This is a genomic window from Mesorhizobium sp. B2-4-12, from assembly GCF_006441575.1.
Lineage (GTDB): Bacteria > Pseudomonadota > Alphaproteobacteria > Rhizobiales > Rhizobiaceae > Mesorhizobium.
On sequence record NZ_VFVC01000047.1, the window covers coordinates 1 to 46,352 of the forward strand.

The 46,352-nt window shown below is 63.6% G+C and carries 41 protein-coding genes; 17 read left to right on the forward strand and 24 right to left on the reverse strand.

Translation table 11 applies throughout. The features are described 5' to 3' along the window. Positions 1 to 149: 149 nt before the first annotated feature. The 4 genes from FJ934_RS22935 to FJ934_RS22950 are packed head-to-tail and all read left to right on the forward strand — an operon-like array spanning position 150 to position 3,843. Positions 150 to 1,055 carry an ABC transporter permease gene (locus tag FJ934_RS22935; RefSeq protein ID WP_210241974.1) on the forward strand — a complete coding sequence of 302 codons (906 nt, stop codon included), beginning with the start codon at positions 150 to 152 and terminating at the stop codon, positions 1,053 to 1,055. After that, the gene (locus FJ934_RS22940; RefSeq protein ID WP_140612721.1) at positions 1,045 to 1,860 is read left to right on the forward strand and encodes an ABC transporter permease; all 816 of its coding nucleotides are present in this window, start codon (positions 1,045 to 1,047) and stop codon (positions 1,858 to 1,860) included. Before FJ934_RS22935 ends, FJ934_RS22940 begins: the two co-directional genes overlap by 11 nt. A gap of 25 nt (positions 1,861 to 1,885) precedes the next feature. Next, the gene (locus tag FJ934_RS22945; protein ID WP_140612722.1) at positions 1,886 to 3,313 is read left to right on the forward strand and encodes a gamma-aminobutyraldehyde dehydrogenase; all 1,428 of its coding nucleotides are present in this window, start codon (positions 1,886 to 1,888) and stop codon (positions 3,311 to 3,313) included. A 44-nt stretch (positions 3,314 to 3,357) separates the two neighbouring features. Further along, entirely contained in the window at positions 3,358 to 3,843 is a 486-nt protein-coding gene (locus FJ934_RS22950) for an ester cyclase (protein WP_140612723.1), read from the forward strand. A gap of 82 nt (positions 3,844 to 3,925) precedes the next feature. Here FJ934_RS22950 and FJ934_RS22955 read toward each other — a convergent pair whose 3' ends face one another. The 12 genes from FJ934_RS22955 to FJ934_RS23010 form a co-directional block, all read right to left on the reverse strand. Next, on the reverse strand, positions 3,926 to 5,335 hold the full coding sequence (locus FJ934_RS22955; protein ID WP_140612724.1) for an FAD-binding oxidoreductase: 1,410 nt from the start codon (positions 5,333 to 5,335) through the stop codon (positions 3,926 to 3,928). A 307-nt stretch (positions 5,336 to 5,642) separates the two neighbouring features. Further along, a complete protein-coding gene (locus FJ934_RS22960) occupies positions 5,643 to 5,957 on the reverse strand; it encodes a hypothetical protein (RefSeq protein WP_140612725.1) in 315 nt (104 codons plus the stop codon). Positions 5,958 to 6,081: 124 nt separating this feature from the next. Continuing rightward, on the reverse strand, positions 6,082 to 6,444 hold the full coding sequence (locus FJ934_RS22965; RefSeq protein ID WP_140612726.1) for a nuclear transport factor 2 family protein: 363 nt from the start codon (positions 6,442 to 6,444) through the stop codon (positions 6,082 to 6,084). 79 nt (positions 6,445 to 6,523) lie between these two features. After that, positions 6,524 to 7,003 carry a carboxymuconolactone decarboxylase family protein gene (locus tag FJ934_RS22970; RefSeq protein ID WP_140612727.1) on the reverse strand — a complete coding sequence of 160 codons (480 nt, stop codon included), beginning with the start codon at positions 7,001 to 7,003 and terminating at the stop codon, positions 6,524 to 6,526. Between the two features lie 108 nt (positions 7,004 to 7,111). Continuing rightward, positions 7,112 to 8,665: an alpha/beta fold hydrolase gene (locus tag FJ934_RS22975; protein ID WP_140612728.1), complete on the reverse strand. Its 1,554-nt coding sequence runs from the start codon at positions 8,663 to 8,665 to the stop codon at positions 7,112 to 7,114. Between the two features lie 110 nt (positions 8,666 to 8,775). Then, positions 8,776 to 9,087: a formate dehydrogenase subunit delta gene (locus tag FJ934_RS22980; RefSeq protein ID WP_140612729.1), complete on the reverse strand. Its 312-nt coding sequence runs from the start codon at positions 9,085 to 9,087 to the stop codon at positions 8,776 to 8,778. After that, complete coding sequence (gene fdhD, locus FJ934_RS22985; protein ID WP_140612730.1) at positions 9,077 to 9,907, reverse strand: formate dehydrogenase accessory sulfurtransferase FdhD; 831 nt, start codon at positions 9,905 to 9,907, stop codon at positions 9,077 to 9,079. The genes FJ934_RS22980 and fdhD overlap by 11 nt, the downstream gene beginning before the upstream one ends. Positions 9,908 to 9,909: 2 nt before the next feature. Then, positions 9,910 to 12,822: a formate dehydrogenase subunit alpha gene (gene fdhF / locus FJ934_RS22990; RefSeq protein WP_140612731.1), complete on the reverse strand. Its 2,913-nt coding sequence runs from the start codon at positions 12,820 to 12,822 to the stop codon at positions 9,910 to 9,912. Positions 12,823 to 12,832: 10 nt separating this feature from the next. After that, positions 12,833 to 14,389: an NADH-quinone oxidoreductase subunit NuoF gene (locus FJ934_RS22995; protein ID WP_140612732.1), complete on the reverse strand. Its 1,557-nt coding sequence runs from the start codon at positions 14,387 to 14,389 to the stop codon at positions 12,833 to 12,835. After that, positions 14,386 to 14,865: a formate dehydrogenase subunit gamma gene (locus tag FJ934_RS23000; protein WP_140612733.1), complete on the reverse strand. Its 480-nt coding sequence runs from the start codon at positions 14,863 to 14,865 to the stop codon at positions 14,386 to 14,388. Before FJ934_RS23000 ends, FJ934_RS22995 begins: the two co-directional genes overlap by 4 nt. A 135-nt stretch (positions 14,866 to 15,000) precedes the next feature. After that, complete coding sequence (locus FJ934_RS23005; RefSeq protein WP_140612734.1) at positions 15,001 to 15,900, reverse strand: LysR family transcriptional regulator; 900 nt, start codon at positions 15,898 to 15,900, stop codon at positions 15,001 to 15,003. A gap of 105 nt (positions 15,901 to 16,005) precedes the next feature. Further along, complete coding sequence (locus FJ934_RS23010; RefSeq protein WP_140612735.1) at positions 16,006 to 16,383, reverse strand: VOC family protein; 378 nt, start codon at positions 16,381 to 16,383, stop codon at positions 16,006 to 16,008. 216 nt (positions 16,384 to 16,599) lie between these two features. Between FJ934_RS23010 and FJ934_RS23015 the strand changes: the two genes are divergently transcribed. After that, the gene (locus tag FJ934_RS23015) at positions 16,600 to 17,772 is read left to right on the forward strand and encodes an Mrp/NBP35 family ATP-binding protein (protein WP_246671602.1); all 1,173 of its coding nucleotides are present in this window, start codon (positions 16,600 to 16,602) and stop codon (positions 17,770 to 17,772) included. Positions 17,773 to 18,004: 232 nt separating this feature from the next. Here the strand turns inward: FJ934_RS23015 and FJ934_RS23020 are convergent, their stop codons facing one another. After that, a complete protein-coding gene (locus FJ934_RS23020) occupies positions 18,005 to 18,457 on the reverse strand; it encodes a carbon monoxide dehydrogenase subunit G (RefSeq protein ID WP_140612737.1) in 453 nt (150 codons plus the stop codon). 150 nt (positions 18,458 to 18,607) lie between these two features. Between FJ934_RS23020 and FJ934_RS23025 the strand changes: the two genes are divergently transcribed. The 4 genes from FJ934_RS23025 (at position 18,608) to FJ934_RS23040 (ending at position 23,329) form a co-directional block, all read left to right on the forward strand. Next, positions 18,608 to 20,413, forward strand: coding sequence for an IlvD/Edd family dehydratase (locus FJ934_RS23025; protein ID WP_140612738.1), 1,806 nt, complete (start codon positions 18,608 to 18,610; stop codon positions 20,411 to 20,413). Between the two features lie 166 nt (positions 20,414 to 20,579). Next, positions 20,580 to 21,416: a chromate resistance protein ChrB domain-containing protein gene (locus FJ934_RS23030; protein WP_140612739.1), complete on the forward strand. Its 837-nt coding sequence runs from the start codon at positions 20,580 to 20,582 to the stop codon at positions 21,414 to 21,416. After that, entirely contained in the window at positions 21,413 to 22,828 is a 1,416-nt protein-coding gene (gene chrA / locus FJ934_RS23035) for a chromate efflux transporter (RefSeq protein WP_140612740.1), read from the forward strand. Before FJ934_RS23030 ends, chrA begins: the two co-directional genes overlap by 4 nt. Positions 22,829 to 22,930: 102 nt before the next feature. Further along, a complete protein-coding gene (locus FJ934_RS23040) occupies positions 22,931 to 23,329 on the forward strand; it encodes a hypothetical protein (protein WP_140612741.1) in 399 nt (132 codons plus the stop codon). 26 nt (positions 23,330 to 23,355) lie between these two features. On the opposite strand, the gene FJ934_RS23045 is transcribed toward FJ934_RS23040, so the two are convergent. Both FJ934_RS23045 and FJ934_RS23050 read right to left on the reverse strand, forming a co-directional pair. Further along, positions 23,356 to 24,942, reverse strand: coding sequence for a trimethylamine methyltransferase family protein (locus FJ934_RS23045; RefSeq protein ID WP_140612742.1), 1,587 nt, complete (start codon positions 24,940 to 24,942; stop codon positions 23,356 to 23,358). 179 nt (positions 24,943 to 25,121) lie between these two features. Continuing rightward, on the reverse strand, positions 25,122 to 26,615 hold the full coding sequence (locus tag FJ934_RS23050) for a PLP-dependent aminotransferase family protein (protein ID WP_140612743.1): 1,494 nt from the start codon (positions 26,613 to 26,615) through the stop codon (positions 25,122 to 25,124). Positions 26,616 to 26,914: 299 nt separating this feature from the next. Between FJ934_RS23050 and pgi the strand changes: the two genes are divergently transcribed. After that, positions 26,915 to 28,558 carry a glucose-6-phosphate isomerase gene (gene pgi / locus FJ934_RS23055; RefSeq protein ID WP_140612744.1) on the forward strand — a complete coding sequence of 548 codons (1,644 nt, stop codon included), beginning with the start codon at positions 26,915 to 26,917 and terminating at the stop codon, positions 28,556 to 28,558. Between the two features lie 5 nt (positions 28,559 to 28,563). Next, entirely contained in the window at positions 28,564 to 29,286 is a 723-nt protein-coding gene (locus FJ934_RS23060) for an HAD family hydrolase (RefSeq protein ID WP_140612745.1), read from the forward strand. On the opposite strand, the gene FJ934_RS23065 is transcribed toward FJ934_RS23060, so the two are convergent. Both FJ934_RS23065 and FJ934_RS23070 read right to left on the reverse strand, forming a co-directional pair. Continuing rightward, positions 29,270 to 29,938 carry a 50S ribosomal protein L11 methyltransferase gene (locus FJ934_RS23065; RefSeq protein ID WP_140612759.1) on the reverse strand — a complete coding sequence of 223 codons (669 nt, stop codon included), beginning with the start codon at positions 29,936 to 29,938 and terminating at the stop codon, positions 29,270 to 29,272. The two genes, FJ934_RS23060 and FJ934_RS23065, sit on opposite strands and share 17 nt — an antisense overlap. 98 nt (positions 29,939 to 30,036) lie before the next feature. Then, complete coding sequence (locus FJ934_RS23070) at positions 30,037 to 32,055, reverse strand: long-chain fatty acid--CoA ligase (protein ID WP_140612746.1); 2,019 nt, start codon at positions 32,053 to 32,055, stop codon at positions 30,037 to 30,039. Positions 32,056 to 32,527: 472 nt separating this feature from the next. Here FJ934_RS23070 and FJ934_RS23075 point away from each other — a divergent pair, with 472 nt between their 5' ends. The 5 genes from FJ934_RS23075 to FJ934_RS23095 all read left to right on the forward strand — a co-directional run bounded on the left by FJ934_RS23075 (position 32,528) and on the right by FJ934_RS23095 (position 37,781). After that, entirely contained in the window at positions 32,528 to 34,120 is a 1,593-nt protein-coding gene (locus FJ934_RS23075) for an ABC transporter substrate-binding protein (RefSeq protein WP_140612747.1), read from the forward strand. A 50-nt stretch (positions 34,121 to 34,170) separates the two neighbouring features. After that, the gene (locus tag FJ934_RS23080) at positions 34,171 to 35,178 is read left to right on the forward strand and encodes an ABC transporter permease subunit (protein WP_140612748.1); all 1,008 of its coding nucleotides are present in this window, start codon (positions 34,171 to 34,173) and stop codon (positions 35,176 to 35,178) included. A gap of 70 nt (positions 35,179 to 35,248) precedes the next feature. After that, the gene (locus tag FJ934_RS23085) at positions 35,249 to 36,103 is read left to right on the forward strand and encodes an ABC transporter permease subunit (RefSeq protein ID WP_210240615.1); all 855 of its coding nucleotides are present in this window, start codon (positions 35,249 to 35,251) and stop codon (positions 36,101 to 36,103) included. A 2-nt stretch (positions 36,104 to 36,105) separates the two neighbouring features. Continuing rightward, the gene (locus tag FJ934_RS23090) at positions 36,106 to 36,957 is read left to right on the forward strand and encodes an ABC transporter ATP-binding protein (RefSeq protein WP_140612760.1); all 852 of its coding nucleotides are present in this window, start codon (positions 36,106 to 36,108) and stop codon (positions 36,955 to 36,957) included. After that, complete coding sequence (locus FJ934_RS23095; RefSeq protein ID WP_140612750.1) at positions 36,954 to 37,781, forward strand: dipeptide ABC transporter ATP-binding protein; 828 nt, start codon at positions 36,954 to 36,956, stop codon at positions 37,779 to 37,781. The genes FJ934_RS23090 and FJ934_RS23095 overlap by 4 nt, the downstream gene beginning before the upstream one ends. 215 nt (positions 37,782 to 37,996) lie before the next feature. Here FJ934_RS23095 and FJ934_RS23100 read toward each other — a convergent pair whose 3' ends face one another. From FJ934_RS23100 to FJ934_RS23120, 5 genes are all read right to left on the reverse strand, one after another. Continuing rightward, on the reverse strand, positions 37,997 to 39,262 hold the full coding sequence (locus tag FJ934_RS23100) for a cysteine desulfurase-like protein (protein WP_140612751.1): 1,266 nt from the start codon (positions 39,260 to 39,262) through the stop codon (positions 37,997 to 37,999). A gap of 44 nt (positions 39,263 to 39,306) precedes the next feature. After that, positions 39,307 to 39,981 (reverse strand): amino acid ABC transporter permease, encoded by a 675-nt coding sequence (locus tag FJ934_RS23105; RefSeq protein ID WP_140612752.1) that lies wholly within the window; start codon positions 39,979 to 39,981, stop codon positions 39,307 to 39,309. 207 nt (positions 39,982 to 40,188) lie between these two features. After that, positions 40,189 to 40,986, reverse strand: coding sequence for an ABC transporter substrate-binding protein (locus FJ934_RS23110; RefSeq protein ID WP_140612753.1), 798 nt, complete (start codon positions 40,984 to 40,986; stop codon positions 40,189 to 40,191). A 90-nt stretch (positions 40,987 to 41,076) separates the two neighbouring features. Then, the gene (locus FJ934_RS23115) at positions 41,077 to 42,267 is read right to left on the reverse strand and encodes a pyridoxal phosphate-dependent aminotransferase (RefSeq protein ID WP_246671605.1); all 1,191 of its coding nucleotides are present in this window, start codon (positions 42,265 to 42,267) and stop codon (positions 41,077 to 41,079) included. Between the two features lie 179 nt (positions 42,268 to 42,446). After that, on the reverse strand, positions 42,447 to 43,223 hold the full coding sequence (locus tag FJ934_RS23120) for an HpcH/HpaI aldolase/citrate lyase family protein (protein WP_140612755.1): 777 nt from the start codon (positions 43,221 to 43,223) through the stop codon (positions 42,447 to 42,449). Positions 43,224 to 43,345: 122 nt separating this feature from the next. Here FJ934_RS23120 and FJ934_RS23125 point away from each other — a divergent pair, with 122 nt between their 5' ends. Further along, on the forward strand, positions 43,346 to 44,437 hold the full coding sequence (locus tag FJ934_RS23125) for an LLM class flavin-dependent oxidoreductase (RefSeq protein ID WP_140612756.1): 1,092 nt from the start codon (positions 43,346 to 43,348) through the stop codon (positions 44,435 to 44,437). Between the two features lie 214 nt (positions 44,438 to 44,651). On the opposite strand, the gene FJ934_RS23130 is transcribed toward FJ934_RS23125, so the two are convergent. Next, positions 44,652 to 45,047, reverse strand: coding sequence for a RidA family protein (locus FJ934_RS23130; protein ID WP_140612757.1), 396 nt, complete (start codon positions 45,045 to 45,047; stop codon positions 44,652 to 44,654). Positions 45,048 to 45,125: 78 nt separating this feature from the next. Next, positions 45,126 to 46,274, reverse strand: a complete 1,149-nt coding sequence (locus FJ934_RS23135) for an acyl-CoA dehydrogenase family protein (RefSeq protein ID WP_140612758.1) — start codon at positions 46,272 to 46,274, stop codon at positions 45,126 to 45,128. Between the last annotated feature and the right edge of the window lie 78 nt (positions 46,275 to 46,352).

Here is a 46,352-nt window from a genome sequence, read left to right on the forward strand (position 1 = left end):
CCCCTAGAGGGGGAGATGTCCGGCAGGACAGAGGGGGGCGCGAAGGATCGCGGCTTCTCCCATTCCTCCGCCCGAGGCGGTGTGTCGTCATGACAGTCGCGGCGCTCAACTCCAATCCCGCCCCCGCCATCCTGCCCGGCAGCGGCGGCATGCGCGGCGCGCTCTCCGATCTGTTCTGGCGCAGGCCCCAACTGCTTTTGCTTTTGATGCTCCTGCCGCCGGTGCTGTGGCTCGGCATCGTCTATATCGGCTCGCTGTTCGCTCTGCTGGCACAGAGCTTCTTTTCCATCGACGAGTACTCCGGCCTCATCAACCGCCAGTTCACGCTGAAGACCTATGGCGACCTGTTCCAGGCCGCCAATCTCGACATCATCCTGCGCACGGTGACGATGGCGGCGCTGGTCACGCTGGCCTCGGCCGTCGTCGCCTTCCCGATTGCCTACTATGCCGCGCGTTATGCGCGCGGCCGCTGGAAGGCGCTGTTCTATCTCGGCGTCATGCTGCCGCTGTGGTCGAGCTACCTGGTCAAGATCTATGCCTGGAAGCTGATCCTCGCCAAGGAAGGCATCCTGACCTGGCTGCTCGCCAAGCTCAATCTGTTGTGGCTGCTCGATGCATGGCTGTCGTTGCCGGTCGTCGGCGGCAACTCGCTGTCGGTGTCGTTCACCGGCACCTTCATCGTCTTCGTCTATGTCTGGCTGCCGTTCATGATCCTGCCGGTGCAGGCGGCACTCGAACGCGTGCCCGGCAACCTGGTGGAAGCCTCGTCCGATCTCGGCGCTTCGCCCGGCCAGACCTTTCGCAACGTGCTGTTCCCGCTGGCGCTGCCTGGCATCGTCGCCGGCTCGATCTTCACCTTCTCGCTGACATTGGGCGACTACATCATACCCCAGATCATCGGTACCTCGCGCCTGTTCATCGGCCAGGCGGTCTATTCCCAGCAGGGCACGGCCGGCAACATTCCGCTCGCCGCCGCCTTCACCGTGGTGCCCATCGTCATCATGGGGTTCTACCTCTGGGGCGCCAAACGCATGGGGGCCTTCGATGCGCTCTGACCGTGGCCAATCCGCCCCCCTCGGCCTGAAGATATCAGCCGCCTGCGGCCTGCTCTTCCTGCACCTGCCGATCCTGCTGATCTTCGTCTATGCCTTCACCACGGAGGAGAAGAGTTTCGTCTGGCCGCCGCCGGGGCTCACCACCCAATGGTTCGCCGTCACCTGGAACCGGCCCGACGTCTGGCAGGCGCTGTCGCTGTCGGTGCGCGTCGCCGCCATCTCGACCACGATTGCGCTGGTGCTGGGCACGCTTTGCGCCGCCGCGGTCTCGCGGACGAAATTCTTCGGCCGCGAGACGATCTCGCTGCTGGTCATCCTGCCGATCGCTCTGCCCGGCATCATCACCGGCATCGCGCTGCGCTCGGCCTTTGCGCTGGCCGACATCCCCTTCTCGTTCTGGACGATCGTGCTCGGCCACGCCACTTTCTGCGTGGTCGTCGTCTACAACAACGCGGTCGCCCGCTTCCGCCGCACCTCGGGCTCGATGATCGAGGCCTCGATGGATCTCGGCGCCGACGGCTTCCAGACCTTCCGGCACGTCGTACTGCCCAACATCGCAACTGCGCTTCTTGCCGGCGGCATGCTGGCCTTCGCTTTGTCGTTCGATGAGGTCATCGTCACCACCTTCACCGCCGGCCAGCAGCAGACCGTGCCGATCTGGATGCTTGAGGAACTGATCCGCCCGCGCCAGCGCCCGGTCACCAACGTCGTGGCCATGGTCGTCGTGCTGGTGACGCTGCTTCCGATCCTGTTCGCCTATTACCTGACCCGCGACGGCGACCAGATCGCCGGTTCGGGCAAATAACGCCAGTTCATAGGGAGAAACGTCCATGGACACCCAGATGCTGATCGGCTCGAAATTCGAGAAGGGCACCGAAACCGAGGAGCCGATCCTCAATCCGAAGACCGGGGCCAACATTCTCAACCTGCCCGAAGCCAACCCAGCGCAGATCGAGGCGGCCGTCAGTGCCGCCGAACAAGCGTTCGTCAGTTGGTCGCGCACCACGCCGGCGCAGCGCTCCGGCTATCTGCTGAAGATCGCCGACCGTATCGAGGCCGCCGCGCAGGAGTTCGCGACGCTCGAGGCGCTGAATTGCGGCAAGCCGATCAATGCCGTGCTCAATGACGAGATCCCGGCGATCGTCGACTGCTATCGCTTTTTTGCCGGCGCGGTCCGCTCGATGCCGGGGGTCGTCGCCGGCGAATATCTGCCGGGCCACACCTCGATGGTGCGGCGCGATCCGATCGGCATCGTCGCCTCGATAGCGCCGTGGAACTATCCGCTGATGATGATGGCCTGGAAGCTGGCGCCAGCCATCGCCGGCGGCAACACCGTGGTCTTCAAGCCGTCGGAGCAGACCCCGCTGACGGCGCTGAAGCTGGCGAGGATTCTGGCCGAGGTGCTGCCGGAAGGCGTCGTCAATGTCGTGCTCGGCCGTGGCGACAGCGTCGGCAACACACTGATCAACCATCCCAAAATCAACATGATCTCGATCACCGGTGACGTCGCCACCGGCAAGAAGGTGCTGCAGGCCGCCGCCAAGTCGGTCAAGCGCACGCATCTGGAACTTGGCGGTAAGGCGCCGGTCATCGTCTTCGACGACGCCGATCTCGGTGCGGTGGTCAACGGCCTGCGCGCCTTCGGCTACTACAATGCCGGCCAGGACTGCACCGCCGCCTGCCGCATCTATGCCGGCAAGAAGATCTACGACAAGCTCGTCGCCGATCTCTCCTCCGCCGTCTCGACCATAAAGTATGATCGCGCTGACGATACCGAGAACGAGATCGGCCCGCTGATCTCGCGTCGCCAGCGCGACCGCGTGTCGAGCTTCGTCGAGCGCGCGTCCGAATTGAAGCACATCGAGATCACCACCGGCGGCAAGCCGGGCGAGGGCACCGGCTTCTACTACCAGCCGACCGTCGTTGCCGGCGCGCTGCAGGAGGACGAGATCGTGCGCCGTGAAGTGTTCGGCCCGGTCGTCTCGGTCACCCGCTTCTCGGAAGTCGACGAGGCGGTGAAATGGGCCAATGACAGCGACTATGGCCTGGCGTCATCGGTGTGGACCAAGGACGTCTCGCGCGCCATGGCGACGGCCGCCCGCCTGCAATATGGCTGCACCTGGATCAATACCCATTTCATGCTGACCAACGAGATGCCGCATGGCGGACTGAAGCAGTCCGGCTACGGCAAGGACATGTCGCTCTACGCGCTCGAGGACTATACCGCCGTGCGCCATGTCATGGTGGCGCACACGTAACATTTTCGAGAAAACGCAAGCATTCAACCAGGGAGGAACGAACCATGCATCGCCGCCAGTTTCTGACATCCGCGGCCGTAGCCGCCACACTATTGGCCGTAACGCCAGCCCTTGCTGCCGATACCGCGCAAGCGGTGGTCGAAGCCTATGTCGCCGCCTGGAATGCACATGACTCGGCCAAGGCTGCCGGATATTTCGCCGACGAGGTCACCTATTACGACGCTTCTGTAGGCAAGCCGGTCACGGGCAAGGAAGCCGCCAAGACCGGCGTCATCGACAATTTCCTCAAAGCCGTCCCAGACGCGGTGTGGACGATGAAGGGCAAGCCCGTCATCGACGGTGATCGCGTTGCGTTCGAATGGGAATTTTCCGGCACCAACACCGGGGCCTGGGGCGATGGCACGGCCGCGACCGGCAAGAAGTTCTCCTTCACCGGCGCCTCGATGTTTTCCATCAAGGACGGCAAGATCGCGACCCAGAGCGACTACTACGACGCGCTCGGCTTCTACAAGCAGCTTGGCCTGATGTAGTCGCGGCTTCCATTCTCCCCGTAAACGCCGTTCACGGGGAGAATGTGAACCAAAGGACCGACAAGCACCAGCGGCCCGGCAGCTATGCGGCCGTCCTACCCTGCTCGGCCGATGTCGCGGGTTTGATGTTCTGGTTGACCCGGAAGACGTTGGATGGGTCATAGGTCCGCTTCACCTGGCTCAGCCGCTCGTAATTCGCGCCATAGCTCGCCCGCAGGCGCTGTTCCCCTTCGTCATCCATCATGAAATTCACGTAGCCGCCTTCGCCGTTATGGGGATGGATGCTCGCCCAGTAGTTTCGGGCCCATTCGATCAGTTCGGCGGCCTTACCCGGATCGGGATCGATCGCCGCTATGACCATCGACCAGTTTGCATCGCGCGCGTTCCAGGCGGTCTCGTCCTTGCCGACGCGGCGGACCGCGCCGTCGATCGGGTAAAGATGCATGAGCGACAATTCGCTGGGCGCCTGGGCGGCCTGTGCGATATGGGTCGCGATGGCTTCGTCCGGAAGCGATTTGACGAAATCGCCCTTCCAGTACCATTGCAGACCTTTCGGAAGGAGCGGGTCGAACAGCGACTGCAGCGCCGGGAACGGCATTACGCCCATCCAGTTGAAGATCGGCGGCGGCAAGGTATCCAGCAGCGGCGCCATGGCCTTGCGGCCCTCCTCCTCCGTACCGTCGTAGCACGAGATAATGGCGCAAACGCGCTTGCCCCAATACTCGCGCGGGAAGGGGTCGGTCGAGGGGACCGACTTCAACCCGACAAAGGCGCCGAGCTCTTCTGGTGCCTCCGGCAGATAATCGCGATAGGTACGCATGACCGCTGGCGCGTCCTTGGCCTCCCAGAATACCGGGCCGCCGAAGATCATGTCCACAGGATGTGCCTGGAACAGGAAGCTGGTCACCACGCCGAAATTGCCGCCGCCGCCCCGCAGCGCCCAGAACAGGTCGGGATTGTCGCTTTTGCTGGCCGTCACCAGGCTGCCATCGGCGAGCACCAGATCCGCCTCGATCAGATTGTCGATCGTGAGGCCGTATTTGCGCGTGAGATAGCCCGTTCCACCGCCGAGCGTAAGGCCGGCGACGCCCGTGGTCGAGACGATGCCGAACGGAACGGCGAGCCCGAATGGATGGGTGGCGTGGTCCACGTCACCCGAGGTGCAACCGGGCGCGACCCTCACAGTCCGGGTTTTCGGATCGACATGGACCCCCTTCATCATCGACAGGTCGATGACAAGGCCATTGTCGCAAATTCCCAATCCGGCACCGTTATGTCCTCCGCTGCGCACGGCGACCAGCAGGTCGTTGTCGCGCGCATACGCCACGGCGGTGATCACGTCGGCGACATCGGCACAGCGCGCAATCAGCAGCGGGCGCTTGTCGATCATGCCGTTATAGACCCTGCGCGCTTCGTCATATCCACCATCCTCGCGCAGGATCAGCTCCCCGCGCAGGCCTTCACGCAGTTTTGCATGGGTTCCGTCGGTCATCGGTTTTCTCCCTGGTTGCGCCCGCGCCATGCGGCTTCGCCGCGAGGACTGATCTTGTTACTTGTTTGTGCCGCCATCCGGCGGGTGCATAGGGATAGCGCAGGAGCGGCACATTGCACCGATCTGGTTCTCCGCTGCTTCGCCCGAAAGGGCCAATGGTATGATGGCCCATGAGAGCCATAGGCTGGCTTCCGCAAGCTGCGGGATGCCGAGCCTCGTCCTTGGGTTGCTTGCACCACGAACGCGGCAGCTCGTCGGCCGCTCTTGTCCATCGTGCCAGTCGGCCTCTTCCGGCGCTCGACCGCTTCTACTCGACGATGCGGAAAATCTGCCATAGGCTGGTGCCCGACACGACATAGGGCTCCATCTCCTTGCCCCATTTGGCGTGCGCGTCGATCTTGCCGATCTTGGCGAAGAACGCCTCCAACTGGGCCAGGCTCTCGACCTGGTGGTGGGATTCGACCGTCGCCTCCCGGGCGCCGATCGAGCCGGTCATGATCCGAAACTCGAGGTCGGCGAGACCGACTTGTGAGCCGATTTCGCGCTCCCATTTCTTCATCAATTCGAGCACGGTCTGCTTGTGTCCGAACTTGGCATCGATCTGCCATCTGGCGCTGAACATTTTTCTTCTCCTCCGGTTACGGCCCGAGCATGATCCCCAAAAGTGGCATCCGATTTTGAGGGCGTGCTCCGGCACTGAGACAGCTCCATCCCATTCGATCGGGGTGGACAGGCTCCGCGGTTGACTACTCGTCCCAGGCTTGCACGACAGTCTGCCGGGCGATGCGCCCGTCCTTCAGCTCGAGCATCGACGCGCAGAACACTTTCGTGCCGTCAGGATAGGCACAGGCCTGGGTGAAGGCGAGACTGTCGCCCTGCGCGACGGTGGCATCGACCTTGTGGGTCATGGCCCGGCTGCAGATGTCGTCCCAGAAGATGCTGATCGCCGCGCGGCCGCGGATCTCGCGCGGCTTGCTCGGCGGATTGTTGCGGTCGATCACCCGCACCGTCGCATCGTCGGCATAGAAGCCCGACAGCATCTTGCCGTCACGGCCTTCGATCGCCTTCTTGATCGCTGTGCCGTCCACTGCGGAAGTCTTGGTCAACATTTTATCCTCCATGGCCCATCTTCGCGGTCGGGCGGTTGATGTCGGGAAGTGCCCGACGTTCATCGACGGGCAGTGTCGTTCATTGCGACTTTGCCTTGACCGCCGCGAACACGTCGTCGGTCTGCTTCTTGAAGGTCGCCAGATCGACCTGGCTGCCGTTGAGTATCGTCGACCAATGGCGCACGATTGCCGCCATCGCGATCGTCTCCTTGATCTCCTCGTCGCTGGCGCCGTTGAGCTTGGCCGCCTCGGTGTGGAAATAGATGCAATACTGGCATGGGATCTGCGAGGCGACCGCGAGGCCCATCAACTCCTTGGTCTTGGCGTCAAGTGCGGTTTTGGGATTGAGCTGCACGCCCTTGATCTCGGCCCAGGCACCGGCGATGGCGACGTCAGGCAGTGTCTTGAACATGTCCGGCACCGAGCCGAGCGTCGCCTGGATGTCCTTGTAGGCGGCTGTCGCCGATGCGTCCTCGGCTTTTGCGGGAGAGATCGCCGACAGTGCGCCAATGCTTGCCGCGATCAAAAGTGATCTGACATTCAGTTTCGACTTGAGCATTTCATCCTCCGTTCGCAGTGCTTTACTGGCTATATCCGCCTGGCCTGCATGGGGGAATTGATAGCGCCTGCATCGGCAGGGCCGCTTCGCCCGAAAGCGCCATGGCTCTCATGGCCCATCCAGGCCAGTGTGCCTGACGGAAAATGCCGCCGCGGCCGCCCGCGATGGCAGGTCGAGCTTGAGCAGTATGTTGGCGACATGGCGCTTGACTGTATGTTCGCTCAGCCTGAGTTCGGCGGCGATCGCTGCATTGCTCTTGCCGTCGGCGATCAGATTCACGACCTCGCTCTCGCGCGCCGTCAGGCAAGCCGGCTCGGTCGCCTTGGCCTTGGGGCGGCAGGCCGGTTCCAGATGCTGTTCGGACATCGCCCGGACAAGTGCCATGGGCTCGTCCAACTCGTCGATGCTGATGCGGCCGGCGTCGGCGAAATGAAGCCCGGAGCCGGCCGCCAGATCCGCGACCAGCCGCGACGCCAGTATGTCGCCGCGCCCGGCATGGGTGGCGAGGTGCATTGTAACGCGGCCTGTCAATCCGGCCGGTGGCCCGCGCGCCTCGATCTCGCCGACATGCGCGCCCTGGGCACTCGCCACGCCGATTTGCTGCGCCGCCTCGCGCAACGCCGCCGCGCAACGCAAGGCACGCCCTGGCCCGTCGAAACGAGAAATCATCATTTCGCCATGCATATCCACGCAGCGCCCGCCATGGCGCCCGACAAGCGTTCGCCATGTTTCCTGGAAGCGCTGGCTGCGTTCGCTCCACATCCGGTCGCCAAGCCTTGCCGTGTCGTAGATGCGTGTCACCAGGAGCGCCGCCAGGACGCGTTCGGCTTCTGTCACGGCGCATTCGCCGGTGAGGAATTCCTCGATCAGGTCGGCCACCCGGTCAACATCGCCAGTCCAGATTGGATGGTCGCGTCCGGGGATCTCGGCCAGCCGCGCATTCGGGATATTCCTGGCCAGGAATCGGCTGGCGTCGGGATCGACCCGGGCATCGTTGCGGCGGTGGATCAGCAGCGTTGGCGCGCTGATCGCCGCCAGCACGCCGCGCACATCGATTTCCGCGTTCATCCGTGCCAGTGCCGCTGCCGCCGTCGGGCTCGCCGACTGCCGCTCGAAGCGCGCCCACCAGGTCGAGAAATGCGGGTCATCCACCCGGCCGGGTGCGAAATTGGGCAAGGTGGCGCCGGTGCCCCAGCCCGTTTCGGCCGTTTCGATGAAGGCATCGAGCCGTTCGGGCGGCATCACCCATTTGTGGAAATGTGCATAGCCGCCATAGAGCGCCAGTGCTCGCGTCCGCTCCGGATATGTGGCGGCAAACAGCATTGCCATCGGCGCGCCCTCGGAGGCCCCGAGCAATGCGGCCCGACCGCTGCCGGTCGCGTCCATCACCGCGCGCACATCGTCCATGCGGGTTTCGAGGCTGGGCAGGTGATGGACATCGACACGGTCGGAAAGACCCGTGCCGCGCTTGTCGAACAGGATCAGCCGCGAGAATGCCGAAAGCCGTTTCAGGAGCCTGGTATAGCCCTCGTCTTCCCAATGCAGGTCGAGATTGGAAATGAAACCAGGGATGAAGACGAGATCAAGCGACCCCTGGCCGACCACCTGATAGGCGATCCGCACCTCGCCGCTTAGGGCATATCGAGTCTCGATCGGCCTCACGAGTTTTTCCGCCTGGCCTGACGATTTCTGATCGCCGACCATAGCAGAGCCGCGTCGATTGCGGCAGCTTAAACTTTAGCGGAAAGGAATATAAGCTGCCGGGCCCCCGGCTATTTCTGCGACGCGACAGCGTCGCCCGGAGGAACCTTGAGCCCGAGTTTCAAATCCGCCTCGGGCGGCGTGATTGGGCGCTTGATCCTGGCGGCGGCTACCACGACGAGTTCGTCGAAGCCTGCGGCGCCGCTGTCCAGCATCTCGAAGAACTGCCGCCGCATCCTCGGCTCCCAGAACTTGTTGATGTGCTCGGCAACGCCGGTAATGCCTTCCTCGCGCGGCCTGGAATGGAAAAAGGCAGCGATCTGGTTGGCCATGCGTATCAGTTTTTCGCTGGTGCTCATGATGTGATCTTCGTCATGCGACATGCTGGGTAACTCCGAAAACCACGCGGTCGGGCTGGGTGAAAACATCGAAATCGTCGCCGCGCACCAACGCCACCAACGTCATGCCGGCCTCTTGCGCGGTGCGGATGGCCAGCGCGGTCGGGGCCGAGACGGCGATGATGAAGGCAGAGCCGATCGCTGCCGTCTTCTGCACCATCTCTACCGAGACGCGTGACGTGACGATCACGGCACCCGAAGCGCCATCGATGCCGGCTTTCGCCAATGCGCCGGCCAGCTTGTCCAGCGCATTGTGGCGGCCGACATCCTCGCGCGCCATGACGACGCCCTTGCCCGGTATGTAGAAGCCGGCGGCATGTACCGCACCGGTCTCGCTGTGCAGCGGCTGCATCTTGGACAAGAGCCTGACCGAGCGGGTAATATCATTCGCCTCAAGCGTAAGCCTCGACGCACCGACGGCGTCGACCGAACGCATCGCTTCCTCGATGGACTCGATGCCGCAGAGCCCGCAGCCGACCGGCCCGGCAAGCCGCCGCCGCCGCGCTTCGAAGCGCGTGTTGGCCTGGTCCTTCAGCCGGATCTGGATGTCGATGCCAGCGCCGAGATCCTCGACCTCGATCGCCTCGATCTCGTCCGGAGCGGCGATGATGCCTTCAGTGAGCGAGAAGCCGAGCGCGAAATCCTCGAAGTCGGCCGGGCTTGCCATCATCACCGCGTGCGTGGTGCCGGCAAAGGAGAATGCCACCGGCGTCTCCTCCGGCACCATGCGGTTGGCGGCAGCGGTGCCGCTGGCGCGGTGCGCCAGCCGCGAGATCTGTGTCGTGGCTTTGCGGCGCGCGCTCAAGACTACTCCGCCGCCTGCAGCGGAGCGATGCGCCGGCTGTTGCGCGCCTGCTCCTCATAGTCACGCTGCCAGTCCGACGGCCCGTTGGAGGCACCGACCTGGACCGCCGTCACCTTGTACTCCGGACAGTTGGTCGCCCAGTCGGAGAAGTCGGTGGTGATGACGTTGGCCTGCGTGTCGGGATGGTGGAAGGTCGTATAGACCACGCCGGGCGACACCCGGTCGGTGATCAGCGCCCGCAGCGTCGTCTCGCCCGAACGGCTGGTCAGCCGCACCCAGTCACCATCGCGCAGGCCGCGGTTTTCGGCATCGTGGGGATGGATCTCCAGCCGGTCCTCCGAATGCCACAGGACATTGTCGGTACGCCGCGTCTGTGCGCCGACATTGTATTGGCTCAGGATGCGGCCTGTGGTGAGCAGCAGCGGGAACCGCGGCCCGGTCCTCTCGTCGGTCGCGACATATTCGGTGCGGATGAACTTGCCCTTGCCGCGCACGAACCCGTCGACATGCATGATCGGGGTGCCGAGCGGCGCCTTGTCATTGCAGGGCCATTGCACGGATCCGACACGGTCGAGCAGTTCGAAGGAGACGTTGGCGAAGCTCGGTGTCGTCTTGGCGATCTCGTCCATGATCTCGGAGGGATGCTGATAGTTCCAGTCCAGCCCCATGGCGCGGGCAAGCACCTGCGTCGCCTCCCAGTCGGCGTAGCGCGCCTTGGGCTCCAGAACCTTTCGCACCATGTTGATGCGGCGCTCGGCGTTGGTGAAGGTGCCGTCCTTTTCGAGGAAGGTCGAGCCCGGCAGGAAGACATGCGCGTAGTTCGCCGTCTCGTTGAGGAAGAGATCGTGCACAACCACGCATTCCATCGCGGCGAGGCCGGCGGCGACATGCTTGGTGTCGGGGTCGGACTGCAGGATGTCCTCGCCCTGAATGTAGATGCCCTTGAAGCTGCCGTCGACGGCGGCATCCAGCATGTTGGGGATGCGCAGGCCCGGCTCGTCGTCGAGCTTCACGCCCCATAGGCTCTCATAGATGTCGCGCACGGCTTCACCGGAGATATGGCGATAGCCGGGCAATTCGTGCGGGAAGGAGCCCATGTCGCAGGAACCCTGCACATTGTTCTGGCCGCGCAGCGGGTTCACGCCGACGCCCGGCCGGCCGATATTGCCGGTGGCCATGGCAAGGTTGGCGATCGCCATCACGGTGGTCGAGCCTTGGCTGTGTTCCGTCACGCCCAGGCCGTAGTAGATCGCGCCGTTGCCGCCGGTGGCGTAGAGACGCGCTGCACCGCGGATCAACTCGGGATCGACGCCCGACAGCTTGCCGACGGTTTCGGGGCTGTTTTCCGGCAGTGCCACGAACGATGCCCAGTCCTGGAACTCCGCCCAGTCGCAGCGCTCGCGGATGAAGGCTTCGTCGAACAGGCCCTCGGTGACGATGACATGCGCCAGCGCCGTCAGCACGGCCACATTGGTGCCGGGCTTCAATGGCAGGTGGTACTCCGCCTCGATATGCGCCGACTTGACCATCTCGGTGCGCCGCGGATCGAGCACGATCAGCTTGGCGCCCTCGCGCAACCGCTTCTTCAACCGCGAGGCGAACACCGGATGGGCGGTAGCCGGATTGGCGCCGATGACGACGGCGACGTCGGTGAATTCGACGGAATCGAAATCCTGCGTGCCGGCCGAGGTGCCGTAGGTCTGGCCGAGGCCGTAGCCGGTCGGCGAATGGCAGACGCGCGCGCAGGTGTCGACATTGTTGTTGCGGAAGCCCTGCCGAACCAGCTTCTGGACGAGGTAGGTCTCTTCGTTCGTGCAGCGCGAGGAGGTGATGCCGCCGATGGATGCGCGTCCATACTGATACTGGATGCGGCGGAATTCCTTCGCCGTATGGGCGATCGCCTCTTCCCAACTCACTTCACGCCAGGGATCGCTCACCTTCTCGCGGATCATCGGCGACAGGATACGGTCCTTGTGGGTGGCGTAGCCGTATGCGAAACGGCCCTTCACACACGAGTGGCCGTGGTTTGCCTTGCCCTCCTTGTAGGGCATCATGCGGATGACCTCGTCGCCCTTTACCTCGGCCTTGAACGAGCAGCCGACGCCGCAATAGGCGCAGGTGGTGACAGCAGAACGCTCCGGCAGCCCCTTCTCGAGCACGGTCTTCTCGCGCAGAGCATCGGTCGGACAGGCCTGTACGCAGGCGCCGCAGGAGACGCATTCCGAGGCGATGAAATCCTCGTGCATGCCGGCCACCATGCGCGATTCGAAGCCGCGGCCCTCGATGGTCAGCGCGAACGTGCCCTGCACCTCTTCGCAGGCGCGCACGCAGCGCGAGCAGACGATGCATTGGGCCGGATCATAGGTGAAGTAAGGGTTCGATTCATCACGGGCAATGTAGTCCACCGCCAGCGAGCCATGGCCGGGCGCGACGCCGTCTTCCTGCTTGACGTGGTTGCGCCCGTCGATGCCGTAGCGGTTCTCGGTCAGGCCGACCGATTTCGCCACCGTGTCGAACTCGCTGGCGCCGGTGCCGGCCTTTTCGTTCCAGCCGGTCGGATGGTCGGAAACATAGAGCTCCATGACGCCACGGCGGATGGCGTCAAGGCGATCCGACTGCGTGTGTACAATCATACCTTCGCCGACCGGCGTCGTGCAGGAGGCCGGCGTGCCGCCGCGCCCTTCGATCTCAACCAGGCAAACGCGGCAGGAGCCGAAGGAGTCCAGCATGTCGGTGGCGCAGAGTTTCGGGATTTCGACCCCGCCCTCCATCGCCGCGCGCATGATCGAGGTGCCTTCCGGCACGCTGATGCTGCGGCCGTCGACGACCAGTGTGATTTGCTTCGTCGCTTTCGATTCCGGGGTTCCGTAGTCGAGTTCTTCGATGAGCGTCGGGAAGTCGGCCTTGATGTTCATCTGCCAGCTCCTATTCAGCAGCCACGCGCGCCGGCGCGGGCTTGAAATCCTCGGGGAAATGCGTGATCGAGCTCATCACCGGGTAGGGCGTGAAGCCGCCCAGCGCGCACAGCGATCCGAACTTCATCGTGTTGCAGAGGTCGGTGACCAGAGCCAGGTTCTTTTCCGGTTCGATGCCGGCGGCGAGCCTGTCGATGGTCTCCACCCCGCGCGTCGAACCGATGCGGCAGGGCGTGCACTTGCCGCAGCTTTCGATGGCGCAGAACTCCATGGCGAAGCGCGCCTGCTTCAGCATGTCGGCTGTGTCGTCGAAGACGGTGATGCCGGCATGGCCGATCAGACCGTCCTTCGCGGCGAAAGCCTCGTAGTCGAACGGCGTGTCGAACAGCGCGCGCGGGAAATAGGCGCCGAGCGGCCCGCCGACCTGCACCGCCTTGACCGGACGCCCGGTCGCCGTGCCGCCGCCGATATCATCGACGATCTCGCCGAGCGTCAGGCCGAAGGCCGTTTCGAACAGGCCGCCATGTTTGATATTGCCGGCGATCTGGATCGGGATCGTGCCGCGCGAGCGGCCCATGCCGAAATCCTTGTAGAAGGCGGCGCCCCTGTCCATGATGATCGGCACGGAGGCCAGCGAGATGACATTGTTGATCACCGTCGGTTTGCCGAACAAGCCCTGGATCGCCGGCAGCGGCGGCTTGGCGCGCACCACGCCGCGCTTGCCCTCCAGGCTGTTCAAGAGCGAGGTCTCCTCGCCGCAGACATAGGCGCCGGCGCCGGCGCGGATTTCCATGTCGAACGCGTTGGGGGAACCCAGCACGTTGACGCCGAGCACGCCCGCCTCGCGGGCGATTTCGACGGCCTTGTTCATGATGGCCACCGCATGCGGATATTCCGAGCGGATATAGACGAAGCCTTTGGTCGCGCCGGTGGCGATGCCGGCGATCGCCATGCCCTCGATCAGCACGAAGGGATCGCCTTCCATGATCATGCGGTCGGCGAAGGTGGCGCTGTCGCCCTCATCGGCGTTGCAGACGATGTATTTGCGATCGCCCGCCGTATCGAGCACCGTCTTCCATTTGATGCCGGTCGGGAAACCGGCGCCGCCGCGTCCGCGCAGGCCGGACTCCGTGACCTGCTTGACGATATCGGCTGGCGCCATTGCGACCGCGTTCTGCAGGCCTTTCAGCCCGCCGAGCGATTTGTAGGCGTCGAGCGACAGCGGGTCGTTGATGCCGCAGCGGGCAAAGGTCAGGCGCGTCTGCTTGGCCAGGAACGGGATCTTGTCCGGCGCGCCCAGCCAGCGCTTATGGTGGCCGCCGGTGAGGAAGCCGCTGTCGAACAGACTCTTGACCTCGGAGGGTTTCACCGGCCCGTAAGCGACGCGGCCATTGGCGGTCGCCACCTCGACCATCGGTTCGAGGAAATAGGCGCCGCGCGAGCCGTTGCGTACGATCTTGGCCTCGATGCCACGCTCGGCGAGTTCCGCGCGAACAGCCTTGGCGACCTTTTCGGCGCCGAGAGCCAGCGCGCCGGAATCGCCGGGAATGTAGATGCGGGGGATCATGAGCGCACCTCGGCAACGATCTCGTCGATCTTGTCGTCATCGAGCCGCCCGATCACCTCGCCGTCGAGCATCGCCGATGGCGAACAGGCGCAAAGCCCGAGACAATAGACCGGTTCGAGTGTAACCGATCCGTCGCGGGTGGTCTCGTGGAAATCGATGCCGAGCAACTGTTTGACCTTGGCGGCGACCGCATCGGAACCCATCGACTGGCAGGCTTCCGCCTGGCAGAGCTTGAGTACGTGGCGGCCGGCCGGTCGGGCACGGAAATCATGATAGAAGGTCACGACGCCGTGCACCTCCGCCCTGGAGAGGTTCAGCCCGTCGGCAATGACGGGCAGGGCGTCTTGCGGCACATGGCCGAACTCTTCCTGTATCTCATGGAGGATAGGCAGCAGCGGACCTTCGAGGCCCTTCAACTCCTGAATGATCGCCGCCGTGCGCGATGCGATCTCGGTACTTGCAGGCTGCATCGTCATGCAGCGCCCTCCCTGGTCGATAGTGCTCTAACGCTAAGTCTTTTCAAAAACAGGAAAAACCCGCGAAATCAATAAAGCTGATCCGTTGCTCGATAGAAATTTTCTATCAACCACATCCAGCCGCCATTCTCTACCCTAGCGATGTGCGCGGAAATCGTCCGCCAGCGCCATCGCCTCGTCCAGCAGCGCCTGCACCAGCGGCGTGTGCGGCTCACGCGGCGCCGCCACCAGGCCGACCGTGTGGCTGGCATCGGGCTCGACGATCGGAATGGCCCGGATCGGCTCGGAGAAGCCGAATGTTTCCGCCAAGTTGAGCGGCATGATTGACGACCATTTGCCGGTGCGGATATGCGAGAACAGCACGATCATCGAGTTGGATTCGAGCGTCGGCCGCACCTGCACCCCGGCCTCGGCCAGATGCTGGTCGATGATGCGGCGGTTCTGCATATCCGGCGTCAAGAGGCAGAGCGGCAGGCTGCTGAGCTCCGCCCATGTCACTTTGTCGCGGTCGAAATAGGGGTTCCCGACCGCCGTGATCAGCTGATAGCGCTCGTCGTAGAGCGGCACGCTGGTCACCCGCCCAAGCGGCTCGTTGTCGAGATAGGTGATGCCGGCGTCGATGTCGAAATTGCCGAGTAGCGACAGCACCTCGATCGATGTGCGCGACAGCACGGAAAAGGTGACGCCGGGGTGCTTGGCCCGAAACGGTGTCGTCAGCCGTGCCACCATGGCAAGGGCCGTGGGGATGGCGGCGATGCGGATGCGTCCGGAAAGGCCGTAGCGCGCCGCCCGCATCTCTTCGCGCATGGTTCTTGAATCGCCGACGATGCGGCGCGCCCACACCAGCACCTGCTTGCCTTCCGGCGTCAGGCCCTGGAAGCGCGAGCCGCGCAGCACCAGCATTACGCCAAGCTGGCCTTCCAACTGCTTGATGCCGGCCGACAAGGTCGGCTGGGTGACGCCGCACACTTCAGCCGCCCGGCCGAAATGCTCCTCCTTGGCCAGCGCGATGAAGAATTCCAGCTTGTCGATCATCGACGCAAGCTATCGGGCGCAGGACGGCTGCGCCAGATGGTGCCGGCGTCACAACGACACAATCCCGCCGTCAGGCAGGGGATGGCTGTTGCTGCGTGGCCATCGCTATTTGTCCACGAGGTTCAGGATATTGCCGTCAGGATCCTTGAACCAGGCAACCTTCATGCCGTGGCCGACATGGATGTCGCCTTCGAGCGACAGGCCTGGCATCTCGTAGTGTTCGAAGGCGACACCCTTCGACTTCAGCGACTTGACGATCGGCTCGATCTGGTCGCCGACAGTCCAGGTGACCGCCGTCGCCTTGTTGGTGCCGGCGAATTGCGAATGATAGACGTTGATGAGGGTGCCGCCGCTCTTGTACACGACCAGTTCGCCTTCCATGTCGTCGACCTGTTTGAGGCCAAGCGTTCCCTCATAAAAGGCCTTCGCTTTTGCCAAATCCTTCACCGCGAGATTGGCCGTCGCGTTGCTGTTTTCGAGCATGACCGTCTCCTTTCCTGATTGTCGTTCTCATGCCGATCATCGAAATAGCGCTGCATGGCCTGTTGACGACGGTCACATGCCGATTTGTCCGGCCGCCCGGCGGAGAACGCGGTGGATGGATGCGGCGATGTGCCTCTATCTTTTTCAGGGCAGGCCGATGCAGCTTGGTTCTGTCGGGAAACTGCATTATCTGAACCGGCAAACGCCAAGGGAAAGATCATGGCCGTAACCAAGGAAATCGTCGTCGAGCGCCTGAAGACGGTCAACGGGCCGGATTTCACCGGCAACATCGTCGACCTCGGCATGGTGTCCGAGATATTCATCGCCGATTCGAAAGTGTTCTTCTCGATCACGGTTCCGGCCGCCCGTGCGCAGGAAATGGAGCCGTTGCGCGCCGCTGCCGAGCGGGTTGTGAAAGCCATTCCGGGGGTCGCCGGCGCGGTCGTAGCGCTGACCGCCGAGAAGAAGGGCGGCGGCATGGAAGCGCCGGTCCCGCAGCGCCAGGCGCCAAGGCCAACGCCACCGGCAGCGCCTCAACGTCCTGTGCCGCATGCCCCCGCCTCGCACAGCCAGGGCAAGCGCGGCGTGCCCGGCATCGAGGCGATCATCGCGGTTGCCTCGGGCAAGGGCGGCGTCGGCAAGTCGACCACCGCCGTCAACCTGGCGCTTGGCCTCGCCGCCAACGGCCTGCGGGTCGGCGTGCTCGATGCCGACATTTATGGCCCGTCGATGCCGAGGCTCCTCAACATCCACGGCCGGCCGCAGACGATTGACGGCAAGACCCTGAAACCGATGGAGAATTACGGCCTCAAGGTGATGTCGATGGGCTTCCTCGTCGACGAGGAGACGCCGATGATCTGGCGCGGCCCGATGGTGATGTCGGCGCTGACGCAGATGCTGCGCGAGGTCGAATGGGGGCGGCTAGACGTGCTCGTCGTCGATATGCCGCCCGGCACCGGCGACGCCCAATTGACCATGGCGCAGCAGGTGCCGCTGGCCGGCGCCGTCATCGTTTCCACGCCTCAGGACCTGGCGCTGATCGATGCCCGCAAAGGACTGAACATGTTCAGGAAAGTCGACGTGCCGCTGCTCGGCATCGTCGAGAACATGAGCTACTTCATCGCCCCGGATACCGGCAAACGCTACGACATCTTCGGCCATGGCGGCGCGCGCCGCGAGGCCGAGCGGCTCGGCGTCACCTTCCTCGGCGAGGTGCCGCTGGAAATGGGCATCCGCGAAAGCTCGGATGCCGGTGCGCCGGTGGTTGTCTCGAAGGCCGATGGCGCCGAGGCGAAAATCTACCGCGATATCGCCGCCAAGGTCTGGGACCGGGTCAACGAGGAACGGGGTGCTGCGGAAGCGGCGGTGCCAAGCATCGTGTTTGAGTAGTTTTCTGCTTGGTTGGCGCCGCCCCTCATCCGCCTGCCGGCACCTTCTCCCCGTATAGTGACGGGGAGAAGAGACCTGGCCTCAACCTCGGCGCCTAACCTGCCATGCCGGTGATTGGCGGAACCGTCGGCGCGGGCTTCTTCCCCCCGTCACTATACGGGCAGAAATGCCCGGCAGGGCAATGATGGGCGGCGCCGGCCCTAAATAGCTAGGGCCTTCAAGCGAGCCGCAACTAAGGCGCGCCCACTTTCTCCCCAAAGTTGGAAAAGAATTGCCCAGCCAGTTTCTTCGATGTCGACGCGATCAGCCGGCTGCCGAGCTGGGCGATCTTGCCGCCGACATCGGCCTTGGCCGCGTATTTCAGGACGGTGGCGTCCGGCCCATCCTCGGTCAGCGTCACGTCGGCGCCGCCCTTGGCGAAGCCGGCAACGCCGCCCTTGCCTTCGCCCTGAATGGTGTAGGCATGTGGCGGCTTCAGGTTTTTCAGCGTCACTTCGCCGTTGAAGGTCGCCTTGATCGGCCCGATCTTCAACACGACCGTCGCCGTCAACTCGGTGTCCGATTTCTTCTCCAGGCTCTGGCAGCCGGGAATGCTCTCCTTCAGCACCGCCGGATCGTTCAGAGCCTCCCAAACTTTCTGGACGGGTGCGGCAATGCGCTCCTCGCCTTCGATCACCAAAGCCATCAAGACCTCCCGGATTGCTGATGCCAATTGGTCCTATCGCGCGGCCGGATACATGTCTATCGCACCAAAGTCCGGATTCAGATCACGCGTGCCCCTTGCCTGCATCCGCGCGTTGTCATATCGATTTGTCATACAAATACGGAGACCATGATGGCTGGCGCCCCTACACACAAGAAAAAATTTCGCTCGCAGGAGTGGTTCGACAATCCCGATAACCCGGGAATGACGGCGCTCTATCTGGAGCGTTACCTGAATTACGGGCTGACGCGCGCCGAACTAATGTCGGGCAAGCCGCTGATCGGCATCGCCCAGACCGGCTCGGATCTTTCACCTTGCAACCGCCACCATATCGAGCTTGCCAAGCGCGTGCGCGAAGGTATCGTCTCGATGGGCGGCATTCCCTTCGAATTCCCCTGCCATCCGATCCAGGAGACCGGCAAGCGCCCGACCGCGGCGCTTGACCGCAACCTCGCCTATCTCAGCCTCGTCGAGGTGCTCTACGGCTATCCGCTCGACGGCGTCGTGCTGACCATTGGCTGTGACAAGACGACTCCAGCGCTCCTTATGGCGGCGGCCACCGTCAACATCCCGGCCATCGCGCTGTCGGTTGGCCCGATGCTCAATGGCTGGCACAAGGGCAAGCGCACCGGTTCCGGCACCATCGTCTGGGAGTCGCGCCAGCGCCTGTCGGCCGGCGAGATCGATTATGACGAGTTCATGGACATCGTCGCCTCCTCGGCGCCCTCCACCGGCTACTGCAACACCATGGGCACGGCGACCACGATGAACTCGCTGGCCGAGGCGCTCGGCATGCAACTGCCGGGCTCGGCCGCCATCCCCGCGCCCTACCGCGAGCGCGGCCAGATCGCCTACGAAGCGGGCAAGCGCATCGTCGACATGGTGCACGAGGACCTGAAGCCGTCCGACATCATGACGCGCAAGGCCTTCGAGAACGCCATTGTCGTCAATTCGGCGATCGGCGGTTCGACCAACGCGCCGATCCATCTCAATGCGATTGCCCGCCATCTCGGCGTGCCCCTCGACAATGACGATTGGCAGAAAATCGGCCTCAGCGTGCCGCTCATCGTCAACCTGCAACCCTCGGGCGAATATCTCGGCGAGGACTATCATCATGCCGGCGGCGTGCCGGCGGTGGTGGCCGAACTCATGAAGGCCGGGCTTCTGCCGCATCCCGACGCCATGACCGCCAACGGCAAGACCATCGGCGACAATTGCCAGGACGCCGTCAACGAGAATCCCGACGTCATCCGCAGCGTCGACAAGCCGCTCAAGGCCAATGCCGGCTTCATCAACTTCAAGGGCAATCTGTTCGATTCGGCGATCATGAAGATGAGCGGCATCTCGCCGGAATTCCGCGAGCGCTATCTGTCCAACCCTAACGATCCTGACGCCTTCGAAGGCAACGCCATCGTCTTCGACGGGCCGGAGGACTACCACGCCCGCATCGACGATCCAGCGCAAGGCATCGATGAGCACACGATCCTCTTCATGCGTGGCGCCGGGCCGATCGGCTATCCCGGCGGCGCCGAGGTCGTCAACATGCAGCCGCCAGCCTACCTGATCAAGAAGGGCATCCATTCGCTGGCCTGCATCGGCGACGGCCGCCAGTCGGGCACGTCGGGCTCGCCGTCGATCCTCAACGCCTCTCCGGAAGCCGCGGTCGGCGGTGGGTTGGCGCTGCTGAAGACAGGCGACCGCGTCCGCATCGATCTCAGGAAGGGCACCGCCGACATTCTCGTCACCGATGACGAGATCGCGCGGCGCCGCGCCGAACTGGAGAACAATGGCGGTTATCACTATCCGAAGCACCAGACGCCATGGCAGGAGATCCAGCGCGGCATGGTCGACCAGTTCTCGGGTGGCATGGTGCTGAAGCCGGCCGTGAAATACCAGGACGTCGCGCATACAATGGGCATTCCCCGCGACAATCACTGATTGTTGCATGCACGACGCAAGCGGCTTGATCGCGATCAGGCCGCTTGTCATCCTTGACAAGCGCGCCCGACAAATCCACCATCGGGGCAAGGGGTGTATCGCGACGACCCCGTGAGGCGTCAGCCCAACGTTCGCGTCCAGGCTTCTCTATCAGGAGGTGGACGCCATGCCATCAACAACCGCCATCACCGTTTCGCAGCTGTCCCGTCTGGTCGGTCTGCCGGGCGCGCCCGCAATCGTCGACGTTCGCACCGATGAAGATTTCGACGCCGATCCGCGCCTGCTGCCGGCTTCGAGCCGGCGCGATTTCAGAACCGTTTCGACCTGGACATCCGACTTCGCCGGCAAGCCGGTGGTGGTGGTCTGCCAGAAAGGCCGGAAACTGTCGCAAGGTGTGGCCGCATGGCTGCGGCATGACGGGATTTCCGCCGAAACCCTCGAAGGCGGCTTCGAAGCCTGGCGCGATGCCAAGGGGCTTCTGGTGCATTCAGGCAAGATACCGTCCCGCGACCCCAGCGGCCGAACCATCTGGGTGACGCGGGCACGCCCGAAGATCGACCGTATCGCCTGCCCCTGGCTGATCCGGCGTTTCGTCGATCCTAACGCGGTCTTCCTGTTTGTCGAAGCCGCCGAAGTGCCCGATGTGGCCGACCGTTTTCAGGCCGTGCCGTTCGACATCGACAATGTGTTCTGGAGCCATCGCGGCGAGTGCTGCACTTTCGACACGATGATCGAGGAATTCGGGCTGGAATCCGAGGCGCTCGATCGCCTTGCCTTGATCGTGCGCGCCGCCGACATCGCGAGACTCGACCTGGTACCCCAGGCTGCCGGCTTTCTGGCCGCCTCGCTTGGCCTGTCGCGCATGTTTCGCGACGACCTGGAACAGCTGGAAGCAGGCATGCTGCTCTACGACGCGTTCTTTCGTTGGTGTCGCGACGCCACCGAGGAAACGCACAACTGGCCCGGTGCGGGCGCGGACAAACAAACGGGGGCGAGCCGATGAACAAGGCCGAGAGCATCAAGGCGACGCCGGCGAGACTTTCCGGCACGCCGGCTCATGGCATTCCATTCAGCGAAGCCGTCCGCGTTTGGGCGCGGGTCGCGGCACTGAGTTTTGGCGGCCCGGCGGGGCAGATCGCAGTGATGCACCGTATCCTCGTCGAGGAGAAACGCTGGATCGGCGAGACGCGGTTCCTGCATGCGCTGAACTACTGCATGCTGCTGCCAGGCCCCGAGGCTCAGCAACTCGCGATCTACATCGGCTGGCTGCTGCACAAGACCAAGGGCGGGCTCGTCGCTGGTATCCTGTTCGTGCTGCCTGGCGTCGTTGCCATCATGGCGCTGAGCTGGATCTACGCAATCTTCGGCAATATCGGCGTGGTCCAGGCTCTGTTCTTTGGATTGAAAGCCGCTGTGCTGGCCATCGTACTTGAAGCTGTGGTCCGGGTCGGCAAGCGGGCGCTCAGGAACAACGTCATGGTGGCGCTCGCCGCCGCCGCCTTTATCGCGATCTTCTTCTTCCGCATGCCGTTTCCGCTGATCATATTGACGGCCGCGGTGATTGGCTTCATCGGCGGGCGGTCGGAACTGGCGCCGTTCATGGCCGGCAACGGGCATGGCAAGGTCGGCGGCCAGCAGGTTGCCGATGCCGACACGGCGCTGGGCGAAGACACACCAGTTCATGCTAGGCCGACCCTTGGCTGGTCGCTCAAAATCGCCGCCGTGTTTCTGGTGCTGTGGTTCACGCCTGTCCTCGGCCTGTTGGCGGCGTTCGGGCCCGGGAACGTCTTTACCGACATCGCCATCTTCTTCTCCAAGATGGCAGTGGTGACCTTCGGTGGCGCCTATGCGGTGCTCGCCTATGTCGCGCAGCAGGCCGTCACGACCTATGGCTGGCTCAAGCCTGGCGAGATGCTCGATGGCCTCGGCATGGCCGAGACCACGCCTGGCCCTTTGATCATGGTTACGCAGTTCGTCGGTTTCATGGGTGCGTTTCGCGCGCCCGGCACGCTTCATCCGCTCGTTGCCGGAACCCTGGGTGGCCTTTTGACGACGTGGGTCACCTTTACGCCGTGCTTTCTCTGGATCTTTCTCGGCGCCCCCTACATCGAGAGATTGCGAAGCAACAAGGCGTTGTCCGCCGCGCTCGCGACGATCACCGCCGCCGTCGTTGGCGTGATCCTGAACCTGGCGGTGTGGTTTGGGCTCCACGTGCTGTTTCGCGAGCTGCATGAAAGGCAAGCTTTCGGCATGAACGTCGACGTGCCGGTGCTGAGTTCAATCAACATCCCCTCGCTGGTCCTGACGCTGGGGGCATTGCTGGCCGTCTTCCGCTTCAAGGTTGGCATGCTGCCGGTGTTGGCTGTCTGCTCGGTGCTTGGAGTGCTCTACGGCTTCGCCAGCGGCGCGATATAGGCGGAGCGATCTCAGCCGCGCCGCAGGCTTGGTCCGTGCCGTGCGCTGACTTTGTATTCCTTTGGCCAACCACCTAAATGGTTGGGAGCGGATTGGACAATCATGGCGCAACGACGCTCTTCCCTCGGCTTCCTCGGAATGTTCGGACGCTCGGGAGACCTGAGGCAGCTCGATGCCGCCTTGCGCGGCGCCGACCTCCACCCCGCCCTCGTGCCCGAGGGTGTGAAACTCACCCTCGTCAATCTGATGAAGGATCGCTGGTCCGACGAACCGCCGCCACAGGCCTACCCAGAAGTGGCGCGGCTGTTCAGCTATTGCATTGCCGGGCCGGAAGCGTTCGACCGCTCTCATGGCCCTCAACTGCGGGACGAGGTAGAGCGCCGGATCGAGGCGGCGGTCGAGGCCGGCGACAGTTTCGATGCCCAGATCGTGCTGATGACGCTGCACGCCAAGCTGATCAACGCCGAGGTAATCGAGCGCTATGGGCTGGGTGCGGATTGATTTGGACTATTGGGCGAGCGGAGGCGCTACCCGCCCATATTGGCGCGCGGCAGCTTGATCATGTCGCCGAAGCGGGCGCGTAGTCTGTCGTCGAGCATCTTCGGCACATGGCGCGGGAAACGCTCGGCAAGGACGCGCTTCTTCTCGATGATCGCCCGCTGCAGGATGTCGGGCCGGCCCTTCTCGTTCCATTCCTTCGGCGAAAACCGGTCGCCGACGGCCGGATAGAAATATTCGGTCTGCATCAGCCGCAGCGTCTGTTCGTTGCCGAGATAGTGGCCTGGACCCCTGAGGCAGACATCAGCGATGGTGTCGATCGACAGCGCCTCGTCGGTCACCTCGATGCCGCGCACGCAGCGCAGGCAATGGCCGAGCATGTCATTGTCGATGATCAGGCTTTCCAGGCAGAAGCCGAGCAGCGAGGCGTGCATGCCGGCCGATTCATAGACGAGGTTGAGCCCGGCAAGGCCGGCCATCACATCGGTGATGCCCTTTTCATAGCCGGACTGGATATCGGGCAGTTTCGAATCCGTCATGCCGGCCGCCGAACCGCCCGGCAGGTCATAGAACTGCGCCATCTGCGCGCAAGCAGCGGTCAAGACCGCCTGTTCGGCAGAGCCGCCCGACATGGCGCCTGTCCTCAGATCCGATACGAACGGCCAGGTGCCGAAGATCGCCGGATGCCCCGGCTTGATGGCGTTGACATAGACAAGGCCTGCCAGCACTTCGGCCACCGCCTGCACCACGGCGCCCGCGATCGCCGCCGGCGCGGTGGCGCCTGCCTGTCCGGCCGACAGCAGCAGGATCGGGATGCCGCCCTCGACACAGGCTTCGAGCACGCCGCAGGCGTCCTCGGCGAACTTCATCGGCGGCACGACGAAGCAGTTGGAGTTCGACACGAACGGCCTGGCGCGGAAATTCTCCTCGCCGCCGGCGATGGCATAAAGCATTTCCAGTGCCGGCTGGACGTTCTCGCGCACGGTGAACGAGGTGCCGACATGCTTGGATGTGCCCATCACGCAGGCATAGAGCGTGTTGAAATCCATCTCGAGCGGATCGGGAATGTCGCGCGGCACCATCGGCCGCTGGAAGAAATGGATGTTGTCGAGCCCCTCGACGATGCGGGCTGCGTCATAGATGTCCTGCAGCAGCGACTCGCGATATTCGCGCTTCTCGACATCGACCAGATGGACGGCGGCACCCGCCGTGCCGTAGTGCACGCGCTTGCCCTGGATCACCATGTCGTGTTTTGGGTCCTGGCCGTGCAAGGTGAAATTCCGTGCCGCCTTCTTGATCGTATCGAGCACCAGCGCGCGGGGGAAACGGATGCGGCCATCGTCGCCATAGGTGGCGCCTGCCGTGGTCAGCGCCTCGATGCAGGAGGGAATGGCATTGGCGAAGCCGACCGTCTCCAGCAGCGTCAGCACAGCCTCGTGGATGCGCTCGCGGTCATTGCCGCGCAGGGGGCCGTAGCTGCCGCCCTCGAGGCCGGCGCGCACCGGCCTGATGTCGTCGGCCAAGGGCGCCGCCCGCATGGCGCGGCGCGCTTCGCGTCCGCCGGAACGGCGCGACCGTTGATCCGCCGCGTCCTGCTTTTCAAGAACCACTGACATGGAGCACTCCACCTTTCCTGGAAGCAGGGCAGCGGTTGGTCCACCATCGGCTGCTTCTTCCCCTTTGTGCCACGACTATGCCGCCGGTATTGGCACAGCCTATGAGCCAGCCAATCCGGTTGAGTATGCCAGGGCTAAAGGGAGCCGAAGCCGCCGCTAGCGGTTCCCGTAGGAGGGGATCAGGCGGCGGCGGGCCTGCGTCCGGCGGCCGTGGCGAGTTCACGGATGCCGGGCTCGATGTGCTGCAGTGCGATTGAGGAGATGCCCAACCGCATGAAGCGCGAAGGCTTTTCGGTGCGGTCGAAGAAGCGGTCGCCCGGCTCGATGATGACGCTGCGCGAGGCGGCGGCCTCGGCCAGGCCGCGGGAATCGGTACCCCGCGGCCCCTCCAGCCAAAGCGACGTGCCGCCGGCCGAGTCGGTCGAACGCCATTCCGGCAGGAAAGCGGAAATCGCATGGACCAGACGCTTGCGCCGTTCGTCGAAGGCGGAGGACAGCCGCCGCACCAGCGCTTCGTGATGGCCGAGCGACAGGAACAGTGCCACGGCGCGCTGGTTGTTGGCCGGCGGATGGCGCAGCATGAAGCGGCGCAACGCCCTGAGTTCCGCGATCAGTCCAGCCGAGGCCACGATGTAGCCAAGCCGCAGGCCCGGAGCCAGTGTCTTCGACATCGAGCCGACATAGACGACGCGGCCGGAACGATCGAGGCTCTTCAGCGCCTGCTGCGGCGCCTCATCGAGAAGCTGGCTGTCATAGCCGTCCTCGATGATGATCTGGTTGTGCCGGTTGGCGCGCGCCAGAAGGTCCTGCCGGCGCTCCGCCGACAACGGCACCATGGTCGGGCAGTGATGGCTGGGCGTGACGAACACGAACCCGGAATCATTGGGAATAGAAGAGGTTACGATACCGGACTGGTCGACCGGCACCGGCTGGATATCGGCCCCGGCAAGCCTGAAGATCGAGCGCGCGTCGGGGTAGCCAGGATCTTCCATCGCCACTTTCGATCCCTTGGTCATCAAAAGCGACGCCAGCATGTAGAGCGCGTTCTGGGCGCCGAGCGTGACGATGATCTCGTCGGGATTGGCGAAGATGCCGCGCCTGGGCAGCAGCCGCGCCTGGATCTGCTCGATCAGCAGCGGATCGTCGCGATCGACCATGTCGGACGCCCAGTTGCGGATCTCGAGCACGGCCAGCGCCATGCGGTTGCATTCGCGCCATTCGGCGGTCGGGAACAGCGCCGGGTCGAACTGGCCGTAGACGAAGGGGTAGGACGACTTGATCCAGTTCTCGTGCTTGGCCGGCGGCGGCATGTCGCTGGCCGCGATTTGCCGGCGTGCCTTCCAGTCGATCTCGTTGGCCTGGTCGGGCACCTTCTGGTGCGGCTTGGCGGGGGTCGCCAGCACGTCGGGATTGACGAAATGGCCGCGCCGCTCGCGCGCCACCAGGAAACCCTGGTCGACGAGCTGCTGGAAGGCCAGCACCACGGTTCCGCGCGCCACGCCGAGTTTCTCGGCCAGGATCCGGCAGGAAGGAAGCGGCATCGAAGCGGCGATCTGACGGTCGAGAATGGCGGCCACGATGGCTTGGCGGATCTGCGCCTGCAGGGTCTGGCCGGATTCAGCCGAAATCCGGAACAAGCCGGACCATATCGCCGTGTCGTTTCTCTGTGGCATGGGAGATGTTCCTCGATGGCCAGCTTTTTTCACTTGGCTGGACCAGTCGAATGTAACGGTGGCACAAGGGGTTGCGCCAATCAATTTTTCTGATCTTTGGGATTTATGCCAGTGATCCTTCGGCCGAAGGAGGTGCTGTCACGTGGCTGGTGACACATTATGTCCTCACCGCGTGACAGAAAGTGTCGTCGCCGCGTATTGACCGGATTGAATTCGGCTCAATAGTTTTGCCGCGACGACACGCGCCGGAAACATCCGGTCTGATATGGTGCGTCGAAAAACGCCAGGAGCCTCCGCCAGTGGATCAGTCAGCCTTCCAGAAACAGCTCGCCGCCTTGCGCGATCATCGCGCCGCGGCGCCTTCCTCGATGCGCCAGGCCTTCGCCTCCGATCCCCAGCGATTCGCGACATTTTCCGCCACCGACGGCGACCTGCTGCTCGACTGGTCGAAATGCGCCGTCGACGCCACCACCATGGATCTGCTGGAAAAACTCGCCGGCGCCGCCGATCTCGAAGGCCGCCGCGCAGCCATGTTCGCCGGCAAGAAGATCAACATCACCGAGGACCGCGCCGTGCTGCATACGGCGCTACGCAACCTCAGCGGCAAGGGCGTTACGGTGGATGGCCAGGACGTCAAGGCGGATGTTATTTCCGTGCTCGATGCGATGGGAGCCTTCGCCGATGCCGTCCGCTCCGGCAAGGCGACCGGCGCCACCGGCAAGAAGATCACCGACATCGTCAACATCGGCATCGGCGGCTCCGACCTCGGCCCGGCCATGGCGACGCTGGCGCTCGCCCCCTATCATGACGGTCCGCGCGCGCATTATGTCTCCAACATCGACGGCGCCCACATTCATGACACGCTGAAGGGTCTGTCAGCCGAAACCACGCTGTTCATCATCGCCTCCAAGACCTTCACCACCGTCGAGACGATGACCAATGCGCAGACGGCGCGCGACTGGGTGCAGAAGGCACTTGGCAAGGAAGCGGTCGGCAAGCATTTCGCCGCCGTTTCGACGGCGCTCGACCTGGTGGCCAAGTTCGGTATCGAATCGGATCGCGTCTTCGGCTTCTGGGATTGGGTCGGCGGCCGCTATTCGGTCTGGGGCGCCATCGGCCTGCCGGTCATGATCGCCATCGGTCCGACAAATTTTCGCGCCTTCCTCGACGGCGCGCACGAGATGGACGAGCACTTCCGCACCGCGCCGCTGGCCAGCAACCTGCCGGCGCTTCTGGGGCTGGTCGGCTGGTGGCATCGCGTGATCTGCGGCTATCCGGCCCGCGCGGTCATCCCCTACGACCAGCGCCTGTCCAGGCTGCCAGCCTATCTGCAGCAACTCGATATGGAATCGAACGGCAAGGGCGTCACCCTTGACGGCACTCCAGTGCCGACGCCGACCGGGCCGCTGGTCTGGGGCGAGCCCGGCACCAATGGCCAGCACGCTTTCTTCCAACTCCTGCATCAGGGCACCGACTTCATCCCGGTCGAGTTCCTCGCCGCGGCCGTCGGTCACGAGCCTGACCTCAAGCATCAGCATGACCTGCTGCTCGCCAATTGCTTGGCGCAGTCGGAGGCTCTGATGAAGGGCCGCACCCTGGAGGAGGCGCGCGCGCAGATGCTGGCCAAGGGCATGAAACCGGCCGATGTCGACAGAATAGCGCCGCATCGCGTCTTCTCCGGCAACCGGCCTTCGGTGACCATTCTCTATCGCAAGCTCGACCCGCGCACTTTCGGTCGGCTGATCGCGCTCTACGAGCACCGGGTCTTCGTCGAGGGCACGCTCTTCAACATCAACTCCTTCGACCAGTGGGGCGTCGAACTCGGCAAGGAACTGGCCACCGGCCTGCTGCCTGTCGTGGAAGGCAAGGAAAGCGCCGCGAATCGGGACGCCTCGACCAGGGGCCTTGTGGAACGCATCCACCAATTGCGTGGTTCGGAGTGACTGACTTGGCAGACATCAAGGGGATATTGTTCGACAAGGACGGGACACTTGTCGACTTCAATGCGACATGGCTCGGCGTCGCCGATTTCATGGCCATGGATGCATCCGACGGCGATCGCTGGAAGGCCGACAGGCTGCTCGCGGCGGCCGGCTTCGATTTCACCAACCGGCGCTTCAAGCCCGACTCGATCTTTGCCTCCGGCACCAATCTCGACGTCGTCGAACTCTGGTTTCCGCGCCTGTCCAACGAGGACCAGATGCTGGCCGTTGCCCGTTTCAACGAGATCACATCGGTACAGGGTTCGGCGATGGCCGTGGCGCTGCCGGGCATCGTCGAGACGCTCGGCGTTCTGCACGGGAGATCCTACAGGCTTGGGGTCGCCACCAATGATTCGACCAGCGGCGCGGAAAAGACTCTGGTCACGCTCGGTGTCGCCCAGCTTTTCGACGCCGCCTATGGCTATGACGCTGTGGCCAGTCCCAAGCCCGCGCCCGACACCATCCAGGCTTTTTGCGACCTCACCGGCCTGAAGCCGGCGGAAATCGCCATGGTCGGCGACAACAGGCACGATCTCGAAATGGCACGCGCCGGTGCCTGTGGTCTGGCGGTCGGCGTGCTCTCCGGCACCGGCACACGCGAGTCGCTCGCCGAGATTGCCGACATCATCCTGGATTCGGTTGCCGATCTGCCGGACTTCCTTTCGGCGCGGGTCAGGGAGACCGTTTGATCGCTCCGGGCAGGGCGGGCGCGGTCCCGGCCTCGAAACGAAAGACGCCGCTCGGCTTCAGCGCGGCCTCTTTCGCCTCGCCGAAATCCGGCACCTGGTACTCGGCAAGCAGGCGCAGCCGTGATCGTGGCAGATAGGTCCGGCCCGGGTCGCCGACCAGGACCTCGATGCCGGCGGCGAGGCAGCGGTCGAGGAAAGGCATCACCCTCAAGGCGACATCCTGCCCGTAGAACACGTCGCCGGCGAGCACCAGGTCCACGGCGGGTGGCGGCCCCGCGGTGATATCGTGTCCAATCACGGCGATAGCGGCGCCATTGGCGGCAGCGTTGAGAGCCAGCGCGGCAACGCCATTGCGGTCGATTTCGGCTGCGATCACCTCGCGCGCGCCAGCCTTCGCCGCGGCGATTCCCACGATGCCGGAGCCGGCCCCAAGGTCGAGCACGCGGCGGCCTGCCACGGTCGTCGGATGGTCGAGGATGTGGCGCGCCAGCACGACGCCGCCGGCCCAGGCATAAGCCCAGTAGGGCGGCTGGGGTTCCGATAGTTCGTCGTCCGCATCGTCACCAGGGTCGACGAGGCGCCTCAAACCGCTGCCCGGGTGGGCGGTGTAGAACTGGATTTCGGGAAGCGCGGGCACCGGCACAAGGCGCATGTTGGCCTTGATGAACGCCGCCGGGTCGAGGCGCGGGCGCCGGTCCGGCAAATCCTTGTCCGGCGCCTCGTCGCCGATGGTACCGTCACCCACTGAAATCAGCCGCGCAGCGCCCGTCGCAGGATCTTGCCGACCGGCGTCTTCGGCAATTCGGTCCTGAACTCGATATATTTGGGCCGCTTGTAGCCGGTCAGGTTCTCGCGGCAATAAGCGGTGATGGCTTCGACGGTCAGGGCAGGATCCTTCTTGACGATGAACAGCTTCGGCACTTCGCCGGAATGCTCGTCCGGCACGCCGATCGCCGCCACCTCGAGCACGCCTGGATGCAGCGCAACGACCTCCTCGAGTTCCGTCGGATAGACGTTGAAGCCGGAGACGAGGATCATATCCTTCTTGCGGTCGACGATCTTGGTGTAGCCGCGCTCATCCATGAAGCCCATGTCGCCCGACTTGAAGAAACCGTCCTTGGTCATCACTCTGGCGGTCTCGTCCGGCCGGTTCCAGTAGCCGGCCATCACTTGCGGTCCCCGTATGCAGATTTCGCCGACCTCGACCAGCGGCACGTTGTTGCCGTCATCGTCGCGGATGGCGATCTCGGTCGAGGGCAGCGGCAGGCCGATGGTGCCGGTGAAGTCGCCGGAACTGAACTTGTTGGCCGTGGCCACGGGGGAGGTCTCCGAGAGACCATAGCCTTCGCTGACCGGACAGCCGGTCAGCGCCTTCCAGCGTTCGGCGACGCCCTTCTGGACCGCCATGCCGCCGCCCAGCGTCAGGATCAGCGGCTTGAAGTCGAGCTTGCGGAAATCCTCATTGTTGAGCAGCGCGTTGAACAGCGTGTTAAGGCCGGGAAAGATATGCACCGGATATTTCCGGAGTTCCTTGACGAAACCCGGTATGTCGCGCGGGTTGGGAATGAGGATGTTCTGGGCGCCTTGCTGCATGCCCATCAGCGCGTTCACCGTCAGCGCGAAGATATGGTAGAGCGGCAGGGCGCAGACGAAGTTGAGATGCGCGGGCTTCGGCTTGATCGTGTAGGCGTCCTCCACCCACAGCGAATTCTGCGCGACATTGGCCAGCACATTGCTGTGCAGCAGGATCGCGCCTTTCGAGATTCCCGTGGTGCCGCCGGTATATTGCAGGAAGGCGATATCATTGGCGGCCACCGTGGCCGGTTTGAAATTCATGCCGCTGCCAGCCTTGAGGGCGGCGTTGAACTTGACATGGCCAGGCAGCGACCAGGCCGGCACCATTTTCTTGACGCGGCGTACGACCAGATTGACGATCGTGCCTTTCAGCCCGCCGAGCATGTCGCCCATGGCGGCGACGACGACGTGCTTGACCGCCGTCCGCGCGACCACGGCCTGCAAGGTGCCGGCGAAGTTTTCGAGGATGACCATGGCCTGCGCCCCGGAATCCTTGAGCTGATGTTCCAGTTCACGCGGCGTGTAGAGCGGATTGATGTTCACCACCGTGTAACCGGCGCGGGCCACGGCCATCATCGCCACCGGATACTGCAGCACGTTCGGCATCATCAGCGCGACGCGCGCGCCCTTCTGCAGTCCCGTCGACTGCAGATAGGCGCCGAAAGCCGCCGAAAGCCGCTCGAGTTCCGCATAGGTGATGGACTTGCCCATGCAGGTGAAAGCCGGCTGGCCGGCAAACTGCTTGCAGGCGGCGACAAGGAAGTCGCCGATGGAGCTGTAGGGAAGGGGGCCGATCTCGGCCGGCATGTTCTTCGGATAGCTTTTCAGCCACGGTTTGTCCGGCAGGCCGGCGGCGAGCTCGGTGAGTGCCTTTGGCAGCCGCTGGCCGGCTGCCGGCGCCGGGATCGATGCCTCTGCCGGCGGTGCAGCCTTCGACGCTCCGGACCTGTTCGCCGCGGTCTTTGCGAGAGAAGCCTTTGCCGAAGAGGTCTTCGCCGGAGCGGGTTTCACCGCCGGTTTGGTGGCGCGCTTGGCCGTCGCCGCCGTTTTCGCCGCCGGTGCCTTCCTGGCAGGCTTTGCTACCGTCTCGGCGGGCGCGGCTTTGGCGGCGGCTTTACCTTGCCCCTCGGCGCCGGTTGGTTTCGCGGCTGCCTTGGCCGACGCTTTCACCGGCGCCTTCGATGCTTTTGCCACCCGTTCCTCCTCGACAGTTCTTGTTCGCCCGTCTCTTGCCAGCTGCGCCGCGCTCGCCTCCGAATTGACAGAGACATCCTCCGCTGCCGCCAGCATATCCATCTATGTATTGCCTCTATCGGCGGCGGTGCAAGTCTTGCCCTTGCGGCAGGGCGCCCGAAAGATTTGCCGCCGAAAATCTTTCCCGCGGGCGACACTCGGACCCGCTATCTTTCCACATCCGGGTCGGGCGAAGGCTCACACGGCGCCGATATCACGGGAGACCGCCGATCAATAAAAAAATGCGGTCGTTAATAATATCGTGAATGGAAAGAACTGCTAATTTTTTCTGCCGTTTAGCGAAATCGCGGATTTTTTTCCTGCTTCCCGCCGGGTAAGCAAGCGGGGTGTTCCAAAGCCGGAAAAACGGTGCTTATATGCGCGCTTCGCGAGCCTGATAGAGGGGCTTGGAAGAACATCTAGGGAGTGCTCAATGAAGAAGAAATTGACTTTTGCAGCCGCGTTGCTGGCTGCAAGCGTCCTGGGGGGCGTGGCCAACGCGAAAACCTTGGTCTATTGCGCTGAAGCTTCGCCGGAAGGTTTTGACCCGGCGCCGTACACCGCTGGACAGACGTTCGATGCGTCCTCGCGTACCGTTTTCAACCGTCTCGTCGAATTCGATCATGGCAAGACCACGATCTCGCCCGGCCTGGCCGAGAGCTGGACGATCTCCGACGACGGCAAGGAATACACCTTCAAGCTGCGCAAGGGCGTCAAGTTCGCCCCCACCGACTATTTCACGCCGACGCGCGACCTGAACGCCGACGATGTGGTGTTCTCCTTCCAGCGTCAGGTCGACAAGAACGGTCCCTGGTTCCAGTACATTCCGGGCATCGCCTACCAGTACTACAATGACCAGTTCGGCGATAACATCTCCAAGGTGGAGAAGGTCGACGACCTGACGGTGAAGTTCAGCCTGAAGGAGCCGGCGATCACCTTCATCCCAACGCTGGGCATGGATTTCGCCTCCATCGTCTCGAAGGAATATGCCGACAAGCTGCAGGCGGACAAGACGCCTGAATTGTTCAACCAGAAGCCCGTCGGCACCGGTCCGTTCATCTTCGTCGACTATCAGACCGATGCGGCCATCCGCTACAAGGCCAATCCGGATTACTGGGGCGGCAAGCAGAAGATCGACGATCTGGTCTTCGCCATCACCACCGATCCGGCGGTGCGCGCGCAGAAGCTCAAGGCCGGCGAATGCAACATCATGTCCTACCCGGCACCGGCCGATATCAAAGGTCTGCAGGCTGATCCGAACCTGACCGTCGCGGAGCAGGAAGGCCTCAACGTTGGCGCGTTGATGTACAACACCCAGCAGAAGCCGTTCGATGATGTGCGCGTCCGCAAGGCGCTCAACATGGCCATCAACAAGAAGGCCATTATCGACGCCGTGTTCCAGGGCGCCGGCCAGGTGGCGATCAACCCGATCCCCCCGACCATGTGGTCCTACAACAAGGAAGTGAAGGACGATCCGTACGATCCGGATGCGGCCAAGAAGCTGCTCGCGGAAGCCGGCGTCAAGGACCTCAAGATGAACGTCTGGGCGATGCCCGTGTCGCGCCCATACATGCCGAACGCGCGCCGCACCGCCGAGCTGATCCAGGCCGACTTCGCCAAGGTCGGCGTCACCGTCAACATCGTCAGCTATGACTGGGGCGAATACCTCAAGCGCGCTTCCGCCGTCGATCACGACGGCGCCGTCATCGTTGGCTGGACCGGCGACAATGGCGATCCGGACAACTTCCTCGGCGTGCTCCTGAGCTGCGCTTCCGTCGGTTCGAACAACCGCGCGGAATGGTGCAACAAGGACTTCGACGCGCTCATCAACAAGGCCAAGACGGTTTCCGACCAGGCCGAGCGCACCAAGCTCTACGAAAAGGCACAAGTCATCTTCAAGGAGCAGGCACCTTGGGCAACGCTCGCCCACTCGAAGGTGTTCATGCCGATGCAGAAGACCGTCACCGGCTTTGCGATGGATCCGCTCGGCATCCATCGCTTTGACGGCGTCGATATCGCCGAATAAGGTTCGCGAAACGGGGCGGCGCCACAGGGTGCCGCCCCACCTCGCCCGCCATGCTGCGTTATATCCTCGGCAAGCTCGCCCTCATCATCCCGACCTTCATCGGGATAACCATCCTCGCCTTCGGCTTCGTGCGCATCCTGCCCGGTGATCCGGTGCTGGTGCTTGCGGGCGAACGTGGCCTGTCGCCCGAACGTCACACGGCGCTGATGCACCAGTTCGGTTTCGACCAGCCGATCTGGCAACAATATCTGACCTATCTGACCAACATCCTCGGCGGTGATTTCGGCACTTCGTTCTCCACCAAGACGCCGGTGCTCAAGGATTTCCTGGTGCGGTTTCCGGCAACGGTCGAACTCGCCATCTTCGCGATGATCTTTGCCGTCGTCTTCGGTGTCGCCTTCGGCATCTTCGCCGCGATCCGCCGTGGCTCCTGGTTCGACCAGCTGACCATGGGCACGGCCCTTGCGGGCTACTCCATGCCGATCTTCTGGTGGGGGTTGCTGCTGATCATCGTCTTCTCCGGCATGCTGCACTGGACGCCGGTCTCCGGCCGCATCGACCTTCTCTACTTCTTCAAGCCGGTGACCGGCTTCATGACCATCGATTCTCTGATTTCCGGACAGAAGGGCGCCTTCCGCTCGGCGCTGTCGCACCTCGTCCTGCCGACCATCGTGCTCGGCACCATACCGCTCGCCGTCATCGCCCGGCAGACGCGCTCGGCGATGCTCGAAGTGCTGGGTGAAGACTATGTGCGCACGGCGCGCGCCAAGGGCCTGGCGCCACGCCGCGTCATCGGCCTGCATGCCTTCCGCAACGCGCTGATCCCGGTCGTCACCACCATCGGCCTCCAAGTCGGCACGCTGCTCACCGGTGCCATCCTGACCGAGAGCATCTTCTCCTGGCCCGGCATCGGCAAATGGATGATCGACGCCATTTCCAAGCGCGACTATTTCACCGTGCAGGGCGGGTTGCTTTTGATCGCGCTGATCGTCATGTCGGTGAATCTCATCGTCGACGTGCTCTACGCCGTCATCAACCCGCGCATACGGGCGAATTGACATGACCAATGAAGGCCCAGCCACCATCGAAGCCGCGACCGTCGTCAAACCGCAGGACGCGCGACTGCAGATGTTCGCCGAGTTCTGGCATTACTTCTCCATCAACAAGGGCGCGGTGATAGGTCTCGTCGTCTTCGCGCTGCTGATCCTGATCGCCATCTTCGCGCCGCTGCTCGCCCCGCATTCGCCGGACGACCAGTTCCGCGATTTCTTCCTGACGCCGCCGGCCTGGCAGGCGGGCGGCAACGCCCAGTTCCTGCTTGGCACCGATGCCGTTGGCCGCGACATCCTCTCGCGCCTGGTCTACGGTTCGCGCTTCTCGCTTGCCATCGGCTTCGTCGTCGTCACCACCGCGCTGATCTCCGGCGTCATCCTCGGTCTGCTTGCCGGCTATTGCCGGGGCTGGGTCGACACGCTGATCATGCGCGTCATGGACATCATCCTGGCCTTCCCGTCACTGCTTCTGGCACTGGTGCTGGTCGCGGTGCTTGGCCCCGGCCTCGTCAATGCCATGATCGCCATCGCCTTCGTGCTGCAGCCGCATTTCGCGCGCCTGACCCGCGCCGCCGTGATGGCGGAGAAGAACCGTGAATATGTGATCTCGGCCAAGGTCGCCGGCGCCAGCCATCTCAGGCTGATGCTGGTCACCATCCTGCCCAACTGCATTGCGCCGCTGATCGTGCAGGCGACTTTGTCCTTCTCCAATGCCATCCTCGAGGCGGCCGCGCTTGGCTTCCTCGGCATGGGCGCGCAGCCGCCGACTCCGGAATGGGGCACCATGCTTGCCGAAGCGCGCGAGTTCATCCTGCGCGCCTGGTGGGTGGTGACCTTCCCGGGCCTCGCCATCCTCATCACCGTCTTCGCCATCAACCTGATCGGCGACGGCCTGCGCGACGCGCTCGACCCCAAGCTGAAGAGGTCGTGAGCATGCCTTTGCTCGAGATCAAGAACCTCACCGTTTCCTTCGACACCGCTGCCGGCCCGTTCATGGCCGTGCAAGGCATCGACCTTTCGATCGAGCCGCGCGAGGTGCTGGCGATCGTCGGCGAATCCGGTTCGGGCAAGTCGGTGTCGATGCTGGCCGTGATGGGGCTTCTTCCCAACACCGCGACGGTCAAGGCGGACCGCATGGCCTTCGACGGTGTCGACCTCTTGAAGCTCAGCCCGTCCGAGCGGCGCAAGATCATTGGCAAGGACATCTCGATGATCTTCCAGGAGCCGATCGCCAGCCTCAACCCGTGCTTCACCGCCGGTTTCCAGATCGAGGAGGTGCTGCGCTTCCATATGGGCATGGACCGCGCCCAGCGCCGCGCACGCGCCATCGAACTGATGAAGCTGGTCGGCATCGCCGATCCGGAATTGCGGTTGAGTTCCTTCCCGCATCAGATGTCGGGCGGCCAATGCCAGCGCATCATGATCGCGATCGCCATTGCCTGCAATCCGAAGCTTTTGATTGCGGACGAGCCGACCACCGCGCTCGATGTCACCATCCAGAAGCAGATACTGGACCTGCTGGTCTCGCTGCAGGCCAAATACGGCATGGGCCTGATCATGATCACCCACAATATGGGCGTGGTGGCCGAGACAGCCGACCGCGTCATCGTCCAGTACAAGGGCCGCAAGATGGAAGAGGCCGACGTGCTGTCGCTGTTTGAATCGCCGAAGAGCAACTACACGCGCGCGCTGCTGTCGGCGCTGCCGGAAAACGCCGTCGGCGACCGGCTGCCGACCGTCTCCGAGGTGATGTTCGAGCCGGCCCCGTCGGGAGCCAGAGCATGACCAGGGTCGTCGAAGGCAACAACATCGTGCGCGACTACCATGTCGGCGGCGGCCTGTTCACCGGACCACGCACCGTGCATGCGGTCAAGGGCGTCTCCTTCAACGTGGACAAGGGCAAGACGCTGGCCATCGTCGGCGAAAGCGGCAGCGGCAAGTCGACGCTTGCCCGTATCATCACCTTGATCGATCCGGCGACAGCGGGCGAGTTGTTCATCGACGGCAAGAAGGTCGACATCGCCAGGGGCGGTCTGACCAGGGAGATGCGCCGCAAGGTGCAGATCGTCTTCCAGAATCCTTACGGCTCTCTCAATCCGCGCCAGAAGATCGGCGACGTGTTGGGCGAACCGCTGCTGATCAACACCGACAAGTCGGCGGCGGACCGGCGCGACCTCGCCATGAAGATGCTGAAGAAGGTCGGTCTCGGTCACGAGCACTACAACCGCTATCCGCACATGTTCTCGGGTGGCCAGCGCCAGCGCATCGCCATTGCCCGCGCGCTGATGCTCAATCCGAGCCTGCTGGTGCTGGACGAGCCGGTCTCGGCGCTAGACCTGTCGGTGCAGGCGCAGGTGCTCAATCTGCTCGCCGACCTGCAGGACGAATTCCAGCTGACCTATGTCTTCATCAGCCACGACCTGTCCGTCGTGCGCTACATCGCCGACGACGTCATGGTGATGTATCTGGGCGAGGCGGTCGAATACGGCTCGCGCGACGAGGTCTTCGCCGACCCCAAGCACAGCTACACCAAGACCCTGTTCGCCGCGACGCCGCGCGCCGACGTGGCCAGCATCAAGGCGAGGTTGGCGAAGAAGAAGGCGGCTTAACGTCTCTTCGTCATCCCAGGGCGGAGCGACGCGAAGCGCCGTGCAGACCCTGGGATCCATTCCGTTACCTCAGCCGAAACGTGCAGCGGAGAAGAGTTCTGCACCTTGAGCGGCGCTCGCATGTTACGGCATGGATCCTCGGGTCTGCGCCGCGTCGCTTCGCTCCTTGCTTCGCCCGTGGATGACGACCTCAAGGAGAGCCCGATTTCCCGGGATTACGACAGCTTGGCGATAATGGCGCGCAGCGCCTCGCCGAAACGGTGGATTTCCTCGACCGTGTTGTAATGGACCAGCGAGGCGCGGATCGCGCCGCTGTCCATCGACAGGTTGAGGCGCTTCATCAGCCGTGGCGCGTACATGTGGCCGTCGCGGATGCCGATCTGCATGTCGGCCATTTCCTCGACGATTTTCTGCGGTGACAGCCTGCCGATATTGAAGCAGAAGGTCGGCACGCGTTCGTTGATGCGGGCCTCGTCGGCAACGCCATAGATGGTTGCGCCGCAGCCCTTGAGCACGGCGAGCATTTCGCGCGCCAACACCAATTCGTAGTCGCGGATGGCGCCCATGCCAGCAACGATGTTTTCGCGCCGCGAGCGGTTGTTCGAGGGCGCAAGGTTGCGTCCGATCAGTTCCAGATACTGCACGGCCGCGTCCATGCCGGAGACGTTCTCGTATATGAAGGTGCCGGCCTCGACCTTGTAGGGCGGTTCGTCCGGAATGAAGTCCTCCCGGAAGGTCGGCAACCGCTTCAGCGTCTCGAAGCGACCCCACAGGAAGCCCATATGCGGCGAGAAATTCTTGTAGCCCGAGCAGACGAGATAATCGCAGTCCCAGGCCTGAACGTCGATCAGCCCATGCGGCCCGTAATGCACGCTGTCGAGGAACACCTCGGCGCCGGCGGCGTGGGCGATCTTGGCCGCCGAGGCGACATCGACAATCGAGCCGATCGAATGCGCCGTCACCGTGCAGGCGACAAGGCGGGTGCGATCGGAAACCAGCGGCTTGAGGTCGTCGACATGCAGATTCCCATCCTCGCGCATGCGCCACCACTTGAACTTTGCGCCGGCGGATTCCAGCGCCAGCCAGGTGGCGATGTTGGCGTCATGGTCCATATCGGTGACGACGATCTCGTCGCGCTCCTGCAGCATCTGGCCGATGCCGAGGCTGACGAGGCGGATGAACGAGGTGGCGTTCATGCCGAAGCAGATTTCCGCCGGGCTGTAGGCGTTGATCAGCAGCGCAACGCTTGTCCGTGCATCGGCGACCGACTGGTCGACCGTGACGCTGCGGCCATAGCGGCCGCCGCGCTGTACATTGTGCGAAACCAGGTGGTTGGTCACCGCGTCGAGCACGCTTTGCGGGATCTGCGCGCCGGCGGCGTTGTCCAGGAAGATGAAGTCGCCAGCTCTTTGCAATGCCGGGAACATCCCGCGGATGGTGTCGACGGGAAAGCCGCCGCTGGCGGATTGGGAATTGCTCAAGGTTGTCTCCTGCGAAATGTTTTTTGCAGATGGGATTGGGGCTATCAGCGCGACTTTTCGGTCTTGAAGCGGCGCTCGAGCAGGCTGACGAGGCGCACCATCGGCCAGAGGAAAATAAGATAGACGAGCGCCGCGCCGATCAGCGGCGAGGGGTTGGCGTAGAGCGATTGCGCGTTGGTCGCTTCCTTCAAGAGCTCCGGCAGTGCCACGGTCGAGGCGAGCGAAGTGTCCTTGAACATCGAGACGCAGTTGCTGGTCATCGGCGGTATGACCACACGCACCGCCTGCGGCAGCACAACCTTGCGCAAGGTCAAAAGGAATGGCAGGCCGAGCGCCTGCGCCGCCTCGAACTGGCCGCGCGGAATGCTCTCTATGCCGGACCGGAACACTTCCGCCGAATAGGCCGACATGATGATGGCGAACGCCGTCACTGCGGACGCCCAGGACGACAGCCGGATGCCGAGGAAAGGCAGCGCGTAGTAGATCAGGATCAGCACCACCAGCACCGGCAAGGCGCGGAAGATATCGGTATAGCCGACCGCCAGCCACTGCAGCGGCTTTGGCGCATAGAGCCGCAGCAGGCTGATCACCAGGCCGATCGGGATGCCGATGCCGATGCTGAGCAATCCCAGCAGCAGCGTGTTCAGGAAGCCGCGCAGCAGCGCCGGCAGGCTGGACGCAATGACATCGGCGTTGAAGAAGGTGTCGATCAGCGACATGGGAGCGTTTCCGAACTGTTTTGCGTCCCGTGACGCCAGCGCAATTCCAGGAAAGGGATGAGACGGTTTTCCGCCTGGAATTGCATCAAAGGGAGATGGCCCGGAACATCAAATCGGTTACTGCACCGAACGCGATCCCGGGGGAGGATCGAATGCAGGAGCCGTGCCGCCTGCGAGCCGGCACGGTCCCTTTTTGTCAATCGCCGATCAGGCCTTCGGCAGCGGCATTTCCTTGACCGTCGAAGAGTCCGCCGGCGCGTCGCTACCGAACCACTTCTTGTGGATCGCCGCCAGCGTGCCGTCCTTCTTCATCGCGCTCAGCGCATCGTTCAGCTTGCCGAGCAGCGGGTGGTCCTTGGTCATCATCAGGCCGTACTGCTCGCCGGTCTTGATGCGCTGCTTGACCGTCAGATCCTTCATCTTGGTGAAGGAGTACTGCATGCCCGGAATGTCGCTGACGGCCGCATCGACGCGGCCGGCGCTGAGGTCGAGCAGAAGGTTCTGCTGCGTGTCATAGCCCTTCACGTCGCTGAAGCCGTCGGCCTCCTGATGTGCCTTGACCCAGGTCTCGCCGGTCGAGCCGGACAGCACGCCGACGATCTTGCCCTTGAGGTCGGCCTCGGCATTGATCGCGCTGTCGGTCTTGGTCGCGATGCCCATGTCTGAATCATAATAGGGCTGCGTGAAGGACTGCGACTTCAGCCGCTCCGGCGTGATGGTGATCGACGAAATGGCGACGTCGATGCGCTTCGAGGTGGTGGCGGCGAACAGCGCCTGGAAGCCGAGGTCGGCGATGTCGGTGGTCATGCCGACGCGCTTGGCCGCTTCGTTGACGATGTCGACTTCAAAACCCTCGAAGGTGCCGCTCTCGTTCTTGTACTCGAAGGGCGGGTTGGTGGGGTAGGCGCCGACATTGAGCACATCGGCGGCATAGGCGGTGGCTGGTCCGGCGGCGATGCCGATGGCGGCGGCGAGCAGGATGAGATTGCGACGGGTGAGCTTCATTGGTGTTCCCTCCGGGGTGTCCCCTCTGGTTGTTGATCGGGCGGGGCAGGTCCCGCACGGTTTCTTGCCGTCCCACCTCCCAGCGGGGCGTCAATTCATGGCGACGACCATGCGGTCGAGCGCGGTTTCTATCTGATCGCGATCGCGACAGACGCACATGCGCAGGAATGCCGCCGAGGAGCTTCCGAACAAATGGCCGGGCGCCAGCCCGACCCGCGCTGTCTCGAGGATCCTGGCGCAGGCCTGCCGGGCATCATTTTCGCCCTCAAGGGCAAAAAAGGCATACATGCCGCCGCGCGGTTTCTTAGACAGCACAATCCCGGGAATCCGTGCCAATCGGTCATAAGCAAGATCGAGGCCGGTCCTGATCCGCTGCCGGATCTCCTCGACCAGCGGCTCGCCCTGGCGGATGGCGGCAACCGCGCCGGCCTGGATCGGCGCGGCGGTGCCGCTGTTGATGTACTGGGTCATGGCGCCAAGCTGGTCGGCGACACCCGATGGATGGGTCAGCCAGCCAATGCGCCAGCCGGTCATTGCCCAGGCTTTCGAAAAGCTGTTGACCGACAGCACGCGGTCGCCGTCCTCGGCGATCTGCAGGATGGAGGGCGCGACGTCGCCGTCGAAATAGAGCCGGCCATAGACCTCGTCTGATATGATCCAGATGCCGGTGCGCCGGCTGAAGTCGAGCAGCGCCTGCATTTCCGCGCGCGACGCGGTCCAGCCGGTCGGATTGGACGGCGTCGACAGGAAGATGGCGCGGGTGCGTGCGTCGCAGGTGGTGAACAGCCGGTCGAGGTCGAGGTGCCAGTCGCCCTTGAAATCGAGCGAAAATGGACGCGGCTCGCCGCCGATCAGGTGGATGGCGTTATGGATGTTGGGCCATTGCGGCGCGACATAGATGACGTTGGTGCCGGTATCGACCAGCAGTTCCAGCGCAAGATACAGCGCCTGCATGCCGCCCGGTGTGACCGTGGTGCGTGGGATCGGGATCGGCCGGCCATGGATGCGCGACTGGTACTCCGACAGCGCTTCATTCAACGGGCCATGGCCGCGCATGTTGGGAACGTAGAAGGTCAGGCCTTCGTCGAAAGCCGCCTTGGCGGCGTCGCGGATGAAGGACGGCGTCACCATGTCGCCTTCGCCGTACCAGAGCGCGATCACATCACCCAGTTCCCGCGCGCGCACGGCGAGGTTGGCGATGTTTTCAGTATGAAGGTCGCGGATCTGGGCGCGCACGCCATCGAAAGCATAGCGCGCGCTGGACGATGACTGGGGCAGCACGAACGACAAGGACTGAACCCCTCCACCCTAAGCACCATGATGGACTGGCCGGCAACCTCCTCGGCACGGCAGCCACCATCGACTTCGAATGCTTATCCAAAGTGGGGCGCTTTTCAAGGCGAAAGTTTTAAGCTTAAAAAGTTTGACCGGCCTGTTGCCTCGCCGAGACCCCTGTTTGCCTAGCTGCGCCCGTTTTGCGCCAGTTCGGCGCGCGCGGCAGCACAGTTGGCCGCGGCGCCAGCACCAAGAAACATCGTGTCGCTGGCCAGCACGAAGAAACTCGCGCCGATGGCTGCCCATCGGCTGATATTCTGTGGGCTGGCGCAAAATATGCCTGCGGTCCTGCCGTGTGCGATCGTCGCGCCGATGATTGTGCCGATCGCCTCATTGAGCTTGTCCGTGCCTTTCGGTCCCATCGCATCGATCGACACCGAAAGATCGCCGGGCCCGATGAAGATCATGTCGACGCCGTCGACGGTCGCGATCGCTTCGATGTTGGTGAGCCCCTCCGATGTCTCGACTTGGACCGCGACGACGATCCGCTCATTGGCGCCGGCAAGATATTCGGGAATGCGATAGCCATAGCCAGCGGCCCGGCCGGGTCCGACGCCGCGTTCGCCCAGCGGCGGATAACGCGAGGCTTTCACCGCCATCGCGGCCTGGGCTGATGTCGAGACACGCGGGATCAGCACGCCCTGTGCGCCGCTGTCGAGCGCTGCCTGGATGGCTTCCGGCGCATGGCCGGGAACGCGCACCATCGCCGGCACGCGATGCACGTCGGCCGCGCGAACCATGGTCTCGATCATGTCGCGCGAAATCTGGGCGTGCTCCCAGTCGATGCAGACGAAGTCGAGGCCGGCGAGCGCCATCACCTCGACCACGACGGGATGCGGAATGGCGGCGAAGGAGCCGACCAGCCTCGTCTTGCCGATGCATTTCTGGCGGAATTCGCTCATGCCGATCCCCTTTTTGTGCTGCCCAATCCATATCCGCAAACGATGGCAAGGCGAAGCTATTTCAGGCTTGAAATATTTTCGCGCGGGCCTAGCGTGTGGTCTCCCGCCGCGAGTTTCCCGAGATGACCAAAGCCCATCCCTTGCACGGCCAAAACAAACTGAAGCTCGGCGTCTTCTCGACCAACGCCGATGGCGGCCTTGCCATCACCGATGTGCCGGAGCGTTGGACGGCAAGCTGGCAGGACAATCTGACCGCGGCCCAGATCGCCGACCGCGCCGGGCTCGAGTTCCTGCTGCCGATCGCGCGCTGGCGCGGTTTTGGCGGCCGCAACAAGGTGCGCGAATGGTCATTCGAAACCTTCACCTGGGCGGCGGCTCTTGCCGCGGCCACCGCGCAGATCGGCCTGTTCATGACCGTGCACGTGCCGCTGGTGCATCCGCTTTATGCCGCCAAGGCGCTGGCGACGGTCGACCATATCAGTGGGGGCCGAGCCGGTCTCAATATCGTCTGCGGCTGGAACCCGAAGGAATTCGGCATGTTCGGCACGCCGCTCGTGGAAAAGGGTTACGAGCAGGCAGCGGAATGGATTGAGATCCTGGAGCGGCTTTATGCATCGAGCGAGCCGCTCGACTATGAAGGCATCCATTATCGTCTGAAAGAAGCGGTCAGCCGTCCAGCCAGCCTGCAGGTCCCACGCCCGGTGACCATGAACGCCGCTTTCGGCGGCCCGGGCCGCGATTTCGCCGCCGCCCATTGCGACTATCTCTTCACGACCTTTTCCGAGATGGGCGATGCCGGCAAACATGTCGCCGATATCCGTGAACGGGCCGACAAGGCTGGCCGCGATGTCGGCGTCTACACCGTGGCGCATGTCGTCTGCCGCCCGATCATGGAGGAGGCGCAGGCCTATTATAACAGCTATGCCGTCACGATGGCCGACCATGAGGCGGTCGATGCCCATATGGCCGGCAAGAAGGAATTCTCGCAGTCGCACGACCCGCACGCCTATGACCGCTACCGCCAGCGCTTTGCCGGCGGCGCCGGCACCTACCCCTTGGTTGGAACGCCGGAATCAATCGCTGCCGAGATGGCCGCTATTGCCGGGCATGGCTACCAGGGCATCGCGCTGTCCTTCGTCAACTATACGCAGGAGCTGCCCTATTTCTGCGATCACGTGCTGCCGCTGCTGAGGCGGGCCGGACTTCGCGAATAGCAGCGATGCTTCCCCAACTTCATCATCCCTGGGCGGAGCAGGAGCGAAGCTCCGTCGCGGAGACCCTGGGATCCATGCCGCGATCTTGGCCATGGAGTGCAGCGGAGGAGAATTCTGGGCCGCTGCAACGCTTTGATTCACGGAATGGATCCCGGGGTCTGCGCTGCGTCGCTGCGCTCCTTGCTTCGCCCCAGGATGACGAAGCGATAGGCGGTTACTCCGGGATAACGGCGGTTGCCTGGATTTCGATCTTGGCGCGATCCTCGACCAGCGCCATCACCTGCATGGCGGCCATTGCCGGAAAATGCCGGCCGATCACCGCGCGATAGGCTTCGCCTAGCCCTTTGAGGTTGGCCAGATACTCGGCTTTGTCGGTGAAATACCAGGTCATCGAGGTGATGTGCTGTGGGCCAGCGCCAGCCTCGGCCAGTACCGCCACGACGTTTTCCAGCGTCTGCTTCACCTGGCCGACAAAGTCGTCGGTTTCGAACTGGCATTGCCTGTTCCAACCGACCTGTCCACCGACGAAGACGAGACGCCCGCGCGCGGCCACGCCATTGGCGTAGCCGACCGGTTTTGCCCAGCCTTCCGGCTGCAGGATCTCGTGCATTTCAACTCTCCGTCTATCCAATATCGGGTCCGCAATATCAGCGTTCGCAAACAATCCAGTCCGTCGACGCGACCTGTCTCAGGCCGCGCCCATCACTTGCCGCGCGATCACTACTTTCTGTACGTCGGATGCACCCTCGTAGATGCGCAGCGCGCGGATCTCGCGATACAGGCTCTCGACGATATGGCCCTTGCGCACGCCGTCGCCGCCATGCAACTGCACCGCCTTGTCGATCACCTCCTGCGCCTTGTCGGTGGCGAACAGCTTGGCCATCGCCGCCTCGCGCGTTACCCGCGCGGCGCCCATGTCCTTGGTCCAAGCAGCGCGGTAGACCAGAAGCGCCGCGGCATCGACGTCGAGCGCCATGTCGGCGACATGACCTTGCACCATCTGCAACTCGGCCATCGGCGCACCGAACAGCTTGCGCTCGGCTACCCGTTTGATGCTCTCGTCCAGCGCGCGGCGGGCGAAGCCGAGTGCTGCCGCGCCGACCGTCGAGCGGAACACGTCCAGCACCGACATGGCGATGCGGAACCCATCGCCAGGCTTGCCGATCAGCGACGAAGCAGGCAACCGTACCTGGTCGAAGGAAAGCCGCGCCAGCGGATGCGGCGCGATCACCTCCAGCCGCTCGGCAATGCCAAGCCCCTTGGCGTCGCCCGGCACGAGGAAGGCGGAAAGCCCCTTGGCGCCCGGCGCCTCGCCGGTGCGGGCGAAGACGACGTAGAGATCGGCTATGCCGCCATTGGAGATCCAGGTCTTCTCGCCGGTGAGAACATAATCATCGCCATCGCGGGTCGCCGTCATCTCGGTATTGGCGACATCGGATCCCGAGCGCGGCTCCGACAGGGCGAAGGCGGATATCGCCTTGCCGGCGCGTGTCTTTGCCAGCCATCGCTGCTGTTCCGGGGTGCCGAACAGGCTGAGCGCCCCAGTGCCGAGCCCCTGCATGGCGAAGGCGAAATCGGCGAGTCCGTCATGGCGCGCCAGCGTATCGCGGGTGATGCACAGCGCACGCACGTCGAGAGGGCCGGGATTGTCGGTGTCGAGCGCCGTCGGCTGCAGCCAGCCGTCCTTGCCGAGCCTGGCCACCAACTCGCGACAGGCCGCATCGACATCGTGATGATCGACGGGGAGGTTTTTTGCGCACCAGAGTTCGAGGCGTTCGGCGAGTTCGCGATGGCGGTCTTCGAAGAAGGGCCAGTTGAGGAAGGAACGGTCAGGCATTTCGGCCTCCGCGATGTTGCGGGCCTTGCGCCCTACGGTGCCCCCCTCTGTCCTGCCGGACATCTCCCCCACTAGGGG

Bases quoted from the DNA above. Each gene is read 5' to 3' on its own strand.
- FJ934_RS22935 (WP_210241974.1), top strand. From the start codon at position 150: ATGCGCGGCGCGCTCTCCGATCTGTTCTGGCGCAGGCCCCAACTGCTT.
- FJ934_RS22940 (WP_140612721.1), top strand. From the start codon at position 1,045: ATGCGCTCTGACCGTGGCCAATCCGCCCCCCTCGGCCTGAAGATATCA.
- FJ934_RS22945 (WP_140612722.1), top strand. From the start codon at position 1,886: ATGGACACCCAGATGCTGATCGGCTCGAAATTCGAGAAGGGCACCGAA.
- FJ934_RS22950 (WP_140612723.1), top strand. From the start codon at position 3,358: ATGCATCGCCGCCAGTTTCTGACATCCGCGGCCGTAGCCGCCACACTA.
- FJ934_RS22955 (WP_140612724.1), bottom strand. From the start codon at position 5,335: ATGACCGACGGAACCCATGCAAAACTGCGTGAAGGCCTGCGCGGGGAG.
- FJ934_RS22960 (WP_140612725.1), bottom strand. From the start codon at position 5,957: ATGTTCAGCGCCAGATGGCAGATCGATGCCAAGTTCGGACACAAGCAG.
- FJ934_RS22965 (WP_140612726.1), bottom strand. From the start codon at position 6,444: ATGTTGACCAAGACTTCCGCAGTGGACGGCACAGCGATCAAGAAGGCG.
- FJ934_RS22970 (WP_140612727.1), bottom strand. From the start codon at position 7,003: ATGCTCAAGTCGAAACTGAATGTCAGATCACTTTTGATCGCGGCAAGC.
- FJ934_RS22980 (WP_140612729.1), bottom strand. From the start codon at position 9,087: ATGTCGCATGACGAAGATCACATCATGAGCACCAGCGAAAAACTGATA.
- fdhF (WP_140612731.1), bottom strand. From the start codon at position 12,822: ATGAACATCAAGGCCGACTTCCCGACGCTCATCGAAGAACTCGACTAC.
- FJ934_RS22995 (WP_140612732.1), bottom strand. From the start codon at position 14,389: ATGATCCCCCGCATCTACATTCCCGGCGATTCCGGCGCGCTGGCTCTC.
- FJ934_RS23000 (WP_140612733.1), bottom strand. From the start codon at position 14,865: ATGACGATGCAGCCTGCAAGTACCGAGATCGCATCGCGCACGGCGGCG.
- FJ934_RS23005 (WP_140612734.1), bottom strand. From the start codon at position 15,900: ATGATCGACAAGCTGGAATTCTTCATCGCGCTGGCCAAGGAGGAGCAT.
- FJ934_RS23010 (WP_140612735.1), bottom strand. From the start codon at position 16,383: ATGCTCGAAAACAGCAACGCGACGGCCAATCTCGCGGTGAAGGATTTG.
- FJ934_RS23020 (WP_140612737.1), bottom strand. From the start codon at position 18,457: ATGGCTTTGGTGATCGAAGGCGAGGAGCGCATTGCCGCACCCGTCCAG.
- FJ934_RS23025 (WP_140612738.1), top strand. From the start codon at position 18,608: ATGGCTGGCGCCCCTACACACAAGAAAAAATTTCGCTCGCAGGAGTGG.
- FJ934_RS23030 (WP_140612739.1), top strand. From the start codon at position 20,580: ATGCCATCAACAACCGCCATCACCGTTTCGCAGCTGTCCCGTCTGGTC.
- chrA (WP_140612740.1), top strand. From the start codon at position 21,413: ATGAACAAGGCCGAGAGCATCAAGGCGACGCCGGCGAGACTTTCCGGC.
- FJ934_RS23040 (WP_140612741.1), top strand. From the start codon at position 22,931: ATGGCGCAACGACGCTCTTCCCTCGGCTTCCTCGGAATGTTCGGACGC.
- FJ934_RS23045 (WP_140612742.1), bottom strand. From the start codon at position 24,942: ATGTCAGTGGTTCTTGAAAAGCAGGACGCGGCGGATCAACGGTCGCGC.
- FJ934_RS23050 (WP_140612743.1), bottom strand. From the start codon at position 26,615: ATGCCACAGAGAAACGACACGGCGATATGGTCCGGCTTGTTCCGGATT.
- FJ934_RS23065 (WP_140612759.1), bottom strand. From the start codon at position 29,938: ATGCGCCTTGTGCCGGTGCCCGCGCTTCCCGAAATCCAGTTCTACACC.
- FJ934_RS23075 (WP_140612747.1), top strand. From the start codon at position 32,528: ATGAAGAAGAAATTGACTTTTGCAGCCGCGTTGCTGGCTGCAAGCGTC.
- FJ934_RS23080 (WP_140612748.1), top strand. From the start codon at position 34,171: ATGCTGCGTTATATCCTCGGCAAGCTCGCCCTCATCATCCCGACCTTC.
- FJ934_RS23085 (WP_210240615.1), top strand. From the start codon at position 35,249: ATGTTCGCCGAGTTCTGGCATTACTTCTCCATCAACAAGGGCGCGGTG.
- FJ934_RS23090 (WP_140612760.1), top strand. From the start codon at position 36,106: ATGCCTTTGCTCGAGATCAAGAACCTCACCGTTTCCTTCGACACCGCT.
- FJ934_RS23095 (WP_140612750.1), top strand. From the start codon at position 36,954: ATGACCAGGGTCGTCGAAGGCAACAACATCGTGCGCGACTACCATGTC.
- FJ934_RS23105 (WP_140612752.1), bottom strand. From the start codon at position 39,981: ATGTCGCTGATCGACACCTTCTTCAACGCCGATGTCATTGCGTCCAGC.
- FJ934_RS23110 (WP_140612753.1), bottom strand. From the start codon at position 40,986: ATGAAGCTCACCCGTCGCAATCTCATCCTGCTCGCCGCCGCCATCGGC.
- FJ934_RS23120 (WP_140612755.1), bottom strand. From the start codon at position 43,223: ATGAGCGAATTCCGCCAGAAATGCATCGGCAAGACGAGGCTGGTCGGC.
- FJ934_RS23125 (WP_140612756.1), top strand. From the start codon at position 43,346: ATGACCAAAGCCCATCCCTTGCACGGCCAAAACAAACTGAAGCTCGGC.
- FJ934_RS23130 (WP_140612757.1), bottom strand. From the start codon at position 45,047: ATGCACGAGATCCTGCAGCCGGAAGGCTGGGCAAAACCGGTCGGCTAC.
- FJ934_RS23135 (WP_140612758.1), bottom strand. From the start codon at position 46,274: ATGCCTGACCGTTCCTTCCTCAACTGGCCCTTCTTCGAAGACCGCCAT.